General features: G+C 60.7%; 47 protein-coding genes and 1 pseudogene (1 of these 48 only partly in view). 30 read left to right on the top strand and 18 right to left on the bottom strand.

The features are described 5' to 3' along the window. The 10 genes in view from DYL61_RS09025 to DYL61_RS09070 are tightly spaced (at most 33 nt apart) and all read left to right on the top strand, a layout consistent with a single transcriptional unit that may run on beyond the window. On the top strand, positions 1–457 hold the 3' portion of the coding sequence (locus tag DYL61_RS09025; RefSeq protein WP_135308085.1) for an outer membrane lipoprotein carrier protein LolA. It extends 197 nt beyond the left edge of the window; only the last 457 of its 654 coding nucleotides appear in the window; the start codon falls outside the window, past its left edge; it ends in the stop codon at positions 455–457. After that, the gene (locus DYL61_RS09030) at positions 447–2,759 is read left to right on the top strand and encodes an MMPL family transporter (protein ID WP_193559434.1); all 2,313 of its coding nucleotides are present in this window, start codon (positions 447–449) and stop codon (positions 2,757–2,759) included. The genes DYL61_RS09025 and DYL61_RS09030 overlap by 11 nt, the downstream gene beginning before the upstream one ends. Positions 2,760–2,792: 33 nt before the next feature. Then, on the top strand, positions 2,793–4,040 hold the full coding sequence (locus DYL61_RS09035; protein ID WP_135308045.1) for an NAD(P)/FAD-dependent oxidoreductase: 1,248 nt from the start codon (positions 2,793–2,795) through the stop codon (positions 4,038–4,040). Continuing rightward, positions 4,037–4,786 (top strand): class I SAM-dependent methyltransferase, encoded by a 750-nt coding sequence (locus DYL61_RS09040; protein WP_135308046.1) that lies wholly within the window; start codon positions 4,037–4,039, stop codon positions 4,784–4,786. The genes DYL61_RS09035 and DYL61_RS09040 overlap by 4 nt, the downstream gene beginning before the upstream one ends. Then, positions 4,783–5,265, top strand: a complete 483-nt coding sequence (locus DYL61_RS09045) for a hypothetical protein (protein ID WP_135308047.1) — start codon at positions 4,783–4,785, stop codon at positions 5,263–5,265. The genes DYL61_RS09040 and DYL61_RS09045 overlap by 4 nt, the downstream gene beginning before the upstream one ends. Then, positions 5,262–6,428 carry a beta-ketoacyl-[acyl-carrier-protein] synthase family protein gene (locus DYL61_RS09050; RefSeq protein ID WP_135308048.1) on the top strand — a complete coding sequence of 389 codons (1,167 nt, stop codon included), beginning with the start codon at positions 5,262–5,264 and terminating at the stop codon, positions 6,426–6,428. Before DYL61_RS09045 ends, DYL61_RS09050 begins: the two co-directional genes overlap by 4 nt. Further along, on the top strand, positions 6,425–6,886 hold the full coding sequence (locus tag DYL61_RS09055; RefSeq protein ID WP_135308049.1) for a hotdog family protein: 462 nt from the start codon (positions 6,425–6,427) through the stop codon (positions 6,884–6,886). Before DYL61_RS09050 ends, DYL61_RS09055 begins: the two co-directional genes overlap by 4 nt. Next, complete coding sequence (fabG, locus tag DYL61_RS09060) at positions 6,883–7,611, top strand: 3-oxoacyl-ACP reductase FabG (RefSeq protein WP_135308050.1); 729 nt, start codon at positions 6,883–6,885, stop codon at positions 7,609–7,611. Before DYL61_RS09055 ends, fabG begins: the two co-directional genes overlap by 4 nt. After that, positions 7,611–8,837 carry a beta-ketoacyl-ACP synthase gene (locus DYL61_RS09065; protein WP_135308051.1) on the top strand — a complete coding sequence of 409 codons (1,227 nt, stop codon included), beginning with the start codon at positions 7,611–7,613 and terminating at the stop codon, positions 8,835–8,837. The genes fabG and DYL61_RS09065 overlap by 1 nt, the downstream gene beginning before the upstream one ends. Before the next feature lie 26 nt (positions 8,838–8,863). Continuing rightward, positions 8,864–9,307 carry a hypothetical protein gene (locus tag DYL61_RS09070; RefSeq protein WP_135308052.1) on the top strand — a complete coding sequence of 148 codons (444 nt, stop codon included), beginning with the start codon at positions 8,864–8,866 and terminating at the stop codon, positions 9,305–9,307. 97 nt (positions 9,308–9,404) lie between these two features. On the opposite strand, the gene DYL61_RS09075 is transcribed toward DYL61_RS09070, so the two are convergent. Next, positions 9,405–10,328, bottom strand: coding sequence for a LysR family transcriptional regulator (locus DYL61_RS09075; protein WP_135308053.1), 924 nt, complete (start codon positions 10,326–10,328; stop codon positions 9,405–9,407). A 124-nt stretch (positions 10,329–10,452) separates the two neighbouring features. On the opposite strand from DYL61_RS09075, the gene DYL61_RS09080 reads away from it, so the two are divergent. Beyond that, positions 10,453–11,727 (top strand): MFS transporter, encoded by a 1,275-nt coding sequence (locus DYL61_RS09080; RefSeq protein ID WP_135308054.1) that lies wholly within the window; start codon positions 10,453–10,455, stop codon positions 11,725–11,727. Positions 11,728–11,785: 58 nt separating this feature from the next. Here DYL61_RS09080 and hemE read toward each other — a convergent pair whose 3' ends face one another. The 10 genes and pseudogenes from hemE to pilM form a co-directional block, all read right to left on the bottom strand. Continuing rightward, positions 11,786–12,853, bottom strand: a complete 1,068-nt coding sequence (hemE, locus tag DYL61_RS09085) for a uroporphyrinogen decarboxylase (protein ID WP_135308055.1) — start codon at positions 12,851–12,853, stop codon at positions 11,786–11,788. 243 nt (positions 12,854–13,096) lie between these two features. Then, a complete protein-coding gene (locus DYL61_RS09090) occupies positions 13,097–14,515 on the bottom strand; it encodes an FAD-dependent oxidoreductase (RefSeq protein WP_135308056.1) in 1,419 nt (472 codons plus the stop codon). Between the two features lie 32 nt (positions 14,516–14,547). After that, the gene (gene gltB / locus DYL61_RS09095; protein WP_135308057.1) at positions 14,548–18,993 is read right to left on the bottom strand and encodes a glutamate synthase large subunit; all 4,446 of its coding nucleotides are present in this window, start codon (positions 18,991–18,993) and stop codon (positions 14,548–14,550) included. Between the two features lie 352 nt (positions 18,994–19,345). Next, positions 19,346–20,911, bottom strand: a complete 1,566-nt coding sequence (locus DYL61_RS09105) for an SPOR domain-containing protein (RefSeq protein ID WP_135308059.1) — start codon at positions 20,909–20,911, stop codon at positions 19,346–19,348. A gap of 10 nt (positions 20,912–20,921) precedes the next feature. After that, on the bottom strand, positions 20,922–22,022 hold the full coding sequence (aroB, locus tag DYL61_RS09110) for a 3-dehydroquinate synthase (protein ID WP_135308060.1): 1,101 nt from the start codon (positions 22,020–22,022) through the stop codon (positions 20,922–20,924). Positions 22,023–22,147: 125 nt separating this feature from the next. Further along, complete coding sequence (aroK, locus tag DYL61_RS09115) at positions 22,148–22,666, bottom strand: shikimate kinase AroK (protein WP_135308061.1); 519 nt, start codon at positions 22,664–22,666, stop codon at positions 22,148–22,150. Between the two features lie 4 nt (positions 22,667–22,670). Continuing rightward, positions 22,671–23,924 (bottom strand): annotated as a pseudogene (locus DYL61_RS09120) (type IV pilus secretin PilQ); the annotation flags it as partial. Positions 23,925–24,066: 142 nt separating this feature from the next. Continuing rightward, positions 24,067–25,038: a pilus assembly protein PilP gene (locus tag DYL61_RS09125; RefSeq protein WP_135308062.1), complete on the bottom strand. Its 972-nt coding sequence runs from the start codon at positions 25,036–25,038 to the stop codon at positions 24,067–24,069. Further along, positions 25,035–25,586 (bottom strand): PilN domain-containing protein, encoded by a 552-nt coding sequence (locus DYL61_RS09130; RefSeq protein ID WP_135308063.1) that lies wholly within the window; start codon positions 25,584–25,586, stop codon positions 25,035–25,037. The genes DYL61_RS09125 and DYL61_RS09130 overlap by 4 nt, the downstream gene beginning before the upstream one ends. Continuing rightward, positions 25,586–26,239: a type IV pilus assembly protein PilM gene (gene pilM / locus DYL61_RS09135; protein WP_135308087.1), complete on the bottom strand. Its 654-nt coding sequence runs from the start codon at positions 26,237–26,239 to the stop codon at positions 25,586–25,588. The genes DYL61_RS09130 and pilM overlap by 1 nt, the downstream gene beginning before the upstream one ends. Positions 26,240–26,460: 221 nt before the next feature. Here pilM and DYL61_RS09140 point away from each other — a divergent pair, with 221 nt between their 5' ends. Continuing rightward, entirely contained in the window at positions 26,461–28,923 is a 2,463-nt protein-coding gene (locus DYL61_RS09140; RefSeq protein ID WP_420825069.1) for a penicillin-binding protein 1A, read from the top strand. A gap of 226 nt (positions 28,924–29,149) precedes the next feature. On the opposite strand, the gene DYL61_RS09145 is transcribed toward DYL61_RS09140, so the two are convergent. The 3 genes from DYL61_RS09145 to rpmE all read right to left on the bottom strand — a co-directional run bounded on the left by DYL61_RS09145 (position 29,150) and on the right by rpmE (position 31,648). Continuing rightward, positions 29,150–30,418, bottom strand: a complete 1,269-nt coding sequence (locus DYL61_RS09145; protein WP_135308065.1) for a malic enzyme-like NAD(P)-binding protein — start codon at positions 30,416–30,418, stop codon at positions 29,150–29,152. Positions 30,419–30,599: 181 nt separating this feature from the next. Continuing rightward, positions 30,600–31,394 (bottom strand): thermonuclease family protein, encoded by a 795-nt coding sequence (locus DYL61_RS09150; protein WP_135308066.1) that lies wholly within the window; start codon positions 31,392–31,394, stop codon positions 30,600–30,602. Between the two features lie 35 nt (positions 31,395–31,429). Then, the gene (gene rpmE, locus DYL61_RS09155; protein WP_010213765.1) at positions 31,430–31,648 is read right to left on the bottom strand and encodes a 50S ribosomal protein L31; all 219 of its coding nucleotides are present in this window, start codon (positions 31,646–31,648) and stop codon (positions 31,430–31,432) included. A 219-nt stretch (positions 31,649–31,867) separates the two neighbouring features. Between rpmE and DYL61_RS09160 the strand changes: the two genes are divergently transcribed. The 10 genes from DYL61_RS09160 to DYL61_RS09205 all read left to right on the top strand — a co-directional run bounded on the left by DYL61_RS09160 (position 31,868) and on the right by DYL61_RS09205 (position 44,730). Continuing rightward, on the top strand, positions 31,868–34,087 hold the full coding sequence (locus DYL61_RS09160) for a primosomal protein N' (RefSeq protein ID WP_135308067.1): 2,220 nt from the start codon (positions 31,868–31,870) through the stop codon (positions 34,085–34,087). Between the two features lie 149 nt (positions 34,088–34,236). Continuing rightward, a complete protein-coding gene (gene argS / locus DYL61_RS09165) occupies positions 34,237–35,973 on the top strand; it encodes an arginine--tRNA ligase (protein ID WP_135308068.1) in 1,737 nt (578 codons plus the stop codon). 1 nt (position 35,974) lies between these two features. Beyond that, on the top strand, positions 35,975–36,676 hold the full coding sequence (locus DYL61_RS09170; RefSeq protein WP_105695054.1) for an SPOR domain-containing protein: 702 nt from the start codon (positions 35,975–35,977) through the stop codon (positions 36,674–36,676). 258 nt (positions 36,677–36,934) lie between these two features. After that, complete coding sequence (gene hslV, locus DYL61_RS09175; RefSeq protein ID WP_003171209.1) at positions 36,935–37,465, top strand: ATP-dependent protease subunit HslV; 531 nt, start codon at positions 36,935–36,937, stop codon at positions 37,463–37,465. 37 nt (positions 37,466–37,502) lie between these two features. After that, the gene (gene hslU / locus DYL61_RS09180) at positions 37,503–38,840 is read left to right on the top strand and encodes an ATP-dependent protease ATPase subunit HslU (protein ID WP_135308069.1); all 1,338 of its coding nucleotides are present in this window, start codon (positions 37,503–37,505) and stop codon (positions 38,838–38,840) included. Between the two features lie 162 nt (positions 38,841–39,002). Further along, the gene (locus DYL61_RS09185) at positions 39,003–39,380 is read left to right on the top strand and encodes a gamma-butyrobetaine hydroxylase family protein (RefSeq protein ID WP_135308070.1); all 378 of its coding nucleotides are present in this window, start codon (positions 39,003–39,005) and stop codon (positions 39,378–39,380) included. 243 nt (positions 39,381–39,623) lie between these two features. Next, positions 39,624–41,303 carry a class II poly(R)-hydroxyalkanoic acid synthase gene (gene phaC, locus DYL61_RS09190; RefSeq protein WP_135308071.1) on the top strand — a complete coding sequence of 560 codons (1,680 nt, stop codon included), beginning with the start codon at positions 39,624–39,626 and terminating at the stop codon, positions 41,301–41,303. A 162-nt stretch (positions 41,304–41,465) separates the two neighbouring features. Continuing rightward, positions 41,466–42,311 (top strand): poly(3-hydroxyalkanoate) depolymerase, encoded by an 846-nt coding sequence (gene phaZ, locus DYL61_RS09195; protein WP_105695050.1) that lies wholly within the window; start codon positions 41,466–41,468, stop codon positions 42,309–42,311. A gap of 88 nt (positions 42,312–42,399) precedes the next feature. Next, complete coding sequence (gene phaC, locus DYL61_RS09200) at positions 42,400–44,082, top strand: class II poly(R)-hydroxyalkanoic acid synthase (protein WP_135308072.1); 1,683 nt, start codon at positions 42,400–42,402, stop codon at positions 44,080–44,082. A gap of 27 nt (positions 44,083–44,109) precedes the next feature. After that, complete coding sequence (locus DYL61_RS09205) at positions 44,110–44,730, top strand: TetR/AcrR family transcriptional regulator (RefSeq protein ID WP_135308073.1); 621 nt, start codon at positions 44,110–44,112, stop codon at positions 44,728–44,730. Between the two features lie 34 nt (positions 44,731–44,764). Here the strand turns inward: DYL61_RS09205 and DYL61_RS09210 are convergent, their stop codons facing one another. Continuing rightward, complete coding sequence (locus DYL61_RS09210; RefSeq protein ID WP_238704550.1) at positions 44,765–45,460, bottom strand: response regulator transcription factor; 696 nt, start codon at positions 45,458–45,460, stop codon at positions 44,765–44,767. A 339-nt stretch (positions 45,461–45,799) separates the two neighbouring features. Here DYL61_RS09210 and DYL61_RS09215 point away from each other — a divergent pair, with 339 nt between their 5' ends. From DYL61_RS09215 to DYL61_RS09250, 8 genes are all read left to right on the top strand, one after another. Continuing rightward, complete coding sequence (locus DYL61_RS09215; protein ID WP_135308074.1) at positions 45,800–46,378, top strand: fimbrial protein; 579 nt, start codon at positions 45,800–45,802, stop codon at positions 46,376–46,378. A gap of 90 nt (positions 46,379–46,468) precedes the next feature. After that, entirely contained in the window at positions 46,469–47,245 is a 777-nt protein-coding gene (locus tag DYL61_RS09220; protein WP_135308075.1) for a fimbrial biogenesis chaperone, read from the top strand. Between the two features lie 8 nt (positions 47,246–47,253). Beyond that, on the top strand, positions 47,254–48,018 hold the full coding sequence (locus tag DYL61_RS09225; RefSeq protein WP_238704551.1) for a fimbrial biogenesis chaperone: 765 nt from the start codon (positions 47,254–47,256) through the stop codon (positions 48,016–48,018). Between the two features lie 103 nt (positions 48,019–48,121). Continuing rightward, positions 48,122–50,686, top strand: a complete 2,565-nt coding sequence (locus DYL61_RS09230; protein WP_135308077.1) for a fimbria/pilus outer membrane usher protein — start codon at positions 48,122–48,124, stop codon at positions 50,684–50,686. Between the two features lie 60 nt (positions 50,687–50,746). Next, on the top strand, positions 50,747–51,694 hold the full coding sequence (locus tag DYL61_RS09235; RefSeq protein ID WP_135308078.1) for a fimbrial protein: 948 nt from the start codon (positions 50,747–50,749) through the stop codon (positions 51,692–51,694). A 493-nt stretch (positions 51,695–52,187) separates the two neighbouring features. Next, the gene (locus DYL61_RS31565) at positions 52,188–52,697 is read left to right on the top strand and encodes a fimbrial protein (RefSeq protein WP_238704552.1); all 510 of its coding nucleotides are present in this window, start codon (positions 52,188–52,190) and stop codon (positions 52,695–52,697) included. Between the two features lie 18 nt (positions 52,698–52,715). After that, the gene (locus tag DYL61_RS09245) at positions 52,716–53,246 is read left to right on the top strand and encodes a fimbrial protein (protein WP_135308080.1); all 531 of its coding nucleotides are present in this window, start codon (positions 52,716–52,718) and stop codon (positions 53,244–53,246) included. Between the two features lie 19 nt (positions 53,247–53,265). Continuing rightward, the gene (locus DYL61_RS09250; RefSeq protein ID WP_135308081.1) at positions 53,266–53,787 is read left to right on the top strand and encodes a fimbrial protein; all 522 of its coding nucleotides are present in this window, start codon (positions 53,266–53,268) and stop codon (positions 53,785–53,787) included. A gap of 67 nt (positions 53,788–53,854) precedes the next feature. On the opposite strand, the gene DYL61_RS09255 is transcribed toward DYL61_RS09250, so the two are convergent. The 3 genes from DYL61_RS09255 to DYL61_RS09265 form a co-directional block, all read right to left on the bottom strand. Then, positions 53,855–54,826, bottom strand: a complete 972-nt coding sequence (locus tag DYL61_RS09255; protein WP_135308082.1) for a phasin family protein — start codon at positions 54,824–54,826, stop codon at positions 53,855–53,857. Between the two features lie 12 nt (positions 54,827–54,838). Then, positions 54,839–55,261, bottom strand: a complete 423-nt coding sequence (locus tag DYL61_RS09260; RefSeq protein ID WP_135308083.1) for a phasin family protein — start codon at positions 55,259–55,261, stop codon at positions 54,839–54,841. Positions 55,262–55,366: 105 nt separating this feature from the next. Continuing rightward, complete coding sequence (locus DYL61_RS09265; protein WP_135308084.1) at positions 55,367–55,642, bottom strand: polyhydroxyalkanoic acid system family protein; 276 nt, start codon at positions 55,640–55,642, stop codon at positions 55,367–55,369. Positions 55,643–55,754 lie beyond the last annotated feature (112 nt).

Genomic DNA, 55,754 nt, shown 5'->3' on the forward strand with positions numbered 1-55,754 from the left:
TGCCCTGCCCCAGCCCTTGGTGAGCAAAGGCACCTTCGTGCTGGCCAAGGACCACGGCCTGCTGTGGTTGCTCAAGACCCCACTGCAACAGGACTACCGCATCAGCGCCCAAGGCATTGCCCGTCGTGATGCCAACGGCTGGCAGTTGCTGCCGAACAAGAGCGCCGGCGCCGAGCAGAATCGCCTGTTCCTTGCCGTGCTCCAGGGTGACAGTAGCGGCCTGCAACGTGACTTCGAACTGCAACTGCAAGGTGAAGCCAAGCAGTGGAAGCTGACCCTGATTCCACGTTCACTGTTGCTCAAGCAGGTCTTCACCCAGATCAATATCGACGGCGGCGACCTAGTACAAAAAATCGAGCTGCTGGAAACCCAGGGTGACAGCACCGTATTGCGCATGCAGGACAGCCACGCCGACCTGCCCTTGAGCGAAGCCGAGCAACATGACTTTGCCCAGTGAGCGCCTGCTGCCGCGCCTGTTCCTGATCCTGCTGGTGGCCGTGCTGGCCCTGGCCGGCTGGCAGTGGCGCCACGGTGCGCCGTTGTCGGCCAACTTGATGGAACTGGTGCCGGGCAACACACCCGACGCCCTGGAACTGCAAGCGGAACAACGCATGCAGGAACCGCTCAACCGCGAAATGCTGGTACTGGTGGGGCATGCCGACCGCCAGCAAGCAGTGGCGATGGCGCAACAGTTGGGCGAGCGCTGGCAGGCCAGCGGCCTGTTTGAAAAGGTACAGTGGAACCTGCAAGCCGACCTGCCGGCCTTGCGCGAACAACTGCTGAACGGCCGCCTGGCGATGCTCTCGGCCAAGGATCGCCAGCAACTGGTCGAGCAACCCGACGCGTTTATCCAACAGCGCGTGCAAGCCCTGTTCGACCCCTTCACCGGGTTCAGCCTAGTACCGAGCCAGGACGACTGGCTGGGCCTGACCGGACGCATCCAGAACAGCCAGCCACAACGCGGCTCGGTGCAACTGGATATCGGCAGCGGCGCGCTGATCGCCGATGCCGACGGCAAAAGCTGGGTGCTGTTGCGGGCGCGCACCACCGGCAATGCTTTCGATATGAAACTGCCGTTGCAAGTGGCGGACCTGCTCCAGGCCAGCCGCGCACAAGCCGCCCAGCAAGACGCGCAATTGCTCGCCGCCAGCGGTCTGCTCTACGCCGCCAATGGCCAGCAGCAAGCCACGCGGGAAATCACTTGGGTGGGTGGCGGCGCCACCGTCGGCATCCTGTTGTTGCTGCTGCTCGCCTTCCGCCGTTGGCGCGTATTGCTGGCGTTCGTGCCGGTGCTGGTGGGCATGCTGTTTGGCGCGGTGGCCTGTGTGGCGCTGTTCGGCCATATGCATGTGATGACCCTGGTACTGGGTTCCAGCCTGATCGGCGTGGCGGTGGATTACCCGCTGCACTATCTGTCGAAAAGCTGGAGCATGCAGCCCTGGCGCAGCTGGCCGGCGCTGCGTATCACCTTGCCGGGATTGAGCCTGAGCCTGGCCACCAGTTGCATCGGCTACCTCGCGCTGGCCTGGACACCGTTCCCGGCGCTGACCCAGATCGCCGTGTTCTCTGCTGCTGGTTTGATCGGTGCTTATCTGTCGGCCGTTTGCCTGCTACCGGCGCTGCTCAAGGGCGTCGAGTTGCGCCCGGCGCAATGGCCGCTGCGCATCGCCGAAGGTTTGTGGCAGGTACGTACGGCCTTGCTCACGCGCGTGCCAAGCCCGGCGCTGCTGGTGTTGGTGCTGCTGTTTTGCGCGGGTGGCCTGTGGCACTTGAACAGCAAGAACGACATTCGCCAGTGGATCGGCGCCCCGCCGCAGTTGCTGCAAGAAGCCCAGGCCGTAGCACGGATTACCGGGTTCCAGCCCACCAGCCAGTTCTTCCTGGTGCGCGCCGAAAACCAACAGCAGTTGCTGGAGCGTGAGAGCGCCCTGGGCCAACGCCTGGACCAGTTGGTGAACATGGACAAGCTCCAGGGTTACCTGGCCCTCAACCAACTGGTCAGCCTGCCCGCCGAGCAACAGCAGGTGCGTGATGCCCTGAACAACCTCCCGCAACATTGGCAACCGCTGCTGGACCTCGGCGTACCCGCCAGCGCTTTGCAAGCGGAAGTGGCGCAACTGCAAGCGCTGCCCACCCAAGACATCGACGCTGCGCTGAAAGGCCCGCTGGCCGAGCCTTGGCGCACGTTGTGGCTTGGCCAAGTAGAGGGCGGCGTGGCCGCGATGGTCAGCCTGCAAGGCTTGAACAACCCGGCGCTCTTGCGCGTGCAGGCCCTGGATTTGCCAGGCGTGCAGCTGGTAGACCGCCTGGGTGACTTGAACCGGGTGTTCGCCGACACACAAATCAGCGCCGCTGAATTGAAGTTGATGTCGTGTGTGTTGATCGTGCTGTTGCTGATCCTGCCGTTCGGCTTCGGCGGCGCGTTGCGCATCGTCGCGCTGCCGCTGCTGGCGGCGCTGTGCAGCTTGGCCAGCCTCGGTTGGCTGGGTCAGCCACTGACGTTGTTCAGCTTGTTCGGGTTGCTGCTGGTCACGGCCATCAGCGTCGACTACGCGATCCTGATGCGTGAGCAGATCGGCGGCCCTGCGGTCAGTCTTCTGGGTACATTGCTGGCGGCGCTGACGACCTGGTTGTCGTTCGGCTTGCTGGCCGTGTCGAGTACACCGGCTGTGAGTAATTTCGGCCTGTCGGTCAGCCTGGGCCTGGCATTCAGCTTTATGCTGGCGCCCTGGGCTGGCCAACAGAAACACGCCTTATGACTATGATTATCGCCAAAGCGGCAAGGAGCCCTCGTGCCCACAGTTGAAATGGAACGTCGCCAGGTGGTGGTGATCGGTGCCGGCCCGTCCGGGGCCATCGCCGCCGCGCTGCTAAAGCGCAAAGGGCATGATGTATTGATCATCGAGCGCCAGCATTTCCCGCGCTTCTCGATTGGCGAAAGCCTGTTGTCCCACTGCATCGACTTTATCGAAGAAGCCGGCATGCTCGACGCCGTGCAGGCCGCCGGGTTCCAACTGAAAACCGGTGCGGCGTTCGCCTGGGGCGAGCGCTACAGCGCGTTTGATTTCGGCGATACCTTCAGCAACGGCAAGCCCACCACGTTCCAGGTGCAGCGTGGCGAGTTCGACAAGTTGCTGGCCGACCAGGCTGCGCTGCAAGGCGTGGAGATTCGCTACGGCGAAACCATCGTCGGCGTGGATTTCAAAGGCGAGTGCCGCTACCTGCACGTACGCCGCGAGAACGGCAGCGAGTACCACCTCAAGGCCAGGTTCGTGCTCGACGCCAGCGGCTACGGCCGTGTGCTGCCGCGCCTGCTGGACCTCGACTTGCCGTCGGATTTCCCGGTACGCCAGGCGGTGTTCACCCACATCGAAGACCGTATCGAACATCCCGGTTTCGACCGCACCAAGATCCTCATCACCACCCATCCGACGCAGCGCGATATCTGGTTCTGGACCATCCCGTTCAGCAACGGGCGTTGCTCGGTGGGCGTGGTCGCGGCCAAGGAACATTTTGACGGTCGCGACAGCGACCTCGATGCCTGCCTGCGCGGCTTTATCGATGAAACCCCAAGCCTCTCCGGCGTGCTGCAAAACGCCGTGTGGGACACCCCGGCACGCACCATCGGCGGTTACGCAGCCAACGTCAAATCCCTGCACGGGCCGGGCTTTGCGCTGTTGGGCAATGCGGCGGAGTTCCTCGACCCGGTGTTCTCTTCCGGTGTGACCATCGCCATGCGCTCGGCGAGCATGGCCGCGGCGCTCTTGCATCGCCAATTCAGCGGCGAAACGGTGGACTGGCAAACCGAGTTTGCCGAGCCGCTCAAACGCGGTGTCGACACCTTCCGCTGCTACGTCGAAGGCTGGTACGCCGGCACCTTCCAGGATGTGATTTATCACCCTGACAGTTCGCCGGAGATCCGCCGCATGATCTGCTCGATCCTCGCCGGCTACGCGTGGGATGAGCGCAACCCGTTTGTCAGCGAACCCAAGCGGCGGTTACGGATGCTGTCGGAAATTTGTGCGGGTGAGCCGGTATGAGCAGCCCTTCTCTTGAAAAAAACTACTTGAGCAAAAACTACGTCGAAGAAACCAGGTTCGGCTTCTGGTTCCTACGCAGCCACACCTGGCAGCACCATGTGTTGCGCGTGGCGATCAACGATCTGCGCAGCTTGTTCACTGGCCCGTTGCCTGAGGCGCCGGTATTGCTGGACGCCGGTTGCGGCCAGGGCAAGTCCTTCAAGCTGTTGCAACAGGTATTTGCTCCATCGCGCCTGATCGGCCTGGATGCCGACCCCCACAGCCTGGAGTTGAGTAGGGCCGAAGCAGCGCGCCAGGGCATGGCCGTGGAGTTGATCGGCAGCGACTGCGCCACTCTGCAAGTGCCGGATGAAAGCGTCGATATCCTGTTCTGCCACCAGACCTTCCACCACTTGGTCGAACAGCACCGCGCGCTCAAAGAGTTCTACCGCGTGCTCAAGCCCGGTGGTTATCTACTGTTTGCCGAGTCCACCGAAGCCTACATTGACACCTGGGTGATCCGTTGGCTGTTCCGCCACCCCATGCACGTGCAAAAAAGCGCCGACGAATACCTGGAGATGCTCCGCGAGCAGGGCTTTGAATTTGGCGCGCAGAACGTTTCGTACCCGTATCTGTGGTGGAGCCGCTCCAGTGATTTCGGCCTGCTGGAGCGCTGGGGCCTGCGCAAGGCGCCGCCGGTGGGCCAGCGTGAAGAAACCCTGGTCAACTGCGTCGCGCGCAAACCCTTGGCGAGCGTCGCCCCATGATGCGCGTGTTGCTGATCGGCTGCCTGTTGCTGCTGAGCGCCTGCGCCAGCCAGCCCCCGCTGCCCGAGAAAACCCCCACCCTGGCGCTGCCGATGCAATTGCATGTACAGCGCCTGGCCGATGGCCAGAGCCAGGATTGGTTGCTGGTGATCCAGCGCGAAGGCGGCGGTATCCGCTGGTCGATGATGGACCCGTTGGGCATCCCCCAGGCCCGGCAAAAGTTGATTGACGGGCAGTGGCAGGCCGATGGCTTGCTGCCGCCCAATCCCCAGGCCCGTGAGCTGTTTGCAGCGCTGCTGTTTGCCCTGACGTCGGCGGATCATTTACGCGTCTACTATCCCACCGCCCAGGCCAGGGACCTGACGCGTACGCTGCCCGGCCATTGGCAGATCGTGTATCAGTCTTCCGAAGTGTTCAGTGTGAACATCAGCGGGCAACCACTGAGCTATCGCATCACACCGCTGGGGGCCGCCCAATGACCGCCTACCTCAATGCCCTCGGCGTGATCTGCGCTCTTGGCCGTGGCGAGGATGAAGTGCGCCGCAATCTGTTTGCCGGTGACTGCTCGGGCATGCGTGCCGAAAGCGGCTGGGTGCCGGAGCGTGTATTGCCGGTGGGCAGCGTACAGGGCGAGTTGGCGAGTATCCCGCCGGAACTCGGTCAGCAAAGCAGTCGCAATAACCAGTTGTTGCTGGAGGCGGCGTTGCAGATCGAGGGCGAGCTTCGCCGGGCGATCCAGATTTACGGGGCGGCGCGGGTCGGCATTGTGCTGGGCACCAGCACCTCGGGCATCGACGAAGCCAGCCGTGGCATTGCCCATTACCTACGGGAAAAGCAATTCCCCGGGGACTACGACTATCAGCAGCAAGAGCTCAGCGCTCCGGCGAATTTTCTCGCCGACTGGCTGCAACTGAGCGGCCCGGCGTATGTCATTTCCACCGCCTGCACCTCCAGCGCCCGCGCGCTGATGAGCGCCCAGCGCTTGCTGGACCTGGGGGTGTGCGACGCAGTGATCTGCGGCGGCGTGGACAGCTTGTGCAAGCTGACGCTGAACGGGTTTACCTCACTGGAAGCGGTATCGAACGAACGCTGCAACCCGTTTTCGGTGAACCGTAACGGCATCAATATCGGCGAAGCGGCGGTGCTGTTCCTGATGACTCGGCAACCGGCGGCCATCGCCCTGCTGGGCAGCGGCGCCAGTTGCGATGCGCATCATATTTCTGCCCCCGAACCCAGCGGCAAAGGCGCACTGCAATCCATGCGCAAAGCCTTGGCCAGCGCGAAATTGAAACCCAAGCAAATCGGCTACCTGAACCTGCACGGCACCGCCACCCAACACAACGACGCTATGGAGAGCCTGGCCGTCGCCGAGCTGTTCCCACGCGGCGTGGCCTGTTCGTCAACCAAACCCATGAGCGGCCACACCCTGGGCGCAGCCGGTGCGTTGGAAGCCGCGTTCTGCTGGTTGAGCCTGGTTCACAACCGCGTGCCACCCCATGTGTGGGACGGCCAACCCGACCCGGCCTTGCCCGCCCTGAAATGGGCCCGTGCCGGCGACACCCTGAAACAGCGCCGCCTGATGAGCAACTCGTTTGCCTTCGGCGGCAACAACGTCAGCCTGATTATCGGAGAGGCCCCATGATCGATTGGCCACTCGCTGAACTGCTGCCCCATGCCGGCGACATGATCCTGATCGATCAGGTGTTGTCGTTCGATGAAGAGCAGATTCACACCCGCGTGACCGTCACGCCCGGCGGCCTGTTCAACCGTGCGGACGGCAGCCTGCCGGCCTGGGTCGGCATTGAGCTGATGGCGCAAAGCGTCGCCGCCTACGCCGGTTGCCGTGCGCGCCAGAAAGGCGAAGCGGTGGAACTGGGTTTCCTGCTGGGCACACGCAAGTATGAGTGCAACGTGGAGCACTTCCCGGCCGGCGCCGAGCTGACCATCCACGGCCTGCGCTCCCTGGAAGACGACAACGGCATGGGTGTGTTCGAATGCCACCTCACCGGCAGCGGTATCCGGGCCAGCGCCCGCTTGAACGTATTTCGACCGCCCCAGGCGGCCAACTATTTAGATGAATCGAAGGACGCAACGCCATGACTGAATCCGTACTGGTCACCGGCTCCAGCCGTGGCATCGGCCGCGCCATTGCCCTGCGCCTGGCGCAGGCCGGGCATGACATTGTGCTGCACTGCCGCAGCGGGCGTGCCGAAGCCGATGCGGTGCAAGTCGAGATTGAAGCCCTGGGCCGCAAGGCGCGGGTACTGCAATTCGATGTGGCGGATCGCGCCGTGTGCAAGGAAATCCTTGAAGCGGATGTGGAGCAACATGGCGCCTATTACGGGGTAGTGCTCAACGCCGGGCTGACCCGCGACGGCGCCTTCCCGGCCTTGTCGGAAGACGATTGGGACGTGGTGATGCGCACCAATCTCGACGGTTTCTACAACGTGCTGCACCCGGTGATGATGCCGATGATTCGTCGTCGCGCCGCTGGCCGTGTCGTCTGTATCACCTCGGTCTCCGGCTTGATCGGCAACCGTGGCCAGGTCAACTACAGCGCCTCGAAGGCCGGTTTGATCGGCGCGGCCAAAGCGTTGGCCATCGAGCTGGGCAAGCGCAAGATCACCGTCAACTGCGTCGCACCGGGGTTGATCGACACGGCGATGCTGGATGAGAACGTACCGGTGGAAGAGCTGATGAAGATGATCCCCGCGCAGCGCATGGGCACCCCGGAAGAAGTCGCCGGCGCGGTGAATTTCCTGATGTCCGCCGAAGCGGGCTATATCACCCGCCAGGTGTTGGCCGTCAACGGAGGCTTGTGCTGATGAAACGCGTCGTTGTCACCGGCATGGCCGGCATGACCTCACTGGGCGGGGACTGGGACACCATCTCGGCCAACTTTCGCGCCAACCGCAGCGGCATCCGCCGCATGGACGAGTGGGACCGTTTTTCCGAATTGAACACGCGCCTGGCCGGGCCGATTGACGATTTTGTCGTGCCGGCCCACTGGACCCGCAAGCAGCTGCGCAGCATGGGCCGCGTCTCGCGCCTGGCGGTGTGGGCGGCGGAGCAGGCGTTGCAGGATGCGGGCTTGCTCGGCGACGAGTCGATCAAGGACGGGCGCATGGGCGTGGCCTGTGGCTCGTCCACCGGCAGCACCGACGAGATCAAGGCGTTCGGCAACATGCTGCTGAACTCGGTGGCCGAGGGGCTGAATGCCAACTCCTATGTGCGCATGATGCCCCACACCACGGCGGCGAATATCAGCATCTTCTTTGGCCTCACCGGGCGGCTGATCCCCACGTCCAGCGCCTGCACCAGCGGCAGTCAAGGCATTGGCTATGCCTACGAGGCGATCAAGTTCGGACGCCTGCCGTTGATGCTGGCCGGCGGTGCCGAGGAGTTGTGCCCCACCGAAGCCATGGTGTTCGACGCGCTGTACGCCACCAGCCTGAAAAACGATGCGCCACAAACCAGCCCGCGCCCTTACGACAGCGGACGCGACGGCCTGGTGATCGGTGAAGGCGGCGGCATGCTGGTGCTGGAAGAGCTGGAACATGCCCTGGCACGCGGTGCGCATATCCACGCCGAACTGGTCGGTTTCGGTAGTAATGCCGACGGCCAGCACACCACACGGCCCGAGCAGAAAACCATGCGCCGCGCCATGGAGCTGGCGCTGGAAGATGCCGGGCTGACCCCGGATGCCATCGGCTATGTCAACGGTCACGGCACCGCCACCGACCAGGGCGATATCGCCGAGACCCTGGCCACCAGCAGCCTGTTCGGCAACCGCATGCCCATCAGCTCGCAAAAGAGCTTCCTCGGCCACACCCTGGGTGCCTGTGGCGCGCTGGAGTCGTGGTTCAGCATCGAGATGATGAACCGCAACCAGTATGTGCACACCTTCAACCTGGATTCGGTCGACCCGCAATGCGGTGAGCTGGATTACCTGCAAGGTGAGTTCCGCGAGATGCACAACGACTACGTGATGAACAACAACTTCGCCTTTGGCGGCGTGAACACGTCGCTGATCTTTCGCCGCTGGTCCTGACTTTTTAACCGATTGGAGAATACGGAATGTCTTCCTTGCTACGCGCCACCCTGATCACCCTGGCCCTGTTGACCACGGCCGGCTGCACCAACAAGCCGATCCTCAACACCCAGCACGACCTGACGGCTGACACCCAGGTCAGCGAAGAAAAAATGAAAACGCTGATCGTCAACGCCCTGCAAAAACGCGACTGGACGGTACAACGCCTGAGCCCCCAACTGGTGCAGGCCGAAATCACCGTGCGTAACCAGTACTACGCCGCCATCGACATCCGCTACACCCGTAACAGCTACGCCATCACCTACCGCGACAGCCGCGACCTGGGCTACAAGGACGGCAAGATCCATCGCAACTACAACCGGTGGGTGAGCATGCTGGATCGCGACATCATGGCCGCGTTGCGCAGCAATGGTACGAATGAGGCGGGTTCGGCGGCGCAGTTGTTTGAGCAAACCGGCACCACCAAGTAACACTGGGACCGCCCCCCTGTGGCGAGGGAGCTTGCTCCCGCTGGAGTGCGCAGCAGCCCCAACACAATCACCGCAATGCTTCCCGCAGACCGCGGTGTCAGGTTTTAGGGCTGCTGCGCAGCCCGGCGGGAGCAAGCTCCCTCGCCACCAACAACTCCACAAACGCCTGCGCCATCGGTGATTGCGCGCCCTTGCGCTGCACCAGCCACACCGCCGTCATCGCCTCCTGATCCAGCAGCGCGCGATACACCACCCCGTCAATGCGGATGCGCTGGTAAGACGCTGGCAATACCGACACCCCCAACCCTGCCGCCACCAGGCCGATAATGGTCATCGCCTCCCCGGCTTCCTGGGCAAAGTGCGGGCTGAACCCGGCATCCCGCGCCAGGTTGAGTAGCTGGGCATACAGACCACTGCCATAGGTACGCGGGAAAAACACAAACGGTTCCTCGGCCAACTGCGCCAGGTGCAAGCCACGCTCACTGCCCGTCACCAAAGGATGGCCGGCATTCAAGACGGCCACCAGCGGTTCGCGCATCAGTTCGACGACGCTCAATGAATCCGGCAACGGCAGCGGACGCATCAATCCCACCTGAATGGACTCATCCACCAACGACTCGGCGACTTGCGTGCTGCTCATCTCTTGAAGATTCAGATGCACCGCCGGGAACGCCTGGCGGAACGCAAAGATCGCCTGGGGAATGCTGGAGTTGAACGGTGCCGATGAGGTGAAGCCGATTTTCAATTCCCCCAGCTCGCCCAACTGCGCGCGGCGCGCCACATCCGCCGCCTTGTCGACCTGCGCCAGCACCAATCGCGCCTCTTGCAGGAACAGTCGACCCGCCTCGCTCAGCTCGACCCGACGATTGGTACGCTCAAATAACCGCGCGCCCACCTCCAATTCCAGTGCCTGAATCTGCTGGCTCAGCGGCGGCTGCGAGATGCCCAGCACCTGCGCGGCCCTGCCAAAATGCAGTTCTTCGGCGACGGCAATGAAGTACCGCAAGTGACGTAATTCCATGCCAGCCTCATTAGGTCGTTAAAGCTATCAAACAGGTCGAACAATATATTGGAAAGAATCATTAGCCAGCTATATGCTTTTTTGCAATGCCGGTCCCGGCACGCCCTTCCTCCCCGAGGTCCCCGTGAAAGCTGCTGTCGCTCCACTCGCTCAAGAAGTCCCGCCCACTGCCCTGGATGAAGTTGTCGCCCAGCTTAACGAGCAGTACATCGAAAAAGGCACGCCGATGTTCATGCGCACCGTGCTGGCACTGTTCTCCGGTGGGTTCGCCACCTTTGCTTTGCTGTATTGCGTGCAGCCGATGATGCCGGCGTTGTCCCATGAGTTTTCCATCAATGCAGCGCAGAGCAGCCTGATTCTGTCGGTGGCCACGGCGATGCTGGCGTTCGGTCTGTTGATCACCGGACCGATTTCCGACCGGCTGGGGCGTAAACCGGTGATGGTCTCCGCGCTGTTCTGCGCCGCGCTGGCGACCATCGCCAGCGGCCTGATGCCGACTTGGGAAGGCATCCTGTTGATGCGTGCGCTGGTCGGCCTGTCTCTGAGTGGCCTGGCCGCCGTGGCCATGACCTACCTCAGCGAAGAGATCCACCCGCAACACATCGGCCTGGCCATGGGCCTCTACATTGGTGGCAACGCGATTGGCGGCATGAGCGGACGCTTGATCATGGGCGTGCTGATCGACTTCGTCAGTTGGCACACCGCCACACTGATCATCGGCGCCCTGGCGCTGATCGCCGCCACAGTGTTCTGGAAGATCCTCCCCGAATCGCGGAACTTTCGCGCCAGCAGTCTCAAGCCACGCAACCTGTTAAATGGTTTTGTCATGCACTTCAAGGACGCCGGCCTCCCATGGTTGTTCCTCGAAGCGTTCCTGCTGATGGGCGCGTTCGTGACGATGTTCAACTACATCGGCTATCGCCTGCTGGCCGATCCGTATGACCTGAGCCAAGCCGTGGTGGGCCTGCTGTCGCTGGTGTACCTCTCGGGTATCTACAGTTCGGCGAAAATCGGCTCCCTGGCCGACCGCCTTGGCCGCCGTCGTGTGTTGTGGGGCACTATCGTGTTGATGCTCGCCGGCATGGCTCTGACCCTGTTCACCCCGCTGTGGCTGGTGGTACCGGGCATGCTGATCTTCACCTTCGGCTTCTTCGGCGCCCACTCGGTGGCCAGCAGCTGGATTGGCCGCCGCGCCGTGAGGGCCAAGGGGCAGGCGTCGTCGCTGTACCTGTTCTGCTACTACGTGGGGTCGAGTATTGCGGGGACGGCGGGCGGGTTCTTCTGGCACTTTGCCGGGTGGAATGGGATCGGGGCGTTTATCGTGGCGCTGTTGATTGGCGCGCTGCTGGTGGCATTGAAGTTGGCGAAGTTGCCGCCGTTGGGGAAAGTACAGGCCTGAGGACTTCTGGCTTTTAATGTGGGAGGGGGCTTGCCCCCTCCCACATTGGTTTTGTGTGTTAGTCGTGGTATTGCGCGGACAGTTCGTGCACCGCTTGCAGGAACGCGCCCGCATGCTCCGGATTCACTTCCGGCGTGATGCCATGGCCGAGGTTGAACACATGCCCGGTGCCCTCGCCATAACTGGCCAGGATGCGACCGACCTCGGCGCGGATCGCTTCCGGTTTTGCGTACAGCACGGTCGGGTCCATGTTGCCTTGCAGGGCTACGCGGTTGCCCACGCGCCGACGGGCTTCGCCCAGGTCGCAGGTCCAATCCAGGCCCAGGGCATCGGCGCCAGCATCGGCAATGCTCTCCAGCCACAGGCCGCCGCCCTTGGTGAACATGATCACCGGCACCTTGCGGCCTTCGTGCTCGCGGATCAGGCCACTGACGATCTTGCGCATATAGGCCAGGGAGAACTCCTGATACGCCGCAGCAGACAGGTTGCCGCCCCAGGTATCGAAGATCTGCACCGCTTGCGCGCCCGCCTTGATCTGGCCGTTGAGGTAGGAGGTGACCGACTGCGCCAGCTTGTCCAACAGCAGGTGCATGGCTTGCGGGTTGTCGTAGAGCATGGCCTTGGTCTTGCGGAAGTCTTTCGACGAGCCGCCTTCGACCATGTAGGTGGCCAGGGTCCACGGGCTGCCGGAGAAGCCGATCAGCGGCACGCGGCCGTTAAGCTCACGGCGGATGGTGCTGACGGCGTCCATCACGTAGCCCAGGTCTTTGTGGGGATCAGGGATCGGCAGGGCTTCGATATCGGCCAGGGTGCTGACGACTTTCTTGAAACGCGGGCCTTCGCCGGTTTCGAAGTACAGGCCTTGGCCCATCGCGTCGGGAATGGTGAGGATGTCGGAGAAGAGGATGGCCGCGTCCAGTTGTGGATAACGGTCCAGCGGCTGCATGGTGACTTCGCAGGCGAACTCCGGGTTCATGCACAGGCTCATGAAATCACCGGCGTTGGCGCGACTGGCGCGGTATTCCGGCAGGTAGCGACCGGCCTGGCGCATCATCCACACAGGGGTGACGTCCACGGGTTGCTTGAGCAGGGCGCGAAGGAAACGGTCGTTCTTGAGGGCAGTCATGTCGGCATCCGCAAAAAAAGTGCGGGCATTTTCTCAGAGCCGGACGCAAAAGGCACGGAATGCGCCGTGCCTTTTGTCTATAGGGTTGATTTGCGACAGTATCTTGAACCTGCACAAAACAAATGTGGGAGGGGGCTTGCCCCCGATTGCAGTGTGTCAGCCAATGAATTGGGTGACTGATACACCGCCATCGGGGGCAAGCCCCCTCCCACAGTTTGATCCCATTTCAAACCAAGATCAGGGTCAGACTTGCAGGTAATCCAGGATCCCTTCGGCAGCATTGCGCCCTTCGAAGATCGCGGTCACCACCAAATCAGACCCGCGCACCATGTCGCCACCGGCGAAGATCTTCGGGTTGCTGGTCTGGTGCTTGTACTGGCCTTGTTCCGGGGCTACAACGCGGCCCTGGCTGTCGGTCTGGATCTGGAACTGATCGAACCACGGCGCCGGGCTTGGGCGGAAACCGAAGGCGATGACCACGGCGTCCGCCGGGATGATCTCTTCGGAACCCGGGATCGGCTCGGGGCTGCGACGGCCACGGGCGTCCGGTTCGCCGAGACGGGTCTCGACCACCTTCACGCCTTCAACGCGGTCTTCACCCACGATGGCAATCGGCTGGCGGTTGTAGAGGAATTTCACGCCTTCTTCCTTGGCGTTCTTCACCTCTTTGCGCGAACCGGGCATGTTGGCTTCGTCACGACGATAGGCGCAGGTCACCGACTTGGCGCCCTGGCGGATCGACGTGCGGTTGCAGTCCATCGCGGTGTCACCACCGCCCAGCACCACGACCTTCTTGCCTTTCATGTCGACGAAATCTTCCGGCGACTTTTCAAAGCCCAGGTTGCGATTCACGTTGGCGATCAGGAAGTCCAACGCGTCGTACACGCCCGGCAGGTCCTCACCGGCAAAGCCGCCCTTCATGTAGGTGTAGGTGCCCATGCCCATGAACACGGCATCGTACTCTTCGAGCAGTTGCTCCATGGTCACGTCTTTGCCGATCTCGGTGTTCAGGCGGAACTCGATGCCCATGCCGGTGAACACTTCGCGACGGTTGCTCAGTACGGTCTTTTCCAGCTTGAACTCGGGGATGCCGAAAGTCAGCAGGCCGCCGATTTCCGGGTTCTTGTCGAACACCACCGGGGTCACGCCGCCACGCACCAGCACGTCGGCACAACCTAGGCCAGCAGGGCCGGCGCCGATGATGGCAACGCGTTTTCCGGTCGGCTTGACCTTGGACATGTCCGGGCGCCAGCCCATGGCGAATGCGGTGTCGGTGATGTACTTCTCCACCGAGCCGATGGTCACCGCGCCGAAGCCGTCGTTAAGGGTGCACGCACCCTCGCACAGACGGTCTTGCGGGCACACCCGGCCACACACTTCCGGCAGGGTGTTGGTCTGGTGCGACAGCTCGGCGGCGGCGAGGATGTTGCCCTCGGCCACCAGCTTGAGCCAGTTGGGAATGAAGTTGTGCACCGGGCACTTCCATTCGCAATACGGGTTACCGCAACCCAGGCAGCGGTGGGCCTGGTCGGCCGAGTGCTGGGGTTTGAAGGGTTCGTAGATTTCCACGAACTCTTTCTTGCGTTGACGCAACAGTTTCTTCTTCGGATCTTTGCGCCCGACATCGATGAACTGGAAGTCGTTATTCAGACGTTCAGCCATGTTAAAACCTCATCAAACTCTTCAGGCGCATATCACTGCGGGTTGGCACGGATGCTGGAAAGCAACGATTTCAGGTTGGCAGCCTTGGGCTTGACCAGCCAGAAACGACGCAGGTAATCATCGAGGTTCTCGGCGAGGTTACGACCCCATTCGCTGCCGGTTTCCTCGACGTACTCGTCCAGCACGTGCTGCAAGTGGTTCCGGTAGGACTCCATGGCTTCGCCGCTGATGCGCTGGATCTCGACCAACTCGTGGTTGACCTTGTCGACGAAGGTGTTGTCCTGGTCGAGCACGTAGGCGAAACCGCCGGTCATGCCCGAACCGAAGTTGTAACCGGTCTTGCCCAGTACCGCGACAAAGCCCCCGGTCATGTACTCGCAGCAGTGATCGCCAGTGCCTTCCACTACGGTGTGGGCACCGGAGTTACGCACGGCGAAACGCTCACCGGCCGTACCGGCGGCGAACAACTTGCCACCGGTGGCGCCGTACAAGCAGGTGTTGCCGATGATGGCACTGTCCTGGGTCTTGTAGACGCTGCCTTTAGGCGGAACGATCACCAGCTTGCCGCCGGTCATGCCCTTGCCCACGTAGTCGTTGGCGTCGCCTTCCAGGTACATGTGCAAGCCGCCGGCGTTCCACACACCGAAGCTTTGGCCTGCGGTGCCCTTGAAACGGAAGGTGATCGGCGCTTTCGCCATGCCTTGGTTGCCGTGCTTGCGTGCGATTTCGCCGGAGATGCGTGCGCCGATGGAACGGTCGCAGTTGCAGATATCCAGTTCGAATTCGCCACCGCTGGCGTCATTGATCGACGACCCGGCGATTTCCACCATTTTCTCGGCCAGCAGGCCTTTGTCGAACGGTGGGTTACGGTCCACGCCGCAGAACTGCGGCTTGTCGGCCGGGATGTGATCGCTGCCGAGCAGCGGCGTCAGGTCCAGGTGATGTTGCTTGGCGGTCTGGCCTTCGAGGATGTCCAACAGGTCGGTACGACCGATCAGCTCTTCCAGCGAACGCACACCCAGTTTGGCCAGCCACTCACGGGTCTCTTCGGCGACGTAGGTGAAGAAATTCACCACCATGTCGACGGTGCCGATGTAGTGATCCTTGCGCAGCTTCTCGTTCTGGGTCGCCACGCCGGTGGCGCAGTTGTTCAGGTGGCAGATGCGCAGGTATTTGCAGCCCAGGGCGATCATCGGCGCAGTGCCGAAGCCGAAGCTTTCGGCGCCGAGGATCGCGGCCTTGATCACGTCGAGGCCGGTTTTCAGGCCACCGTCGGTCTGCACACGGACTTTGCCGCGCAGGTCGTTGCCGCGCAGGGTCTGGTGAGTTTCGGCCAGGCCCAGTTCCCACGGTGCACCCGCGTACTTGATGGAGGTCAGCGGCGATGCGCCGGTGCCGCCGTCGTAGCCGGAAATGGTGATCAGGTCGGCATAGGCCTTGGCCACGCCGGCGGCGATGGTGCCCACGCCGGCTTCTGCTACCAGTTTCACCGAGACCAGGGCCTGCGGGTTGACTTGTTTCAGGTCGAAAATCAGCTGCGACAAGTCTTCAATCGAGTAGATGTCGTGGTGCGGCGGTGGCGAAATCAGGGTCACGCCTGGCACTGCGTAACGCAGCTTGGCGATCAAACCGTTGACCTTGCCGCCTGGCAGCTGGCCGCCTTCACCGGGCTTGGCGCCTTGGGCCACCTTGATTTGCAGCACTTCGGCGTTGACCAGGTATTCCGGGGTCACACCGAAACGGCCAGTCGCCACTTGCTTGATTTTCGAGCTCTTGATGGTGCCGTAGCGCGCTGGGTCTTCACCGCCTTCACCGGAGTTGGAACGCGCACCCAGGCGGTTCATGGCTTCGGCCAGGGCTTCGTGCGCTTCAGGTGACAACGCGCCCAGGGAGATACCGGCGGAGTCAAAGCGCTTGAGGATCGACTCCAGAGGCTCGACGTCGGCGATGTCCATCGGCGTGTCCAGGGTCTTCACCTTGAACAGGTCGCGGATCATCGACACCGGGCGGTTATCCACCAGCGAGGTGTATTCCTTGAACTTGGCGTAGTCGCCCTGCTGCACGGCGGCTTGCAAGGTGTTGACCACGTCCGGGTTGTACGCGTGGTATTCGCCACCGTGCACGAACTTGAGCAGGCCGCCTTGCTGGATCGGCTTGCGCGCGCTCCAGGCTTCGGTGGCCAGGGCTTTTTGCTCGGCTTCGATGTCGACGAAACGCGCACCCTTGATGCGGCTTGGCACGCCACGGAAGCTCAGCTCGCACACTTCTTCGGACAGGCCGATGGCTTCGAACAGTTGCGCACCGCGATAGGACGTCACGGTGGAGATGCCCATCTTCGACAGGATCTTCAACAGGCCCTTGGTGATGCCTTTACGGTAGTTCTTGAACACCTCATAGAGGTCGCCCAGCACTTCACCGGTACGGATCAGGTCGCCCAGCACTTCGTAGGCCAGGAACGGGTACACCGCCGAGGCACCAAAACCGATCAGCACCGCGAAGTGATGCGGGTCGCGAGCGGTGGCGGTTTCCACGAGGATGTTGGAGTCGCAGCGCAGGCCTTTTTCGGTCAGGCGGTGGTGTACCGCGCCGGTGGCCAGGGAGGCGTGGATCGGCAACTTGCCTGGAGCAATGTGGCGGTCGGTCAGCACGATCTGGGTACGACCAGCGCGCACGGCCTCTTCGGCCTGGTCGGCGACGTTGCGCACAGCGGCTTCAAGGCCGAGGCTCTCGTCGTAGTTCAGGTCGATGATCTGACGGTCGAAGCCTGGACGCTCCAGGGTCATCAACGAGCGCCACTTGGCCGGAGAGATCACTGGCGAGCTGAGGATCACACGGGAGGCGTGCTCAGGCGATTCCTGGAAGATGTTGCGCTCGGCACCGAGGCACACTTCCAGCGACATCACGATGGCTTCGCGCAGCGGGTCGATCGGCGGGTTGGTCACCTGGGCGAACTGCTGGCGGAAATAGTCGTACGGCGTGCGCACACGCTGGGACAGCACGGCCATCGGCGTGTCATCGCCCATGGAGCCCACCGCCTCGTAGCCTTGCTCGCCGAGCGGACGCAGCACTTGGTCGCGCTCTTCGAACGTGACCTGGTACATCTTCATGTACTGCTTGAGTTGGTCGACGTCGTAGAAAGCCGAGCCATGGTCGTTGTCTTCCATGGTCGCCTGGATGCGCATGGCGTTCTTGCGCAGCCATTGCTTGTACGGGTGACGGGACTTCAAGCGGTTGTCGATGGCGTCGGTGTCGAGGATCTGCCCGGTTTCGGTGTCCACGGCCAGGATCTGGCCAGGGCCTACGCGGCCTTTGGCGATGACATCTTCGGGCTTGTAGTCCCACACGCCGATTTCCGACGCCAGGGTGATGAAACCGTTGGTGGTGGTGACCCAACGCGCCGGGCGCAGACCGTTACGGTCGAGCAGGCACACCGCGTAGCGGCCGTCGGTCATCACCACACCGGCCGGGCCGTCCCACGGCTCCATGTGCATCGAGTTGTACTCGTAGAACGCACGCAGGTCCGGGTCCATGGTTTCGACGTTCTGCCACGCTGGCGGAATGATCATGCGCACGCCACGGAACAGGTCGATGCCGCCGGTGACCATCAGCTCGAGCATGTTGTCCATGCTGGAAGAGTCGGAGCCGACGCGGTTGACCAGCGGGCCGAGTTCTTCCAGGTCCATCAAGTCGTTGCTGAACTTGGTGCGACGGGCCTGCGCCCAGTTGCGGTTACCGGTGATGGTGTTGATCTCGCCATTGTGGGCGAGGAAGCGGAATGGCTGGGCCAACGGCCATTTCGGCAGGGTATTGGTGGAGAAGCGCTGGTGGAACACGCAGATTGCGGTTTGCAGGCGCTCATCGCTCAGGTCTGGATAGAAGGCGGTGAGGTCCGCCGGCATCATCAGGCCTTTATAAATGATGGTCTTGTGGGAAAAGCTGCAGATGTAGTGTTCGGTGTCGGCAGCGTTGGCCACGGACGAGCGACGACGGGAGGTGAACAGCTTGATCGCCATGTCCTGGTCGCTCAGGCCGTCGCCAGCGATGAACACTTGTTCGATCTGCGGCAGGCGCTCCAGGGCCAGGCGGCCGAGGACGCTGGTGTCGATCGGCACTTTGCGCCAGCCGACAAGCTGCAGGCCGGCGGCCAGGATTTCGCGGTTCATGTTCTCGCGAGCGGCTTCGGCTTTGACCGGGTCCTGGTTGAAGAACACCATGCCCACGGCGTATTGCTTGGGCAGGTCGACCGCAAATTGTTCTTTTGCGACAGCGCGCAGGAACAGGTCGGGCTTTTGAATCAGCAAGCCACAACCGTCACCGGTCTTGCCGTCGGCGTTGATCCCACCACGGTGGGTCATGCAGGTCAGGGCCTCGATGGCCGTTTGCAAAAGGGTATGACTGGGCTCGCCCTGCATATGGGCTATCAGGCCGAAACCGCAGTTATCCTTGAATTCATCGGGTTGGTACAGACCTGCTTTCATAGACACTTTCTCACCAGGCTGCCTCTTATATCGAGGCAAATTTCTTTTCAATTCAACCGGTTACCTTCCACGCCGAACGTACGCCGGCTTAGCGGGGGCAAAAGGGAGGTCATTGTACACACCGACACAGACGCTCACAAATTTAGCGACGAAATGTCGCAAATCTATGTCGCATTTATGAAAGGTTTAAAGCGATACGCTGTGCTAGTCAAAACTTTTTTAATTTTGACTGCCGCGACTCAAAAGCCACTATGACGCAGACACCACAAAGCGCGCGGTCCTTGCGGGACTGCACGCCATGCGATTTTTTTTGAGGTGCTGGGAGGGCGACCTGGGTAAGGTCGCCGGATCTTCAGCGAGTTGCTGCCAGTTCTTGTTGAACGCTGGCGACAGTGCGAGGCCAAGGTTTACCAGCCTGAACCTTCGCTGGCAAGGTTTTGATCGCAGAATCTGCGGCGGCACGGCTGGAGAAGTTGCCGTACGTGATCACGTAAAGAGGCTTGCCGTTGAGCACTTTCTTGAAATAACGGTACTCGCCGCCCTGCTCTTTCACGAACGCCTGAGCGTTGGCTTCGGAGCTGGTGCCGAGGATCTGCACCACGAAGTTGTTGGCAGGCTGGCTGCCATACCAACCACTGCCAGCAGCGCCGGCCTTGGCAACGGTAGCGGCTGGTTTTTCAGCCGGTTTGGCAGCAGGGGCTGGCTTGGCCGCTGGCGCAGGCGCAGGTGCAACCGGCTTGGTCACTGGCGCAGGCTTGGCAGTGGCGACGGTCGGTGCCGGGGTTGGCTTGGCAACCGCAGCCGGCTGGCCCGCTGGCACGCCCGCAGGCGGTGCAGTGGTGGTCACGGTCGGCGGTGTCGCGCTGGAACCTTCCACTGGCACTCCGTCGTCGCCTTCGGAGATGCCGCCGGCTTCTTCGGCAAGCGGGCCGCGCATAACGGGCTGGCCGACCATCGGCAGGTTGGTCGGTTGGCCGGAATTGGCGAATTCAACGTTTGGAGTAGGCTTGCCCAGTGGCAACTGCGCCTGTTCGGTTGGCGTGCCGGCGGTGGTCGGCGCCTTGCTGCGACCCGGGATCAACCAGGCAGCGGCAACAGCGACCACGACAACGGCAGAAATAGCCAATACGTGCTTCTTAGGCATAGTGAACCCCATCTTTGGACGCTTGACCGCTGAGCGGCTGGCAATCATGGCTTCGATCATGGCATCGCGGGCAACCTGGTTGATGGTGCCAGGCCAGCCGTCGGAGCTTTCGTGAATATCAGAGATCTGCTGGGCGGAGAAAAGTTCGATACCAGCACCTGCGCCCTCCAGGCGTTGAGCCAGGTATTCGCGGGTCTCCTCTTCTTCGTACGGCTGCAATTCGATGACGTGGAACAGCTCCTGGTCGCCGCTGATCTGCTCCAGATCGGCGATCAACGACGACTCACCGAACAGGAACACGTGCGGGCGGCCTTCCGGCGTACCAGCGGCCAGCGCCAACAGCGCTTCCAGGGCGGACTCATCGAGCTGCTCGGCGTCATCCACCAGCAAGTAGACTTCCTGGCCGGTCAGGCCCAACTGCACCACTTGCTTGAGGATCGCGTTCGGCTCGGCCGTGGCCACGTCCAAAGACTGCGCCACTTGGCGCAACACGCCCGCCGCATCACCGGCCCCACGGGCCGACACCACCACGCTCTGCACCGACTGTTTGTTGGTGCTGGCCACCAAGGCCTGGCGCAGCAAGGTCTTGCCGCTGCCCAACGGGCCGGTGACCACCAACAGCAGTTGGCTGTAACGCGCAAGGTGATGCAACTGCCCAAGCACAGGCTTGCGCTGGGCCGGGAAAAATTTGAAGCCAGGCACCCGTGGAGCAAAAGGGTCGTGGCTTAGCTGGTAATGGCCGAGGAACGCCTCGTCGGCATGCAAACTAGTCATCGGGATCTTATTAACCTTTCAGCTGAGCCAGCGCGCGGTAATCCGCGCCCAGCGTGGCCTGTAAAATCTCTTTTGGATAATCGTCGGTCACCACCGCTTCGCCCATGTGGCGCAACAGCACCAGGCGCAGTCGACCGTCGATCACTTTCTTGTCTATCGCCATATGTTCGAGGAAGTCCGCTTCGGTCATCTCCTCAGGCGGAATGACCGGCAAACCGGCGCGCTGGAACAGGCGAATACCACGATCACGCTCCTGGGCGCTGATCCAGCCCAGGCGTTGCGACATCTCCAACGCCATCACTGTGCCAGCCGCTACGGCCTCCCCATGCAACCAAACACCATAGCCCATGTGCGTTTCGATCGCATGGCCGAAGGTGTGGCCCAGGTTCAAGGTGGCCCGTACGCCGGACTCCCGTTCGTCGGCATTGACTACCAACGCCTTGGCGGCGCAGGAGCGGGAAATCGCTTCGGTCAGGGCGGCCTGATCGAGGTTGCGCAGGGCATCGACGTGTTCTTCGAGCCAGGCCAGGAACGGCTCGTCGCAGATCAGGCCGTACTTGATGACTTCTGCCAGGCCCGCGGACAGCTCGCGCGGCGGCAGGGTATTGAGGGTGGCGGTGTCAATCAGCACGGCTTGCGGCTGGTAGAACGCGCCAACCATGTTCTTGCCCAGCGGATGGTTGATGCCGGTCTTGCCGCCCACCGACGAATCGACCTGGGACAGCAACGTGGTCGGCACTTGGATAAAGTCCACGCCGCGCTGGTAACAGGCCGCTGCAAAGCCGGCCATATCGCCGATCACACCGCCGCCCAGGGCGATCACGGTGGTGCGGCGGTCATGGCGCGCGGTGAGCAGGCCATCGAAGATCAGTTGCAGGGTTTCCCAATTCTTATGGGCTTCGCCGTCGGGCAGGATCACGGAGATCACCGAGTACGCCGACAGGCTGCGGCTCAGACGCTCAAGATACAGCGGCGCGACCGTTTCGTTGGAGATGATCGCCACTTGCCGCCCGGCAATGTGCGGTGCGAGCAACTCGGGCTGGTCCAGCAGACCTTCGCCAATATGGATCGGGTAGCTGCGCTCGCCTAGATCGACCGTAAGTGTCTGCATGTGTCCCCGCGTTAGAGTTGTTTTGACGACCGGCAGCGTCGCAATCCGACGCCGCCTGATGGCTCTACGCCACACTTCAAAGGGTGTTGGCGCGCCGCCGAGAATAGCGCATTTCGGGCCAGGCTTTAACGGGGTGGCAGCCGTTGCAGGCGCTCAAGAATGTCGAGGACCACCATCCGAGGGGGCCGCTCATCGGTTTCCACCACCAGGTCGGCGATTTCCCGATACAGCGGATCGCGCAGCGCCAGCAGGTCCCGCAAAGTTTTTTCCGGGTTGGCTGTACGCAGCAAAGGACGATTGCGATCGCGGGCGGTACGGCCCACCTGTTGCTCGACCGAGGCATGCAGATAGACCACCCGACCACCGGAATGCAGCGCCCGGCGGTTTTCTTCGCGCATCACCGCGCCACCGCCGGTGGCCAACACCACGCCGTCGAGGCCGCACAGCTCGGCGATCATCGCCTGCTCGCGGTCACGAAAGCCCAGCTCGCCTTCCTTATCGAAGATCCATGGGATATTGGCACCCGTGCGCACTTCAATTTCCTTGTCGGAATCTTTGAATGGCAGGCGCAGCTCTTTGGCCAGCAAACGGCCGATGGTGCTTTTTCCAGCCCCCATCGGTCCTACAAGAATCAAATTTCGCACAGAATCAACGACTCACAGCAATCGCCTGGTTATTCATAATACGCGGAGTCAGGAATACCAGCAGCTCGGATTTTTTCTCTGCCAGCACATCGCGCCGGAAAAGGCGGCCAAGATACGGCACATCGCCCAAAAATGGCACTTTATCTACCACTTTGCTTTGGGTATTCGAGAAAACCCCGCCGATCACGATGGTCTCGCCATCCTTGACCAGCACCTTGGCGTTGACTTCGTTCTTCTTGATCGGCGGCACGTCGTTGAGTTTGTTCAGGTAGTCGGGCTCATCCTTGGTGACCTTGACCTCCATGATCACGCGATCGTCCGGGGTGATCTGCGGGGTGACTTCCAGGGACAGCGAAGCCTCCTTGAACGACACCGAGGTCGCGCCGCTGGAGCTGGATTCCTGGTAGGGGATCTCGGTGCCCTTGAGGATGCGTGCGGTTTCCTTGTCGGACGTCACCACCTTGGGTTGCGAGACGATTTCGCCGTTGCCGGTTTTCTCCATGGCCGTCAGCTCCAGGTCCAGCAACAGGTTGTCGGTGATATAGGCGATGCCCAGGCCGGACGTGCCGGTAATCGCCCCCAAATCGACAAACGGTGAACTCGGCGGGTTCTCCGGGGGCTCCGCGCCCTCTGCCAAGGGCTTGTTGATACCGCCAGCGCCCCAATTGCCCCGATTGAGCCGCCCTCCCCAGCGCGCGCCCAGGCTTTTGTCGTAGTCGACATTGGCCTCGACAATCCGCGCTTCGATCATCACCTGACGCACCGGGATATCCAGTTGCGCCACGATCCGCCGCAGTTCCTCCAGGCGTTCTCCGGTCTGGTAGGCAATGATGTTGTTGGTGCGATCATCCACCGCCACCGAACCGCGCTCATCAGTGGTGCCTTCCAGGCCGGTCACCGACTGGAACAGCTTGGCCAGGTCCGCCGCCTTGGCGTAGTTGACCTGCAACAGCTCCCGGCGCAAGGGTGCCAGTTCGGCCATTTGCTTGCGCGACTCCAGTATCAGCAATTCACGCGCCGCCAGCTCCTCGGCCGGCGCCACCAGTAATACGCCAGCCTTCAATCGCTTATCGAGGCCCTTGGCTTGCAGCACAAGATCGAGCGCCTGATCCCACGGCACCTCTTTGAGCCGCAGGGTGATCGAGCCTTGCACATCGTCGCCCGCCACCAGGTTGAGGCCTGCCACGTCGGCAATCTGCTGCAACGCGGTGCGCAGGTCGATGTTCTGGAAGTTTAGGGTCAGCTTGTCGCCGGCATAGACGCCGGGAACCACACTGCCAGGGGGCGGCAGGTGGATGAGGTCGACACGGTTGGGCACAGCAGCAGCCATCGGTGCCGTGAACGCTATCCATAGCGCCACACCGAAGGACGAGAAAGTCCTTTTCATTGATTGGATTCCGTTATGAGTTGACGTTCAACACGAGGCTTCGCGGGCGCTCCAGCCATGCGCCCTGTTTATCGGGGAACAGCTCGACGAGTTCGACATGGCCGTCATGGATCGCCGTGACCCGACCATGGTCCGGCCCCAGGTAATCGCCAACGGCCAGACGGTGCACCTCGGATGCCGCACGCAGCAAGGCAAAGGTCTGAAGGCCGCGAGACAGCGTGCCGACCATTTCGAACTGGTCCATCGCCAGGTTTTCCAGGGCACCGCGAGCCCTGGCAAGATTCGGCGCCGCACCGGGGCGCCCGGGTGTGTGATCGAACTGCAAGGCAAGCGGCTGGAAAGGATCCCGCAGGCCGGATGAGTCGTAGGCAAACCGCGGTGTTCGCACAATAGGCTCGGCCGGACCGCCGCCTGGCCTTGCACGCCAATAAGTGCTGGCCAGCAGGTCAAGCCGCAGCAACCGGCCATCGGGCCGCAGGTTGATTTCGTGGGTGGTGATGATGCGTGACAGGCCGCCCAGGTCACTCACGAACGTCGCCAAGTCGTGATAGATCCCTGTCACACCGATCTGCACGGGCTGTTCGGTATAGAACGCTCGGGATTGCTCAGGCAAAGGCGTGACGCTTTCGATCAGCAGGCCATTGGCCAACGCCAGACGCGCGATATCTTCCAACAAGCCGAGCATCTCGGATTCGCCCGGCAACTGCCGCAGAAGCTTATCGGCCTGTTCCTGGTCGGACTGCAGTTGGCGATTGCGCGCATCAACGCTAACGGCCAGGGCCATCTTTTGAGCAATGTGTTGTTGCAGCTCCGTTTCCCGCACCTCGGCCTGGTGCAACCGTTCCCGCTGCGGGCTCAGGTGCACAAGGTCGCCGACCACCCACGCCACGCCCGCCAGCGCACAGCCCAGCAAAACCTTGCCAGGTAGGGGCCAATGTGCAGCGTGATGAATGAGTGCGAGAAGTTTGAGCCCGGGCAGGCTCATGGCTGGCCCCCGGAGGATTCCCCGTGGCGCACCATCAATTGGAATTCATTCGTGCCACGTGCGCCGTCGGTGCGCACATGTTGCAGTCGAGTGGCACGGTGCCCTTCGGAGGCTTCCAGGCGGCGCATCAATTGGGCAATGTCCTGGCTGGAGTCCGCGCTGCCGCTGATACTCAGCGTGTCGCCCTTGGCGACCACTTCATGCAAGTGCACCCCCTCTGGCACCGTGCGCGCCAATTGGTCCAGCAACTGTGCGCCGGGCGAGCGGCCATCGTGCAAGTCCTGCACGGCCTTCATGCGCTGCGCCAACTGCTGGCTCTGCGCTTGCAGGTCGTCAAGGGTCTTGATGCGTGAATCCAGGACCACGACATCCTTGTCCAGATAGCTGTTGCGGGTCACTTGCCGGTCAATCGCCTGGTCGATCACTTGGTCCGCCAGCCACACGGCCGCCAGCGCGACACCGGCGAACGCCAGCAGAAACGCCAGGAAGAGTTTGCGCCGCCGTTCCGCCAGCGCCTGGCGCCAAGGCAAAAGGTTGATTCGTGTCATCAAGCGAAACTCCTCAGGGCCAACCCGCAAGCCACTCCCATCCCGTGGGCATCCACCGCCCATTGTGCCCCATCGACACGATGAGCCGGCGTGAAGCTGGCGAAATCCTGACTGCATGCGCGCGCCAATGCAAACGCTTCGACATCGATCACCTTCGGCACCAGCCCGGCCAGGGCCAAAACCGCCTCGCGAGCTTCAACATGCTCCTTCAAGCAAGCCGCCAGCAGCACCTTAACGCGGGCAGGGTCGTGGGCCACGTGACCCTGGACCTGAAAGTCGATGGCCACTCCATCCAACGGGTAAGGAATGTACTGGTCCGCCTCCGCCTGGATCATCCAGGCCATTTCCTCATCGCTGAGCCCGGCCGCCAACTCGATAACCCGTGTAATCACCGAAGACCCGGCCACGGCAATCGCTGCGCCGCGCAGGGTCGTGTGTAGCCGAGGCAGCGCCACCTGCAATGCATGCCCTATGCCTTCAAGATCCCGGAACGCACCATCGACCACCGCGCGGGCGGGCAGCGCCTGGGTGATATAGCCTTGAATGCTGTAGCCGTTGGCTGAACGACCCAGTTCAACCAACCGGACCGCCGTGTCGTTGATATCGACGCCCAACAGGGTGTCGGCTTTTCGCGTGAAAAATCCCTTCACTATAAAACTCCCTAAAACTTTGCCTGTCATACCGCCTGATTGCCGTTGAACGCCATGCATTCGGTCGACTTGTTGAGGCGGCACGAATGACGCCCCAAGTCGAAAAATGCTTTAATGCCCAGCGTTTTTCTCCGCTTTTTATCTGCCGCCCGGGTTGATCCATCGTTTGTCATGCATGCCCCGACGCCTAACTCATTCTTTTCTCTGGAAATCCAAAAGCCTTGATTCGTCTGCTGAAGTTTTTCGGGTACTCCATTGTCGCGATTGTCTGCGGGCTGCTGCTCGTGCTCAGCGGTGCCTACCTCTACCTTAGTCCGGGTTTACCCTCCGTAGAGGCCCTGAGAAGTATCCAGTTGCAGATTCCTTTGCGGGTCTACAGCAGCGATGAAAAACTGATCGCGGAGTTCGGCGAAATGCGCCGCACACCGATCCGTTTTGCCGATATTCCACCCAATTTCATCAGCGCCCTGCTCTCGGCCGAAGATGATAATTTTGCCAACCACTATGGCGTCGACCCCAGCAGCCTGGTGCGCGCAGCCACGCAATTGGTAAAAAGCGGACACATTCAATCCGGCGGCAGCACCATCACCATGCAGGTGGCGAAGAACTTCTTCCTCACCAGCGAACGCAGTTTTTCGCGCAAAGCCACCGAGATCCTGCTGGCCCTGCAAATCGAACGTCAGCTGACCAAGGACGAGATCCTCGAGCTGTACGTCAACAAGATCTACCTGGGCAACCGCGCCTACGGCATTGAAGCCGCTTCGCAGGTGTACTACGGCAAGTCCATCCGTGACGCGAGCCTTGCGCAGATGGCGATGATTGCCGGGCTGCCCAAGGCCCCATCGCGCTTCAACCCCCTGGCCAATCCGGCGCGCAGCAAAGAGCGTCGCGACTGGATCCTGGGGCGCATGTACAAGCTGGGCAAGATCGACCAGGCCGCCTATGAAAGTGCAGTGGCCGAGCCGTTGAATGCCAGTTATCACGTGCCGACGCCGGAAGTGAATGCCCCCTACATTGCTGAAATGGCCCGCGCCGAGATGGTCGGCCGTTATGGCAGCGAGGCCTACACAGAGGGCTTCCGCGTCACCACCACGGTGCCGAGCGACTTGCAGGACATCGCGAATAATTCGGTGCATTCCGGCCTGATCACCTATGACCAGCGCCACGGCTACCGCGGCCCTGAGTCGCGCCTGCCGGGCAAGACCCTGAGCGCCTGGACCACCGAGCTGGGCAAGCAACGCGCCATCAGCGGGCTGGAACCGGCCATCGTGACCCAAGTGCAAAAAGACGGCGTGCAGGTGCTGACCCGCACCGGCGAAGCCCATGTGAGCTGGGACAGCATGAAGTGGGCGCGCCCGTTCCTGAACACCAACAGCATGGGGCCGATGCCCAAGCAGCCGTCGGACGTGGCGCAAGTGGGTGACCTGATCCGCGTGCAACGCCAGAAGGACGACAGCCTCAAATTCAGCCAAGTGCCTTTGGCTCAAGGCGCTCTGGTTTCCCTCGACCCACAGAACGGTGCAATCCGCGCGCTGGTCGGTGGCTTTGCCTTCGAGCAGAGCAACTACAACCGCGCCACCCAGGCCAAGCGCCAGCCGGGCTCGAGCTTCAAGCCATTCATCTACAGCGCCGCACTGGATAACGGCTATACCGCCGCCAGCCTGGTCAACGATGCACCGATCGTGTTTGTCGACGAATACCTGGACAAGGTCTGGCGCCCGAAGAACGACACCAACACCTTCCTCGGTCCGATCCGCATCCGCGAAGCGCTGTACAAGTCGCGCAACCTGGTGTCGATCCGCCTGCTGCAAGCGATGGGCGTCGGCAAGACCATCGACTACATCACGCGCTTTGGCTTCAACAAGTCGGACCTGCCGCCCAACCTGTCCCTGGCGCTGGGCACCGCGACCCTCACGCCGATGGAAATCGCCACCGGCTGGAGTACCTTTGCCAACGGCGGTTACAAGATTGCGCCGTACCTGATCGACAAGATCGAAAGCCGCAATGGCGACACCCTGTTCACTGCCAACCCGCCACGAGTGCCGGGTGATGTGGTCAACGGCGTGGCCGCCACCGACGGCCTGGCCGCACCGAGCAACGGCGGCATTACCATCGAACCAACCCCAGGCACAGCGCCTGCTGCAAACGCCACCACGCCCGCCGAACCACAAGCGCCTGCGGTCGCCGAGCGCGTAGTGGATGGCCGCACTACGTACATCCTCAACAGCATCCTCCAGGACGTGATCAAAAAAGGCACCGGCCGCCGCGCACTGGCCTTGGGCCGTGCGGATATCGCGGGCAAGACCGGTACCACCAACGACTCCAAGGACGCCTGGTTCTCCGGCTATAACGCCGACTACGTGACCACGGTGTGGACCGGCTACGACCAACCGGAAAGCCTCGGTCGTCGCGAGTTCGGTGGCACCGTCGCACTGCCGATCTGGATGAGCTACATGGGCGGCGCCCTGAAAGACAAGCCCCTGCACACCCAGCCGGAACCGGAAGGCATCCTCAGCCTGCGCATCGACCCAATCAGTGGCCGAGCGGCCTCGCCCAGCACGCCAAATGCGTACTTCGAACTGTTCAAGAGCGAAGATACGCCGCCGTCGGTCAATGAGCTGGGCAATGGTGTTGCACCGGGTAGCCCGTTGCCGGCGGATGAGGCAGCGCCGATAGACCTGTTCTAACCAAGATTTCAAACCAATGAGGTTCTAAATGTGGGAGGGGCGGTGCGACGATTCGACTTGCCCCCGATGGCAGTGTGTCAGTCAGTACATCTGTCACTGATACACCGCCATCGGGGGCAAGCCCCCTCCCACATTTGGATCTCTGTAATGTTCAGGTTAATCAGCAACCCACAAAAAAGCCCCGACTCGCGAGAGCCGGGGCTTTTTGTTGGTGCGCTACAACGGCTTAGCCGTTGAACACATCATCCACGCTGTTCAGCGGGTAGTGCTTCGGATACGGCAGGGTAGCCACGCCGGTCTCGATGGCGGCTTTGGCCACGGCATCGGAGATCAGGGTGATCAGGCGCTTATCCATTGGTTTCGGAATGATGTACTCACGACCGAATTCCAGCTTGATGCCACCGTAGGCGTCGCACACTTCCTGAGGCACCGGCAGCTTGGCCAGTTCACGCAGGGCGTTGGCGGCAGCGACTTTCATCTCTTCGTTGATGCGCTTGGCGCGAACGTCCAGGGCACCACGGAAGATGAACGGGAAGCCCAGTACGTTGTTGACCTGGTTCGGGTAGTCCGAACGGCCGGTAGCCATGATCACGTCGCTACGGGTGGCGTGAGCCAGCTCTGGCGAGATCTCTGGGTCCGGGTTGGAGCAGGCGAACACGATCGGGTTGGCCGCCATGGACTTCAGGCCTTCGGCGCTCAGCAGGTTCGGGCCGGACAGGCCGACGAACACGTCTGCACCGTCAAGGGCGTCAGCCAGGCTGCGCTTGTCGGTGGCGTGGGCGAACATCGCCTTGTACTGGTTCAGGTCGGTACGCTCGGATTGAACGACGCCCTTGCTGTCGACCATGAAGATGTTTTCCAGCTTGGCGCCCATGCTCACCAGCAACTTCATGCAGGAGATGGCCGCAGCGCCAGCACCCAGGCAGACGATCTGTGCGTCGGACAGGGTTTTGCCAGCGATTTCCAGGGCGTTGATCATGCCGGCCGCGGTCACGATTGCGGTGCCGTGCTGGTCATCGTGGAATACCGGAATGTCGCACTGTTCGATCAGGGCCTTTTCGATCTCGAAGCACTCAGGTGCCTTGATGTCTTCCAGGTTGATGCCACCGAAGGTGATGGAAATGCGCTTTACGGTGTCGATGAAAGCCTGCGGGCTCTCGGAATCGACTTCGATGTCGAAAACGTCGATACCGGCAAAGCGCTTGAACAGCACGCCCTTGCCTTCCATGACTGGCTTGGAAGCCAATGGGCCGAGGTTACCCAGGCCGAGAATCGCGGTGCCATCGGAAATCACTGCAACCAGGTTGCCTTTGCCGGTGTACTTGTACGCCAGCTCAGGGTCGCGGGCGATTTCACGTACGGGCTCGGCCACGCCAGGGCTGTAGGCCAGCGACAGGTCGCGTGCGGTGGCGGTGGCTTTGGTGAGCTCTACACTCAGCTTTCCTGGACGAGGATTGGCATGATATTCGAGAGCGGCAGTTTTCAAATCAGACATATCGGCATTCCGCTTTTACTGTTGGTCGACGGACCGCCGAGGATACGCGTGTCGCAAAGTCCCTACAAGACTGGGCAGTCACCCGTGTCAAGGCCCCAAAGCGACGTACTTTGGTCTAAGGCCACGGGATATAAGGGCTCAACTGTTCACAATCGACTAAAAAAATGTCTACAATTTTTTATTAATTCGTTGATTTGAGCATGCTCGGGTCGGTCAACGGTATCAACCAACGTGCCTGGGCGTTTTTTAGTCCGCCACGTTTGGCTCGGTCCTGCACCCAGCCTCGCGCCTCGATTGTCCTGCCTTGCAGACCACTGAGCAGAGTGTTGTCGAACTGACGGATCAGATCGGGCGCAATACGTAATACCAGTGAACCCTGCAACTCGATCCAGATTCCGCCGCGATTGCGTTCGATCTTGCTGACATTGCCACTGACCAAGGCAAAGCCGGAACGCTTGAGTTGCCCCACGCTTTGCACCGGCGATTGTCGCCACAGGCCCAGACGCGCCTTGCGGGCACTGTTCTCGGCAGCCTGCTGGCAAGCGACGAGGTCGACATTGGGTGCGACACCCACCTGGAATCCAAGGCCTTCGGCCAATAATCGGGCCTCAAGGTTCTCGCCATCGGCCCCGTAGAGGTGGGCCAGGGTACGGCCATAACGATCTTTGACCTCACGCCCCGGCCGCAGGCCAACGCGCCCCTCACTGGCGTCGACCAACGCCTGCAAGCGCTGGCGGGCAGCGACGGCGTAAGGCTCGTCCGTAAGGCCCTTCTTACCGGTTTCCGGGGCATTGAGCCCGATCATGCGTACGCTGCGGCCATCCTTGAGCCGCACGGTGTCGCCATCGACCACTCGCTGCACTTCTACCTGGGCCAGCGACGCCGGCGCAGGGCAGAAGACCTCGGCCTGCGCGACCGACAGCCAAATCCCGGGCACAAAAAAGGCGCCCACAAGGGACGCCTTTTTCATCAGCATGGAAAAACCGAAGCGGCTTCCCAAGTTGATCGGCCTTAGGCCTTTTTGGCACCGAAAGCACCGAAACGGTCAGCAAAGCGCTGTACACGGCCGCCGGTGTCCAGAGTTTTCTGCTTACCGGTGTAGAACGGGTGGCACTCGTTGCATACGTCAGTACCCAGTGGCTTGCACAGGTTCGAACGGGTTTCGAACTTGTTGCCGCAGCTGCAGGTAACTTCGATGGTTTCGTACGCTGGATGGATATCGGCTTTCATGGCACTTCCTCGGGCTAGCGTGCCGCCACTCGACACTATTGTCGAATACCGCACGTAATTAGGCCGCGGATTCTACCAGACCTTTTTAAACGCGCAAGCGGCGCTTGGGGCGCAAACCTTCCTTTCATCAGAAAACCATCGGCTACCCCAAGCCCTCCCCGGTCTGCTAGGCTCCCGCCCCTGCGCCACCGCCTGCCTTTAATAGATGAGACCCCCCGCGTGCCCGACGCCATTTTGCGCCTAGCCCTGCCCTCGCCCCTGCGCCGCCTGTTCGATTACCGGGCCCCGGCCGGCGTGCTGCGGGCGCAGTTGCAACCGGGCATGCGCGTGCGCGTGCCGTTTGGCCGCAGGGAGATGATCGGCATTTTGGTGGAAGTGGCCGACCACAGCGAAGTGCCGGCCGAAAAGCTCAAGCCCGCGCTGGCCATGCTCGACGCCACGCCACCGCTGCCGCCCGCACTGTTCAAGCTGTGCCTGTGGACCGCCCAGTATTACCAGCACAGCCTCGGCGACACCCTGAGCTGGGCGCTGCCGGTGCTGCTGCGCCAAGGCGAGCTGGCCGAAGCGCGCCAGGAACGCTTTTGGTCGATGGTGCCCGGCGCACGCCTCGACGACCCGCGCATCGCCCGCGCCCCGCGCCAGCGCGAAGCCCTGGCCACCCTGGCTCAGCATCCCCACGGCGTGGCCCATCAGCTGTTAAGCAAGCTGATGCTGAGCAAAGACAGCCTCGACCTGCTGCTGGCCAAGGGTCTGGTGCAGGTGGAAATCCGCAAGCATGCGCCCGACCCGCGCCACGAACACTGGCTGGCCCAACCGGAATTGCCGCTGAACCCGGAACAGCGCGCAGCGTACGAAGCGATCCGCGCGGGCTTCGACAGTTTCCACGCCTTCCTGCTGGCCGGTGTCACCGGCAGCGGCAAGACCGAAGTCTATTTGCAGCTCATCCGCGAAACCCTGCAGGCTGGCAAACAGGCGCTGGTGCTGATCCCCGAGATAAACCTGGGCCCGCAGACCCTGGCGCGTTTCGAACAGCGCTTCAATGCGCGCATCGCCCTGGTGCACTCGGCCGTCAACGACCGCGAGCGCCTTGAATCCTGGCTGGCGGCACGGGATGGCGAAGCCGACATTATTATCGGCACCCGTTCGGCGCTGTTCACCCCGATGAAAAACCCCGGGCTGATCATCATCGACGAAGAGCACGACGGCTCCTATAAACAGCAGGAAGGCCTGCGCTATCACGCCCGTGACCTGGCGCTGGTGCGCGCACGCCAGGAAGACATCCCGATTGTGCTGGGCTCGGCCACGCCGTCCCTGGAAAGTCTGCACAACGCCTACACCGGGCGTTACGGCCTCCTACGCCTCAACGAGCGGGCCGGTGGCGCCAAACAACCACGTTTCCTGCGTCTGGATGTCAAAAGCCGCCCGCTGGACAGCGGTATTTCCGGGCCGATGCAACAAGCCATCGGCCAGACCCTCGCCGCTGGCCAACAGGTATTGGTCTTCCTCAACCGTCGCGGTTTCGCGCCGACGTTGCTGTGCCATGACTGTGGCTGGATGTCCGAATGCGAGCGTTGCGATGCGCGCATGACCGTGCACCAGCGCTACGGCGAGCTGCGTTGCCATCATTGCGGCCATGTGGAGCGGGTGCCGCGCCACTGCCCGCAGTGCGGCAAAGTCGATTTGCGCCCCGTCGGCGCCGGCACCGAACGCGCCGAAGAACGCCTGGGCATTCTGTTCCCGGATTTCCCGGTGCTGCGGGTCGACCGCGACAGCACCTCGCGCAAAGACGCGATGAACCAGCTGTTCGCCACCATCCAGAAAGGCCAGCCGTGCATCCTGATCGGCACGCAGATGCTTGCCAAAGGGCACCATTTTCCACGAGTGACCCTGGTATCGATCCTGGACGCCGACGGTGGCTTGTTCTCCGGCGACTTCCGCGCCAGCGAGCGCATGGCGCAGTTGATCGTGCAGGTCGCGGGGCGTGCGGGCCGCGCCGAAGAACCGGGCAAGGTGATTATCCAGACCCATTTGGCCGACCACCCGTTGCTGATTCAGCTGACAGAACAAGGCTACTTTGCCTTCGCCGAACAAGCGCTGAGTGAGCGCCGCGCTGCGGGCCTGCCGCCGTTTTCCCATTTGGCGCTGCTACGGGCCGAAGCGCACAAACCGGGGCAGGCCGAGAGCTTCCTGGATGAAGCCTGCAGCGCCGCTGAACGTTTGCTCGGCGAGCTGGGTCTGAGCGGCATCGAGCTGCTCGGCCCGGTCCCCGCCCCCATGGAGCGCCGTGCCGGCCGCTACCGCGCTCAGCTACTCTTGCAGGCGACGTCCCGCGCACCGCTGCATCGGCTATTAAGTAGCTGGTTACTTGCCCTAGAGCAAATGCCCAGTGGCCGGCAGGTGCGATGGTCGTTGGACGTAGACCCGGTAGATTTGTATTGATCACCTCTGTGGCGAGGGAGCTCCCTCGCCACAGGTTAATCGTCCGTGAAGCTTGCTCGAAGGTTGGCAAGCCCGCCCTCGCCACGGATAATGCCCAGTTTTTCCACCTGCGCATCGCGCGCCGCCGCTTGCGGCACAAAGAGAACACCATGAAAGACACCATTCGCCAGCTGATCCAACAAGCCCTCACCCAACTCGTCAACGAAGGTGTGTTGCCTGAAGGCCTGACGCCGGCGATCCAGGTGGAAAACACCCGTGACAAGACCCACGGCGACTTCGCCAGCAACATCGCAATGATGCTGGCTAAGCCGGCCGGCATGAAGCCCCGCGACCTGGCGGAAAAAATCATCGCCGCGCTGCCTGCCGACGAGAGCGTCAGCAAGGCCGACATCGCCGGCCCAGGCTTTATCAACTTCTTCCAGAACACCCAGGCCCTGGCTGCGCGCCTCGATGCCGCCCTGGCCGATCCTAAAATTGGCGTACGCAAGGCCGGCCCATTGGAGCGCGTAGCCATTGACCTGTCGGCACCGAACCTGGCCAAAGAGATGCACGTGGGCCATTTGCGCTCGACCATCATTGGCGACGGCGTGGCACGGGTGCTGGAGTTCCTCGGCGACACCGTGATCCGCCAGAACCACGTCGGCGACTGGGGCACCCAGTTCGGCATGCTGATGGCCTACCTGCAAGAGAACCCCATCACCAGCAACGAGCTGTCGGACCTGGAGAACTTCTACCGCGCCGCCAAAAAGCGCTTCGACGAGTCCGAAGAGTTCGCCGACCGTGCCCGTGGCCTGGTGGTCAAGTTGCAAGCCGGTGACGAGGAATGCCTGGCGCTGTGGAACCGCTTCCGGGAAATCTCCCTGTCCCACTGCCAGGAAATCTACGAACTGCTCAACGTTAAATTGACCATGGCCGATGTGATGGGCGAAAGCGCCTACAACGACGACCTGATCAACGTGGTCAACGACCTCAAGGCCAAGGGCCTGCTGGTCGAGAGCAACGGCGCGCAGTGCGTGTTCCTCGAAGAATTCAAGACCGCCGATGGCGAGCCGCTGCCGGTGATCATCGTCAAGGCCGATGGCGGCTACCTGTATGCCACCACCGACCTGGCGGCCGTGCGCTACCGCAGTGGCGTGCTCAAGGCCGACCGTGCGCTGTACTTCGTTGACCAGCGCCAGGCCCTGCACTTCCAGCAGGTGTTTGAAGTGGCACGTCGTGCGGGCTTCATCACCCACCCGATGCACATGGAACACATGGGCTTCGGCACCATGAACGGCGCCGACGGCCGCCCGTTCAAGACCCGCGACGGCGGCACCGTAAAGCTGATCGACCTGCTGACCGAAGCCCAGGAACGTGCCTACAACCTGGTGAAGGAAAAGAACCCGGAGCTGGCCGAGGCCGACCTGCGCAATATCGCCCGTGTGGTGGGCATTGGCGCGGTGAAATACGCCGACCTGTCCAAACACCGTACCAGCGACTACAGCTTCAACTTTGAGCTGATGCTCAACTTCGAAGGCAACACCGCGCCATACCTGCTGTACGCCTACACCCGTGTGGCCGGCGTATTCCGCAAGCTGGGCAAGGATTTCAGCGAAGTGGAAGGGCATATCGTGCTGGACGCCCCACACGAACAGGAACTGGCCGCCAAGCTGGCACAATTCGGCGAAGTGCTGAACAGCGTTGGCGAGAAAGGCACACCGCACATCCTGTGCACCTACCTGTACGAAGTCGCCGGCCTGTTCTCCAGCTTCTACGAGAACTGCCCGATCCTCACCGCCGACGACGAAGCCCAGAAACAAAGCCGCCTGCGCCTCGCCGCACTGGCTGGACGGACCCTCAAGCAAGGCCTGGAACTGTTGGGCCTGGAAACCCTGGAGCGTATGTAAGTTGGCTGCCAAGAAAAAACCTGCACCCAAGCGCGGCGCCAGCCGCTACCAAGCCCCGGCGAAAAAACCGATCCCGGGCTGGTTGTGGATGGCCATCGGCCTGACGGTCGGCGCGTTTATCGTGTTCCTGATGAAACTGGATCCGGGCAAGGGTGACGACGTAAAACGCGTGAAGCAGGAACAGCAGAAGGCCACGAAAATGGCCGAAGCCAACAAGACTGCGCCGAGTCCGACTGCACCGGTGAAGCCTAAGTACGACTTCTACACGCTGTTGCCGGAATCGGAAGTGATCGTGCCGCCAGACGCCGTGCCGGAGAAAACCCTGCCGACGCCGCAAGTACCGACTACGCCGGTTACCCCAGCAGAAGCGGCGAAAATCGACACGGCGCGGGCACAGGCTGCGCTGGCCGGGATCACCCCGCCGCCAGCACCGCCGGTGGCAGAGACCAAGGCGGCACCGGTGACCAAGTTCTTCCTGCAGGCGGGCTCGTTCCCGAAACAGGCGGACGCGGATCGTGTGCGGGCGCAGATCATTCTGTTGGGCCAGTCGGTGTCAGTGGAATCTGGCACGGTGAAGGATGCGACCTGGTATCGCGTGTTGGTGGGGCCGTTCAGCAATCGTGAACAGTTGACCGTGGCACAGAAGCAATTGGCCGGTGCGGGCTTTAGCAACCTGTTGTTACAACAACGCCAGAGCCGCTGATTCATGCTCAACATAGATCTAAATGTGGGAGGGGGCTTGCCCCCGATAGCAGTAGATCAGTCAACATCTTCGGTGACTGACACACTGCCATCGGGGGCAAGCCCCCTCCCACATTTGGTTTTGCGACGCTCTGGAATGTGTGTCAGACCAGTGAGCACCACTCGTCCGCCATAAACCCCCGCAGTTGAAATCCCCCCCACCACCCCCATATCAGTTTCCATCAGGGCATTTTCGCCCCGCTGCGTGGAGACTCTCCCCTTGACCACCATCGTTTCAGTACGTCGCCACGGCAAAGTCGTCATGGGCGGCGACGGCCAGGTTTCCCTGGGCAACACCGTGATGAAAGGCAACGCCAAGAAAGTGCGTCGCCTGTACCACGGTCAGGTTCTCGCAGGCTTTGCCGGCGCTACCGCCGACGCCTTCACCCTCTTCGAGCGTTTCGAAGGCCAGCTGGAAAAACACCAGGGCCACCTCGTGCGCGCCGCCGTCGAGCTCGCCAAAGAATGGCGCACCGACCGTTCCCTCAGCCGCCTGGAAGCCATGCTCGCCGTGGCCAACAAAGACGCGTCCCTGATCATCACTGGCAACGGTGACGTGGTTGAGCCTGAACATGGCCTGATCGCCATGGGTTCCGGCGGTGGCTACGCCCAGGCTGCGGCCAGCGCGCTGTTGAAGAAAACCGACCTGTCGGCCCGTGAAATCGTCGAGACCGCCTTGGGCATCGCCGGCGATATCTGCGTGTTCACCAACCACAACCAGACCATTGAGGAGCAGGACCTCGCCGAGTAAGCCGTAGGCTTATTCCCGCTTGAGGCCGCCAAACACTATGTCCATGACTCCCCGCGAAATCGTCCATGAACTTAACCGCCATATCATCGGCCAGGACGATGCCAAGCGCGCCGTTGCCATCGCACTGCGTAACCGCTGGCGCCGGATGCAACTGCCCGAAGAACTGCGCGTTGAAGTAACGCCGAAGAACATCCTGATGATCGGTCCTACAGGCGTCGGTAAAACCGAGATCGCCCGTCGTTTGGCCAAGCTGGCCAACGCACCGTTCATCAAGGTCGAAGCCACCAAGTTCACCGAAGTGGGCTACGTAGGCCGCGATGTCGAATCGATCATTCGTGACCTCGCCGATGCGGCGCTGAAGTTGTTGCGCGAACAGGAAATGACCAAGGTCAGCCACCGCGCCGAAGACGCTGCCGAAGAACGTATCCTCGATGCCCTGCTGCCCCCGGCACGCATGGGCTTCAACGAAGACGCCGCACCGGCCTCGGATTCCAACACTCGCCAACTGTTCCGCAAACGCCTGCGTGAAGGCCAGTTGGATGACAAGGAAATCGAGATCGAAGTTGCCGAAATCTCCGGCGTCGACATCTCTGCCCCACCGGGTATGGAAGAAATGACCAGCCAGTTGCAGAACCTGTTCTCCAACATGGGCAAGGGCAAGAAAAAGAGCCGCAAGCTCAAGGTGAAGGAAGCGCTGAAACTGGTGCGCGACGAAGAAGCCGGACGTCTGGTAAATGAGGAAGAACTCAAGGCCAAGGCCCTGGAAGCGGTCGAACAGCACGGCATCGTGTTTATCGATGAGATCGACAAGGTGGCCAAGCGCGGCAATGCCGGTGGCGTGGACGTGTCCCGCGAAGGCGTACAGCGCGACCTGCTGCCGCTGATCGAAGGCTGCACCGTGAACACCAAGCTGGGCATGGTCAAGACCGACCACATCCTGTTTATTGCCTCGGGTGCGTTCCACCTGAGCAAACCGAGCGATCTGGTGCCGGAGCTGCAAGGCCGTCTGCCGATTCGCGTTGAACTCAAGGCGCTGACGCCAGGCGACTTCGAGCGCATCCTCAGCGAGCCACACGCTTCGCTGACCGAACAGTACCGTGAGCTGCTGAAAACCGAAGGCCTGGGCATCGAGTTCCAGCCGGATGGGATCAAGCGTCTGGCGGAGATTGCCTGGCAGGTCAACGAGAAGACCGAGAACATTGGTGCGCGTCGTTTGCACACCTTGCTGGAGCGTTTGCTGGAGGAAGTGTCCTTCAGTGCGGGCGATTTGGCCGGGGCGCAGAATGGCGAGCTGATCAAGATCGATGCTGAATACGTCAACAGCCACTTGGGCGAATTGGCGCAGAACGAAGACTTGTCGCGGTATATTCTGTAATCCACACACAGAAGCGCTTTGCATCAATGTGCTTTGCTCCAATGTGGGAGGGGGCTTGCCCCCGATAGCGATCTGTCAGACAGGTATATGCTGACTGACACACTGCTATCGGGGGCAAGCCCCCTCCCACATTTTGACGCCGGTTTCTTCAGGATTATTGCCATGACCAAATTTCCTACTGCTGTAAACCTGCACAAAACCTCCAACACCCTCGGCCTCACCTACGGCCCCGACGAGGTGTACCAACTCCCCGCCGAACTGCTGCGCACCCACTCGCCTTCCGCCGAGGTCCAGGGCCACGGCAAGCCCATCCTGCAATTCGGCAAGCTCAACGTGCGCTTGACCAAGATCGAACCCGCCGGCCAATACGCACTGAAATTGACCTTCGACGATGGCCATGACAGCGGACTGTTCACCTGGGACTACCTCTACCAGCTGGCCGTGCGTCAGGATGAGCTGTGGGCCGACTACCTGGCTGAACTCAAAGCCGCTGGCAAAACCCGCGACCCAAGCGAATCGGTCGTGCGGCTGATGCTCTAGCCCAAGCCTCTTGCTCATTAGTGGGCATTTTCTAATTTCATCTGCTTGAATGCCCAGTCTCGTGGCCAACGATTGGCCCGCTTGCGAAAAAAATTAAACTCGGGTAACCAGTGGAACTGGCAAGTTCCCTGCATTTGACGATGCGGTATCAACGGTCACCCGAGTCGCAGTACCTGGCGTGTCGTGTATTTGATGTGGATACAGCAAGCCGGTACTCGTCTTTCGGACAATGGAGCGTCGTAGATGAGTAACAAGAACAACGATGACTTGAAACGCCAGGCCTCGGAGAACACCCTGGGGCTCAACCCGATCATCGCGTTACGTAAAAAGGATTTACTCGCCTCGGCGAAGATGGTGCTGACCCAAGCCATCAAGCAACCGTTGCACAGCGTCAAGCATGTCGCCCATTTCGGCGTCGAACTCAAGAATGTAATGTTCGGCAAATCCCAACTGGTGCCGGAGAACGACGACCGTCGCTTTCATGACCCGGCCTGGAGCCAGAACCCGCTCTACAAACGCTACCTGCAAACCTACCTGGCGTGGCGCAAGGAACTGCACGACTGGATCGGCGACAGCAACCTGTCGGACCAGGACATCAGCCGCGGCCACTTTGTGATCAACCTGATGACCGAAGCCATGGCCCCCACCAACAGCGCGGCCAACCCGGCGGCGGTCAAGCGCTTCTTTGAAACCGGCGGCAAGAGCCTGCTCGATGGCCTGTCCCATCTGGCCAAAGACCTGGTGCACAACGGCGGCATGCCGAGCCAGGTCAACATGGGCGCCTTTGAAGTGGGCAAGACCCTGGGCACCTCCGAAGGCGCCGTGGTGTTTCGCAACGACGTGCTGGAGTTGATCCAGTACAAGCCGATCACCGAACAGGTGCACGAGCGCCCGCTGTTGGTGGTGCCGCCACAGATCAATAAATTCTACGTCTTCGACCTGAGCCCGGATAAAAGCCTGGCGCGCTTCTGCCTGCGCAATAACCAGCAAACCTTTATCGTCAGTTGGCGCAACCCGACCAAGGCCCAGCGTGAGTGGGGCCTCTCCACCTATATCGAAGCGCTCAAGGAAGCGGTGGATGTGGTCACCGCGATCACTGGCAGCAAAGACATCAATATGCTCGGTGCCTGCTCGGGTGGCATCACCTGCACCGCGCTGCTTGGTCATTACGCGGCGCTGGGGGAGAAGAAGGTCAACGCCCTGACCCTGATGGTCAGCGTGCTCGACACCACACTGGACACCCAGGTGGCGCTGTTTGTCGACGAACAGACCCTGGAGGCGGCCAAGCGCCACTCCTACCAGGCCGGCGTGCTGGAAGGCCGCGACATGGCCAAGGTGTTTGCGTGGATGCGCCCCAATGACCTGATCTGGAACTACTGGGTCAACAATTACCTGCTGGGCAATGAGCCGCCAGTGTTCGACATCCTGTTCTGGAACAACGACACCACACGCTTGCCGGCGGCGTTCCACGGCGACCTGATCGAGCTGTTCAAAAACAATCCGCTGGTACGCGCCAACGCACTGGAAGTGTGCGGCACGCCGATCGACCTCAAGCAGGTCACGGCGGACATCTACTCACTGGCCGGCACCAACGACCACATCACGCCTTGGCCGTCTTGCTACAAATCGGCACAGCTGTTTGGCGGCAAGGTGGAGTTTGTGTTGTCCAGCAGTGGACATATCCAGAGCATTCTCAACCCGCCGGGCAACCCCAAGGCGCGCTACCAGACCAGCGACAGTCTGACCGGCAACGCTCAGGACTGGCAGGAGAATGCCACCAAGCATACTGATTCGTGGTGGCTGCATTGGCAGGCGTGGCAGGCGGAGCGGGCGGGGAAGTTGAAGAAAGCACCGACAAGTTTGGGTAATAAAACCTACGCCGCGGCCGAAGCGGCGCCGGGCACCTACGTACACGAACGCTAAATTGAAATGAGATCCAAATGTGGGAGGGGGCTTGCCCCCGATAGCAGAGTGTCAGGCACAACATTTGAAATTGACACACCGCCATCGGGGGCAAGTCGAATCGTCGCACCGCCCCTCCCACATTGACCGCATTCCGGCTGTCACACTTCACAGGGCTTGAACATGCCGCAACCGTTCATCTTCCGTACCATCGACCTGGATGGCCAGACTATCCGAACGGCGGTGCGCCCGGGCAAGCCTCACCTGACACCGCTGCTGATCTTCAATGGCATCGGTGCCAACCTTGAGTTGGTGTTTCCGTTCGTCCAGGCCCTGGACCCGGATCTGGAAGTGATCGCCTTCGATGTGCCCGGTGTGGGCGGTTCTTCCACACCGAACCGACCCTACCGCTTTCCTGGCCTGGCCAAGCTCACCGCACGCATGCTCGATTACCTCGACTACGGCCAGGTAAACGCGGTGGGCGTGTCCTGGGGCGGCGCACTGGCGCAGCAGTTTGCCTACGACTACCCGGAACGCTGCAAGAAGCTGATCCTGGCTGCCACAGCGGCGGGTGCGGTCATGGTGCCAGGCAAGCCGAAAGTGCTATGGCTGATGGCCAGCCCGCGCCGTTACATTCAACCGTCCCACGTGGTGCGCATTGCGCCGATGATTTATGGCGGCTCGTTCCGCCGCGATTCGAAACTGGCCGCCGAGCATGCCGCCAAAGTGCGCTCGGCCGGCAAGTTGGGTTACTACTGGCAACTGTTCGCCGGGCTGGGCTGGACCAGCATCCACTGGCTGCACAAGATCCGCCAACCCACCCTGGTGCTGGCGGGGGATGACGACCCGCTGATCCCGCTGATCAACATGCGCATGCTGGCCTGGCGCATTCCCAACGCGCAGCTGCACATCATCGATGACGGCCACCTGTTCCTGATCACCCGGGCTGAGGCCGTGGCGCCGATCATCATGAAGTTTCTGCAAGAGGAGCGTATGCGCGCGGTGATTCATCCGCGACCAGCGGTGTAGGGACACACCGCCGAGCAACTTGCCAGGAACCGGCTATGGTTCTGAATTGGCGTGCCCGTTTGATGGCTTGACGAAGGAGTGTTGGCTCATGCGAGAAAGACCCGTGACGAACCCGGCGCCCACCCCGGCCGCGTTTATCAATGCGCAAAATGCGATCACTGGCCTGCGCGGGAAAGACCTGCTGTCGACCCTGCGCAGCGTGGCCGCCCATGGCTTGCGCAACCCGCTGCATACCGCCCGTCACGCCTGGGCCTTGAGTGGTCAACTGGGCCGCGTGCTGCTGGGCGAAACCGTGCATGAGCCCAACCCCCACGACAGCCGCTTCGCCGACCCCACCTGGAAGCTCAACCCACTTTATCGACGCAGCCTGCAGGCCTATCTGAGCTGGCAGAAACAAACGCGTCACTGGATCGATGACAGCGCCCTGAGCGTTGATGACCGGGCACGAGCGCACTTCGCGTTCTCCCTGCTCAACGATGCGGTTTCGCCGTCCAACACGCTGCTCAACCCGCTGGCCGTCAAGGAGTTGCTCAACTCCGGCGGCAACAGCGTGGTGCGTGGCGTCACCCATCTGTTTGAAGACCTGTTGCACAACAACGGCCTGCCGCGCCAGGTGAGCAAGCACGCCTTCGAAGTGGGCAAGACGGTTGCCACTACCCCCGGTTCAGTGGTGTTTCGCAATGAATTGCTGGAGCTGATCCAGTACAAGCCCATGAGCGAAAAGCAACACGCCAAACCCCTGCTGGTCGTGCCGCCGCAAATCAACAAGTACTACATTTTCGACCTGAGCCCGGCCAACAGCTTTGTGCAGTACGCGCTTAAAAACGGATTGCAGACGTTTATGGTCAGCTGGCGCAACCCGGACGTTCGTCATCGTGAATGGGGGCTATCCACCTACGTCGCGGCACTGGAGGAAGCACTCAACGTTTGCCGAGCCATCACCGGCGCCCGTGAGGTCAACCTGATGGGCGCCTGCGCCGGCGGCCTGACCATAGCCGCCCTGCAAGGCCACCTGCAAGCCAAGCGCCAGTTGCGGCGCATCTCCAGCGCCAGCTACCTGGTGAGCCTGCTGGACAGCCAGATCGACAGCCCCGCCACCCTGTTCGCCGACGAACAAACCCTGGAAGCCGCCAAGCGTCGTTCCTACCAGCAAGGCGTGCTGGACGGCCGCGACATGGCCAAGGTGTTCGCCTGGATGCGCCCCAACGACCTGATCTGGAACTACTGGATCAACAATTACCTGCTGGGCAAGGAACCGCCGGCCTTCGACATCCTGTACTGGAACAACGACAACACACGCCTGCCGGCCGCACTGCACGGTGACCTGCTGGACTTCTTCAAGCACAACCCGCTGAGCCACCCCGGCGGCCTTGAGGTATGCGGCACGCCCATCGACTTGCAGAAGGTCACGGTGGACAGTTTCAGCGTGGCCGGGATCAACGACCACATCACGCCGTGGGACGCGGTGTATCGCTCCACTCAATTATTGGGGGGTGAACGGCGCTTCGTGCTGGCTAACAGCGGGCATATCCAGAGCATCCTCAACCCGCCGGGCAACCCAAAGGCCAACTACGTCGAAAACCCCAAGCTGAGCAGCGACCCTCGCGCCTGGTATTACGACGCCAACCACGTCGAAGGCAGTTGGTGGCCACAATGGCTGGAGTGGATCCAGCAACGCTCTGGCGTACAGCGCGAAACCCTCACCGCCCTGGGCAACCAGAATTACCCACCGATGGAAGCAGCACCAGGCACCTACGTGCGGGTGCGTTGAGCTCAACGATCAGATTAAGAAAATCGGATGAAGACCCGCGACCGTATCCTTGAATGCGCCCTGCTGTTATTCAACCAAAAGGGCGAACCCAACGTATCGACCATGGAGGTAGCCAATGAAATGGGGATCAGTCCCGGCAACCTCTACTACCACTTCCACGGCAAGGAGCCGCTGGTGCTCGGGCTGTTCGAGCGCTTCCAGAACGAGCTCGCGCCCCTGCTCGACCCGCCGGCGGATGCACAACTGGAGGCGCAGGACTACTGGCTGTTCTTGCACCTGATCGTCGAGCGCATGGCCCATTACCGGTTTCTGTTCCAGGACCTGTCCAACCTGACGGGGCGCCTGCCAAAGCTGGCCAAAGGCATTCGCAGCCTGCTCACAGCGCTTAAACGCACCCTCGCCTCGCTTCTCGCGCGACTGAAAGCGGCAGGACAGTTGGTCAGTGATACCCAGGCACTGGGGCAATTGGTGGAACAGATCACCCTGACCTTGTTGTTCTCTCTGGATTATCAGCGAATCCTCGACCGTGTGGGCGAAGTTCAAGTAGTGGTCTACCAGATCATGATGCTAGTGGCGTCGCATCTATTGCCGCCAGCAAGACAAGCGACAGAGCGATTGGCGATGCGCTACTTGGACAGCCCGATCTAACTTACAACAACAAGAAAAGATTCTTACAACCAAATCAACTTGGCTCCCCAAACTGCTGTGTAAACTTGAAGAGTTCGCTGTCAGACTTTATACCCAACTTTCGATAGGCCGACTGTTTTTGGGTGCTGATCGTACTCGCACTGCGGGAGAACTTGGCCGCAATTGAATTCACGGACATGCCATCCAAGAAGCAACGTAAAACTTCCTGTTCTTTGGGGGTAAGGCAAGCGTTCAGGCGCACGGGAGCCGAAAGCTCCACCTTCGATTTCATATTGTTCACATCAAACATGCGCTGCACACCCTGTAGTGCCGGCAGCATACAGGGCTGCAGGTAGATACGTCCCTGGGCAACCGTTCGGATGGCAGCGATCAATTCGGTGAGCTTCTGGGTCTTGCCCAACACCCCACGGCTTCCTGCTTTCAGCGCCAGTGAAACGGTGGCCGGCGTGTAATGCGATGACACGACCACGGGTTTGCACCGCTTGAACCTGCGGTTGAGCGTTCGGATCAAACTGAGGCCATCAAGGTCGGACGGCCCCAGGATAAAGTCCATGACGACCACATCCGCAGGCCGTTGGGCCAGCGCATCAAGCAGATCCTTACCGGTGCCGAACGACCCGATGACATCCAGGTCGGCCTCCTTGCTCAGCCCCAACTCGATCCCCTGCCGAACCATCTCATGATCATCCAGAAGCATGACGGTATACATCTTGGAAATTGAAGTAGGCATCAAGAAACCCGCAGAAGTAATGACAGCCGTTCTTTATTTACTTTGAGCGGTATATCCCAGCCAAACGCCAGGATCAATACAAGAACACAATAAGGACGGATCTTTCAGCGCAGTCTTACAGCCACATCGTACAAAGCAAAGTAAATACAATTATTTTTAATCAACATATGAATTTTCGAACAATCACGAGATAAAACTCGCTACTTCTCTATAGGCATTATTCCTGCACAGAGCGAAATTACTCCTGCCCGTCAACCCGAATCTTATCCACAAACTACAGGTGAGGTTTACCTGTGCCCCAGTGACGGGACACCCATAACTTATGAATATAGGAATGCTATGAAAGCCAACGTTCTCTCCGCCGCGGCAGCCGCTATTGCCCTGGCCGCTGCAGTCTCGCAATCCGCCTACGCCGGCATTGACGGCACCATCAACTTCGCTGGGCAGGTGAACGACGTGACCTGCTCCGTCGAAGGCGTTGCGCCAGGTACTGGCGCGGTGGTCAAGGACGTCAATATGGGCGGCGTCTCAGCCGCACGCTTGGCGAAGGCAGGTGACCGCGCCAACCTGACGGGCTTCAGTATTCGTGTCGGATCACCAGGCGAAGGTGCCTGCGTCAACGGCCGCACCGTCGTGGTGTTGTTCGACCCTACCAGCCCACTCATCGACGTTGCGAGCGGACGCCTGCGCATCGACGGCCACAGTGACCCGGAAGACACCATTAATGCCAAGAACGTCCAGGTGGAAGTGACCAACGGCGATGGTTCGCCGATCCACCTTTACACCGAGAAATCCAAAGGCGTGGTCATCGTCGACAACCAGGCCATCATCCCTCTGGCGGCGCAAATGTATGCCACCGGTGCCGCAACCGAAGGCGCCGTCAAAACCCGCGTGGGCTTTACGGTCATCAACCCGTAAATAGCACGGGGCCTGTATCCACAGGCTTTGCACGCAACGGGCCTGTGGTAATCCCGCAGGTCCCACTTCAGTTTCAAAGAGACACGGATTATGAAAACACTGGCCCGCCTCGCGCTTGCCACCTGTACGGTCGCATCGTTGGCGCTACAAGCGTTGCCAGCCCAAGCAGGCATCATTATTTATGGCACGCGCGTGATCTACCCGGCCGAACAGCAGGAAGTCGTGGTGCGCCTGGAGAACAAAGGTGATCGGCCGGCGCTTGTGCAAACCTGGCTGGATACGGGTGACCTGCGCTCCACACCGTCGACGTCGCAGACGCCCTTTACCCTGACGCCGCCTATTTTCCGGATCGAACCCAACCAGCAACAGGCATTGCGTTTGCGCCATTCGGGCGAGTCCTCGGCTACTGATCGTGAAAGCCTGTACTGGCTGAACGTGCTGGAGGTTCCCCCGGTGACTGCAGGCTCCGAGCAGAACAACCAGATCGAACTGGCATTCCGTAACCGTTTGCGAGTGTTTTTCCGCCCCCCTTCTCTGCCCTACCCTGTCGCCAGCGCCCCTTCGAAAGTCCGCTGGGAGCTGGTGCCCCATGACCAGGGTTTCGCCCTGCAGGCGACCAACCCCACGCCGTACCATATCGCACTCACCGAGGTGGACTTGCTCAGTGAAGGGAAGCGCTTCAGCAAAGCGCCGAACGCCGATATCAACGACAGCCTGCTGACGCCCGCCGGTGACGTAAAAGTGTTTGCGCTGCCCTCATTGCGCAATCGCCCCAGTGGCTCGGCCAAAGTCGAATTTACCGCCATCAGCGACCTCGGCGCCCGAGTGCGCCACTCGGCCGACCTCACCCCTTCAGCCGCCAGATGAATGCCGCCATGCACCCACTCTCCTTTGCAAACCTGCCAGCCAAGTTCGTGGCCTTAACATTGGCACTGTTCAGCATTGGCGCCCACGCCAGCGTTGTCATCAACAACACCCGGATCATCTACCCGCAGAACGACAAAGAGGTGACGGTTCGGCTGGAAAGTAAAAACCAGGCGCCGGTACTGGTCCAGGCATGGCTGGACAGCGGTGACGAGCATTCGACGCCTGAGTCGGCGGGCATTCCCTTTGTCACCACGCCTCCGATCTTTCGCATGGAACCGGGCAAGCAACAGGTGGTGCGCCTGGCCTATACCGGTGCAGACCTGCCGTCGACCCAGGAGAGCCTGTTCTGGTTCAACCTGCTGGAAATCCCAGCACAATCCCAGGACACCCAACAAAGCAACCAACTGCAGCTCGCCTTTCGATCCCGGATAAAACTGTTTTTCCGCCCGCCAAATCTGCCTTACGACGTCGAGGCTGCGCCTGGAAAGCTGCAATGGCGTCGAGTACCCGCCGAGCTGGGCCAAGCGCTGGAGGTCTATAACCCCAGCCCTTATCACGTCACATTCGATCAGATCGAATTGCTTGACGCAAAACAGCGACACGCTCGCGAGGCAAGTGTTTCGGGCGCAGAGAACATGGTGGTACCTGGAGGACGTAACCGTTTCGCGCTACCCAGCCTCAAGGCACCGCCCAGCGGCACGGCTACTGTCGAGTTCCAGACACTGGATGATTTTGGAGTGGTGACATCACACAGCGCCAAGATCTCGTCCTAACCCCTTACTGACTCACTAACAACGTTCGTTTGATGCCCATTTTTCGAGGCAGGGATTCCCTTTGCCCAAATTCGGACAGCACCTCTTTCTGGGAATGGTAAACATGACTTTGAACACGCCAGCCAGCGTAAGATTTCGGCCCTTGGAAAGTCATCGTTTGACGCTTTTGGCGCGTTGTTTGTTGCTGCTCAGCGGCGCCCATGTCGTGGGTGCCCAAGCTAACGAAAACGTTGAATTCAACCCGGCGTTCTTTCCGGACACGGGTGGCCAGCAGATCGACATATCAAGATTCAGTCAGGGTAACGTCGTACTGCCCGGCAGCTACCGTACCGACGTTTACCTCAATGGCCAGTGGAACGGGCGCGAGACGTTGTCGTTCGTCGCGGTCGAAGGCCAGAACTCCGCGCAGATGTGCCTGGAACGTGACGCGTTACTTCGACTCGGTATCGACTTGGACGCGGCGCAAAGACAATCGGCCGAGGCCGGTGAAGCCACCCCGGCTGCGTTTGTCAGTTGCGCTGATATCGGCACCTACCTGCCAGGTGCCAACAGCCAATTCGACCCTGGTGAAAACCGACTGAGCCTGCAGGTGCCGCAGATTTACCTGGCACGCAAAGCGCGCGGCTATGTCGACCCGCAGCACTGGGACAGCGGTGTTGACGCCGCCTTTGTACGCTACAACGCCAACACCTTTACTACACAGACAAAAGGGCGCTCATTCAACTCCAATTACCTGGGTGTCAATACAGGCCTCAACCTGGGCGACTGGCACTTTCGCCATAACGGTAGCTACAGTGCCACCGATACCACCTCCGGCTACCAAAGCAGTAGCACGTATGTGCAACGCGATTGGACCGCGTTGAAGTCACAAGTGGTAGCGGGCGAGATCTTCACTTCGGGCGAGTTGTTCGACAGCGTACGCCTGCGTGGCATCAGCCTGTATACCGATGACCGCATGCTACCGGACTCCCTGACCGGTTTTGCCCCTGTGGTACGCGGCATTGCGGAGACCAACGCACGGGTCACCGTACGCCAGCGCGGCGTATTGCTGGATGAAGTGTCGGTCGCCCCTGGCCCGTTTGTGCTCAATGACTTGTTTGCCACCGGCTATGGCGGTGACCTGACCGTGACCGTCACCGAGGCCGACGGACGCCAGCGCGAGTTCATCGTTCCGTTTGCCACCAACGCCAACCTGCTGCGTCCGGGCTACAACCGCTACTCACTGAGTGTTGGCCAGTTGGATGAGATTGGGTTGCGCCACCCGCCGACCATGATGCAGGCCACCTACCAGCATGGTCTGAGCAATCTGCTGACCGGCTACACCGGAACGGTCATGGGTGAGGATTACAACTCACAATTGATAGGCGCAGCCTTCAACACGCCAGTGGGTGCGGTGTCGCTTGACCTGACCCGTTCGAGTGCCCACCTGCCGGGGCATGGTTCACGAGACGGGCAAAGCGTGCAGCTGCGCTACAGCAAGAACTTCACCGAGTCCGGCACTCACTTTGCCCTCGGTGCGTACCGCTACTCCACCGAGGGCTTCCTGAGCGTGCGCGACGCAGCTCTCGTACGCGACCTGGCCATCGACGGACTCGACCTGGACAACGTATCGCGCCTGCGCGACAGAATGGACATCAGCCTCAACCAGGCAGTAGGCAAGGGCTCCGTCTACGTCACCGGTTCCATGCAGAACTACTGGAACCGCGAAAGCGGCAACCTGACCTTCACCGCCGGCTACACCAGCAATTGGAAAGGCATGCACTACACCCTCAGCGCCCAGCGTACCAAGGACCTGCTGAGCGACCGGGTAGACAAACAGGTGGAGCTGAGCGTGAGCCTGCCGCTGGGCAGCGGCGGCCGCGCGCCGACAATGACCACCACGGCCTTCCACGGTAACCAGAGCAGCGGTGAACGCGTGAACCTCGGGGGCACCCTGGGTGAACGTAACGAGTTCACCTATGGCGTGGGCGCCAGCCACACACAGAGCATTGGCACCTCCACCAGTGCCGATATGAAATACCAGGCAAGCCACGGCGTGCTGTCCGCCGGTTATGGGCAGAGCAATGACTATCGCGCGATGTCCTTCGGTGTCACCGGCGGCATCGTCGCCCACAGCGGCGGCGTGACGTTTGCCCCCGAGCTGGGTGACACGATCGGCATCGTTCAGGCACCTGACGCACAGGGTGCGCGGATCAATGGCAATCACGGCTCCCAGGTTGGCAAGAGCGGTTACGCGGTAGTGCCCCATCTCGCACCCTATCGCCAGAACGTGGTTGAACTGGACCCCAAAGACCTCTCCGTCGACGTCGAACTCAAGACTGCCTCGCAAAACGTCGCACCGCGCGCGGGCTCCGTGGTGAAGCTGCAATTCGACACCGTCAGCGGCCAAGCCCTCCTGGTCACAGCACTGCGTGAGGATGGCAGCCCAATGCCGTTTGGCTCGGACGTGTTCGATGAAGAGGGCAACAGCGTGGGCATTGTCGGCCAGGGCGGCAAGGCGTTTGTGCGCGTCGCGCGACCGCAGGGAGAGCTGACCGTCAAGTGGGGCAGCAACGACAACGCCACATGCAGGTTGCAATACAGCTTGAGTGAGAAGTCAGGGTCGGAGGCAGTGAGTCGACTGCGTCAACTGGATGCCGGTACTTGCCGAGCCAGTGCACATGATTGATCAACTGCAAGTAACGGCGCCACGCGCGCTCAAATATTCAGCTTCCAATGCGAGGTCGAGATGAAGCACTTCATCAAGCTCGTTTCAACGTTATCGGTTTTCTGCGTGCCCATCGCTGCCCAAGCGCAGTGCGACAGGTACCAGAACGATACATTCACCTTGAACCTGCCAGCGACTATCACCGTGCCCGACAGCATTCCTGTCGGAGGTGTCATTACCCGTCAGCGTTTCAGCGGCACGGCACCTGCTTATTTTGCCGATTGCCCCGTCGCCGTCCAAAGCTGGATCATCGGGCGCTATCAACGACAGCAAGACCCGAGTACGGGCGCCTACTACACCGAAGTTCCAGGCGTGGGTGTGAAAGTCACAATGACGTGGGCCGGAGGAGGGCCAGCAGCCTTCGCTCTTTATGACCAGCCTATGCAATACGTTTACGGGAAGGTCCCCAGCTTTACCAGTGCTGAAGCCACGTTCTATAAAATTGGACCTGTCACTAGCGGCACCGTACCCGCCGGGTACTACTGGGAGAAGAAATGGCTGGGTCGTACTGAGCGTGTTCGCCTGGAACAAGGCAACTCGGTGCGTTTCGTCAGACCAGTTGCCACGTGCGACCTCGCGGCCGGTGACGTCAACCGCATCATTACGCTTCCGCCCATACAGACCAGCGCTCTAAAAGACGCCGTCTCCGCAGGCGAACACAACTTCGAACTGACGGCCAATTGCACCGACGCCTCAAATGTCACCTTTCGCTTTTCCGGCCAGCCTGCCGCCACAGACTCTTGGCGCTTTGCCAATACCGGCACTGCCGGCGGTGTTGCCCTATGGCTGTACTCCCGGATCAACGGCGTGAACCAAACCATCCGTGCCGATGGTACAGACAGTACCCGGACCGTTGCGGTGTCAGGCAATCGCTCGGTACTACCCCTGGGAGCGGCCTACTTCAGAACCGGCACAGTCAGCCAAGGCACGCTGCTCAGTTCCGCCACAGTCAACATTACTTACAACTGAAAACGGTCAGCCGAGCCAGGTTGAGCGCAGCACTTCGGAATTAAACAAAGGCACAGGGCTCTTGGGAGTGAGGATGAAGTATCAGATCAAATGTTTGTGGGCGTTGCTGGGCATTGGAATGTCAATGACGGCTCAGGCGACCTGTACTCGCTATCAGAACGATACGTTCACTCTGAACCTGCCGGCGACTATCACTGTGCCTGACAGCCTTCCTGTAGGAAGTGTCATCTCTCGCCAGGCATTTTCAGGAACGGCCCCTGGCTGGACTGCTACATGCTTACTGGCATCGCGATGGACGAACGGACGTTATCCGAACAACCATAACCATGGAACCTACCCCACCGAGGTGCCAGGCGTCGGCGTAGCTGTAAGGATGACCTCGAGCGACGGAGGCAACTCACTTTATGAGCTTCATAGCTCACCTCGGTCCTTGGTAACCGGCCCGGTCCCTAGTTTCACTGGGGCAGAAGCCACTTTCTATAAGATCGGGCCAGTGACAAGCGGGACAGTACCCGCTGGCTACTTCATCGAACGTAAATGGCTCAAGTCTTCAAACACTTTCCGCCTGCAACTCGGCAGCCCGGTACGGTTTATCAGGCCCATCGTCACCTGTGACCTGGCAGCCGGAGACATCAACCGCATCATTGTCCTTCCCTCCGTCGGGGTCAGCGACTTTAACAACGCGATCAGCGCAGGCGCTCACAACTTCGAGTTAAGCGCTAACTGCAGCAATGCCACCAACGTGACCTTTCGTATTGCGGGTACACCTGCCCCCGGGAGCCCTGAGTTCTTTGCCAATACGGGTTCGGCTGGCGGGGTAGCGCTGCGGCTGTATTCACGCATCAACGGCGTGCCCGCCACCATCAGCAATAACGGCACGCGCACGTTGGCAGTTTCCGGCAACCGAGCAGTGTTGCCACTCGGCGCGGCTTATCACAAGAACGGTACGGTCCGCCAAGGCACGTTGGTCAGTACCGCCACCGTCAACATTACCTACAACTAAAACCCCAAGGAGTACCCCATGTTGATACGAACCCTGCCTTTCCTGCTGGCGATCGCCACAAGCCTGGCCATCAATACGGCACAAGCCGCCACGAACGGATCCCTGAATTTCACAGGACAGGTCAACGCCGGCACCTGCGATCTGGTGGCCGGGGATGTGAACCGAACGGTCACGCTGCCGACAGTCAAGATTCCCGACTTTGAGTCGAGCTCGCAAGCCGGCGCGATCGACTTCGAGATGTCCGCCGAATGCGAGACAGATATTCGCAACGTTATCTTTCTGTTTACAGGCACCCCTTCAACAGCGAGCCCCACACTTTTCTCCAATACCGGCACCTCGGACGGTACAGCACTTTGGTTGAGAGGCCGGGCGCCCATTTCTAGCGCAACCATTCCAGCCAACGGCACGGAAGCCGAGCGCAGCCGAACGATTGCGACAAGCAACAAAAAAGCCGTCATTCCATTAAGAGCGAGCTACCACAAAACCGGTGTACCGATCACTGCGGGCACATTTGCCAGCACGATGACCGTTTCGATCACCTACAACTGATGCCGGACGGGAGACTTTAATGAGCCTACGAACCCTGCCTTTATTGTTGGCAATCACAGCGAGTCTGGCCGCCCAGTCGGTGCAGGCGGCGACTACCGGAACCTTGACCTTCAGAGGCCAAGTCAATGCCGGTACATGTAATCTGGCAGCCGGAGATGTGAACCGAACAATCACCTTGCCAACGGTGAAAGTCTCCAACTTCGACGCCGCCAACGAAGTGGGCATTCAGCCTTTTGATCTGACCGCCGATTGCGAATCCGATATTCGTACGGTGTCCTTTCTGTTCACCGGTACGCCGGCCACTGGAAACGGTGCACTTTTTGCGAATACCGGTACCGCTACCGGGACGGCACTCTCGCTTTCCCATCGAAATGTCGCCTACATTCCGGCCAACGGTTCGCCCGCTGAGCGCACGCGTCATATCGCAACCAGCGGCCAAAAAGCCGTGCTACCGATGACCGCCTCGTATTATAAAAATGGCACATCGGTCAAATCTGGCACCCTGGTCAGCGTGGTCACGGTCGCCATCTCTTACAACTGAAGATAGCTTTGGCTCACACAAAAATGCCCGACCATAAATGGCCGGGCATTTTTGTATCTCGCTAATCTCAGGACTGACTGGACGGCGTCGAAGTAACCGGCGTTGCCGTTGGAGCAACAGCAGGCGTTGGTGCAGACACCGAGTTGGCAGTAGAAGCCGTCGGTGCAGGCGCAGGCTTGGCCACGACGGCCGGCTTGGCTGCCGCAGGCTTTTTGGCTACCGCAGGTTTCTTGGCGGCGGCAGGTTTTGCCGCTGGTTTGGTTACTGCCGGTTTGGCAGCCGGTTTAGCGGCAGCTGGCTTGGCGGCAGGTTTAGCAGTAGCTGGTTTGGCCGCTGCCGTTTTGGCCGCTGGCTTGGCAGCCGGTTTGGCGGCCGGTTTTGCCACAGCCTTGGCAGCAGGCTTAGCCACGGGTTTGGCAGCAGCTTTAGCAGCGACCGGTTTTTTAGCGGCAGGCTTGGCGGCAGGTTTAGCGGCTGCGGTTTTGGCCACTGGTTTTGCGGCAGGTTTAGCAGCAGGCTTGGCTGCCGGCTTGGCCGCGGCTTTTACCAGAGGCTTGGCGGCCGCTTTAGCTGCAGGTTTAGCTGCGGCGGTTTTAGCGGCAGGCTTGGCTGCCGGTTTGGCGGCTGCAGCCTTCACTGGAGCCACTTTGGCGCCGGTGAGTTTTTCGATTTGCTTGGTCAGGGTATCGACCTTGCTGTGCAGCGTTTTCAGCTCGGCCTTGCTCGGTACGCCCAGTCGCGAAATGGCACTGTTGAGGCGCTTGTCGAAAGTCTCTTCCAACTTGCCCCAGGTGTCAGAAATGCTCGACTTGGCAGAACCGGCAGTCGCCTTGGCCGCTTCAACTTTTTTACCCACGGTGGTTTTGGTCAACTTCTCGGCTTTCTCACCGTCCTTGACCAGGGTCTCGAAGTACTTGCCGCCGTCACTGCTAACCTTCGAGTACACGCCTAAACCAGCAAGCCAGATCTTACGGGAATATTTTTCAACTTCCCCGACCCACGAGCTGCCTTCTTTCTGAGTAGTCTTTTTAACAGCCATCCCGATGTCTCCTTAGTGTTTACGCGCGACACGTTCTAGCAATGTCGTCAGCTCTTCGAGCTTAGCAGAGAGTGTCTCAACGTCATGTTTAGACGCAATGCCGATTCGATTCAAGGCACTGGCTACGCGAGTATCAAAAGCTTTTTCAACTTTATCCAGCTGAACTTCTACCAGACCTTTGACGGCGGTGACATTACTCTTGACTTGGTCAATCTGACTGTTGGCAGCATCAAGTTGTTCAACTGCAACTTTTTTACCTTTACTTTCAACATGTTGACCCACTCTCACCAACTCTTTGAAGTACTCGCTGCCCTCGCTTCCCACCTTGGCGTAGGCACCAAGACCCGCCAGCCAGATCTTGCGGGCGTAGGTTCTAACGTCGCTGAACGCAGTAGTCGGGGCGTCGATTTTTTTCTTCAGGGTAACTTTGACCATGGTGCACCTCACGCGAAAAAGGGGGGAGGAACGGCCCCCAGGAGTTGAGGGCTTGGGCACAAAGTAGGCTGGAAAATTAGAATCGGCACCCTAACAACGGCCCCATCAAGCCAACGCTTTATCCAGGGCCTTTTCGATTTCGGACTTGATGGTGCCACTCATGGCTGACATCAACAGCCCCAGTTCCACATCAATGCGCAGCGAATCATCGGCGACTAATACCGCACCTTTTACCCCCGAGCGCTTGAGGTTCAAGGTATCGCCAGACCACGATGACTCAAGGCCATATTGCTCCTTGAGTTTGAACGCCAACTTCTCGGCCTTTGCCCGAGCGCCTTCTTTACCCAGGGAATGTGCACGCTCAACGGTTATACGGGCCATTGCGATGACTCCTCTTTATAGCGATTCATGAATATCTATACCTTGTAGTGAGCGGGCTTGCCCCGCGCTGGGTGGTGAAGCCGCCCCAAATCCATCCACCGCGGTCTGTCTG

Origin of the sequence: Pseudomonas nabeulensis, assembly GCF_004682045.1 — a bacterium.
GTDB lineage: Bacteria > Pseudomonadota > Gammaproteobacteria > Pseudomonadales > Pseudomonadaceae > Aquipseudomonas > Aquipseudomonas nabeulensis.

Bases quoted from the DNA above. Each gene is read 5' to 3' on its own strand.
- DYL61_RS09040 (WP_135308046.1), top strand. From the start codon at position 4,037: ATGAGCAGCCCTTCTCTTGAAAAAAACTACTTGAGCAAAAACTACGTC.
- DYL61_RS09045 (WP_135308047.1), top strand. From the start codon at position 4,783: ATGATGCGCGTGTTGCTGATCGGCTGCCTGTTGCTGCTGAGCGCCTGC.
- DYL61_RS09050 (WP_135308048.1), top strand. From the start codon at position 5,262: ATGACCGCCTACCTCAATGCCCTCGGCGTGATCTGCGCTCTTGGCCGT.
- DYL61_RS09055 (WP_135308049.1), top strand. From the start codon at position 6,425: ATGATCGATTGGCCACTCGCTGAACTGCTGCCCCATGCCGGCGACATG.
- fabG (WP_135308050.1), top strand. From the start codon at position 6,883: ATGACTGAATCCGTACTGGTCACCGGCTCCAGCCGTGGCATCGGCCGC.
- DYL61_RS09065 (WP_135308051.1), top strand. From the start codon at position 7,611: ATGAAACGCGTCGTTGTCACCGGCATGGCCGGCATGACCTCACTGGGC.
- DYL61_RS09070 (WP_135308052.1), top strand. From the start codon at position 8,864: ATGTCTTCCTTGCTACGCGCCACCCTGATCACCCTGGCCCTGTTGACC.
- DYL61_RS09075 (WP_135308053.1), bottom strand. From the start codon at position 10,328: ATGGAATTACGTCACTTGCGGTACTTCATTGCCGTCGCCGAAGAACTG.
- hemE (WP_135308055.1), bottom strand. From the start codon at position 12,853: ATGACTGCCCTCAAGAACGACCGTTTCCTTCGCGCCCTGCTCAAGCAA.
- DYL61_RS09090 (WP_135308056.1), bottom strand. From the start codon at position 14,515: ATGGCTGAACGTCTGAATAACGACTTCCAGTTCATCGATGTCGGGCGC.
- gltB (WP_135308057.1), bottom strand. From the start codon at position 18,993: ATGAAAGCAGGTCTGTACCAACCCGATGAATTCAAGGATAACTGCGGT.
- DYL61_RS09105 (WP_135308059.1), bottom strand. From the start codon at position 20,911: ATGACTAGTTTGCATGCCGACGAGGCGTTCCTCGGCCATTACCAGCTA.
- aroB (WP_135308060.1), bottom strand. From the start codon at position 22,022: ATGCAGACACTTACGGTCGATCTAGGCGAGCGCAGCTACCCGATCCAT.
- DYL61_RS09125 (WP_135308062.1), bottom strand. From the start codon at position 25,038: ATGAGCCTGCCCGGGCTCAAACTTCTCGCACTCATTCATCACGCTGCA.
- DYL61_RS09130 (WP_135308063.1), bottom strand. From the start codon at position 25,586: ATGACACGAATCAACCTTTTGCCTTGGCGCCAGGCGCTGGCGGAACGG.
- DYL61_RS09145 (WP_135308065.1), bottom strand. From the start codon at position 30,418: ATGTCTGATTTGAAAACTGCCGCTCTCGAATATCATGCCAATCCTCGT.
- DYL61_RS09150 (WP_135308066.1), bottom strand. From the start codon at position 31,394: ATGCTGATGAAAAAGGCGTCCCTTGTGGGCGCCTTTTTTGTGCCCGGG.
- rpmE (WP_010213765.1), bottom strand. From the start codon at position 31,648: ATGAAAGCCGATATCCATCCAGCGTACGAAACCATCGAAGTTACCTGC.
- argS (WP_135308068.1), top strand. From the start codon at position 34,237: ATGAAAGACACCATTCGCCAGCTGATCCAACAAGCCCTCACCCAACTC.
- hslU (WP_135308069.1), top strand. From the start codon at position 37,503: ATGTCCATGACTCCCCGCGAAATCGTCCATGAACTTAACCGCCATATC.
- DYL61_RS09185 (WP_135308070.1), top strand. From the start codon at position 39,003: ATGACCAAATTTCCTACTGCTGTAAACCTGCACAAAACCTCCAACACC.
- phaC (WP_135308071.1), top strand. From the start codon at position 39,624: ATGAGTAACAAGAACAACGATGACTTGAAACGCCAGGCCTCGGAGAAC.
- phaZ (WP_105695050.1), top strand. From the start codon at position 41,466: ATGCCGCAACCGTTCATCTTCCGTACCATCGACCTGGATGGCCAGACT.
- phaC (WP_135308072.1), top strand. From the start codon at position 42,400: ATGCGAGAAAGACCCGTGACGAACCCGGCGCCCACCCCGGCCGCGTTT.
- DYL61_RS09205 (WP_135308073.1), top strand. From the start codon at position 44,110: ATGAAGACCCGCGACCGTATCCTTGAATGCGCCCTGCTGTTATTCAAC.
- DYL61_RS09210 (WP_238704550.1), bottom strand. From the start codon at position 45,460: ATGCCTACTTCAATTTCCAAGATGTATACCGTCATGCTTCTGGATGAT.
- DYL61_RS09215 (WP_135308074.1), top strand. From the start codon at position 45,800: ATGAAAGCCAACGTTCTCTCCGCCGCGGCAGCCGCTATTGCCCTGGCC.
- DYL61_RS09220 (WP_135308075.1), top strand. From the start codon at position 46,469: ATGAAAACACTGGCCCGCCTCGCGCTTGCCACCTGTACGGTCGCATCG.
- DYL61_RS09225 (WP_238704551.1), top strand. From the start codon at position 47,254: ATGCACCCACTCTCCTTTGCAAACCTGCCAGCCAAGTTCGTGGCCTTA.
- DYL61_RS09230 (WP_135308077.1), top strand. From the start codon at position 48,122: ATGACTTTGAACACGCCAGCCAGCGTAAGATTTCGGCCCTTGGAAAGT.
- DYL61_RS09235 (WP_135308078.1), top strand. From the start codon at position 50,747: ATGAAGCACTTCATCAAGCTCGTTTCAACGTTATCGGTTTTCTGCGTG.
- DYL61_RS09245 (WP_135308080.1), top strand. From the start codon at position 52,716: ATGTTGATACGAACCCTGCCTTTCCTGCTGGCGATCGCCACAAGCCTG.
- DYL61_RS09250 (WP_135308081.1), top strand. From the start codon at position 53,266: ATGAGCCTACGAACCCTGCCTTTATTGTTGGCAATCACAGCGAGTCTG.
- DYL61_RS09255 (WP_135308082.1), bottom strand. From the start codon at position 54,826: ATGGCTGTTAAAAAGACTACTCAGAAAGAAGGCAGCTCGTGGGTCGGG.
- DYL61_RS09260 (WP_135308083.1), bottom strand. From the start codon at position 55,261: ATGGTCAAAGTTACCCTGAAGAAAAAAATCGACGCCCCGACTACTGCG.
- DYL61_RS09265 (WP_135308084.1), bottom strand. From the start codon at position 55,642: ATGGCCCGTATAACCGTTGAGCGTGCACATTCCCTGGGTAAAGAAGGC.